This window comes from Dokdonella sp., from assembly GCF_019634845.1.
Lineage (GTDB): Bacteria > Pseudomonadota > Gammaproteobacteria > Xanthomonadales > Rhodanobacteraceae > Dokdonella_A.
Genome location: NZ_JAHCAQ010000008.1, coordinates 1 through 57,671, shown reverse-complemented (window position 1 = coordinate 57,671; position 57,671 = coordinate 1). Strand labels below are relative to the sequence as shown.

Here is a 57,671-nt window from a genome sequence, read left to right as displayed (position 1 = left end):
GCGCCTGCACTACGTCTATCCGTATCCGCACGTCGACGACGTGATCCCGCTGATGGCGCAGGGCAAGGTGCTGCCGTATCTCGACATCCCGTTCCAGCATGCGAGCCGGCGCATCCTGCGGCTGATGAAGCGGCCCGGTGACGTCGACAAGGTGCTCGCGCGCGTGCAGTCCTGGCGCCAGGGCTGCCCCGAACTGACGATCCGCAGCACGTTCATCGTCGGCTTTCCCGGCGAAACCGAAGCCGAGTTCGAGGAACTGCTCGACTTCCTGCGCGAGGCGCAGCTCGATCGCGTCGGCGCGTTTGCCTATTCGCCGGTCGCCGGCGCGAGGGCCAACGAACTGCCCGATCCCGTGCCCGAGGAAGTCAAGGAAGAACGCCTGGAACGCTTCATGGAGGTTCAGGCGCAGATTTCGGCGGCGCGGCTGGAGGCGAAGATCGGCACGCGCCAGCGCGTCCTCGTCGACGAGGTCGACGAGTACGGCGCGGTGGCGCGCTCGCGCGCCGATGCGCCCGAGATCGACGGCATCGTGCGCATCGACGACGGCCAGCGGCTCCGGCCCGGTCAGTTCGTCGAGGTCGACATCATCCATGCCGACGAGCATGACCTGATCGGACGACTCGTGACCTGAGCTGCGTTTGCGGCGCCGTCCCTGATGGATATGCAATTAATCCGATGTATATCCAAGAGGGTCTTGCCATGAAAGTCGCGCGTTGGGGCAACAGTCTGGCCGTGCGCTTGCCCGCCGCGGTAGTGGAGGCCATGCAGATCAAGGATGGCGATGACATCGAGATCATCGCGGCGAACGCGAAGATGCTGGCCGTCAACAAGAAGCCCGATTTCGAGGAGTTGCTCGCGCGGGTACGACGCTATCGCGGTCGCATGCCCAAGGATTTCAAGTTCAACCGCGAGGAACTGTACGAGCGTGACCGCTAAGGTCTTCTTCGACAGCAACACGCTTCTCTATCTCGCCACGGATGACGCGGAGAAAGCGCAACGCGCTGAGACTCTGTTGCGTGAGGGCGGCACGATCAGCGTGCAGGTCCTCAACGAGATGAGCCTCGCTTGTCGGCGCAAGTTTCGCATGGCGTGGGACGAAGTCGATGAATTCCTCTCCCCGGTGCGCGCCCGATGTCCGGTTCGCGTCATTGACGAGGAAACCTACGATCTCGGGCGGCGCCTGGCCGAGCGCCATCAGTTCCAGGTCTACGACGCCATGATCGTTGCCGCCGCGCTGCTCGCAGGCTGCGACACGCTGTACAGCGAAGTCATGCACGACGGCTTGCGAGTTGGCCACGACCTGACCATCCGCAATCCATTTCGCCAAGAGTGACGCGAAGGCCGCATGACGACACTCACGCCCGATGCGGCCATCGCCCGCTCCGGTGCGAGCACGCAGCCCAAGCCTGCCGCTCCCGCCACTCCCGCCGCGCCCGAACCAACCTTGCACGCGCCGTTCGAGCCCTGGTCCGCCGAACCGGCACAGCGCGGTGGCCTTGTCCAACGCAGGATGCTGGCCGTCGGCGGAACCCTGGCTCATCCGCTGCTGGCGACCTGGCTCGGCGAGCTTGGAGCACCGCCTGATCTGGCAGCGCTGCAGCGGGCGCTGGATGATGCGCAGGCCGGCGACGGCATCGCGCGGCCGCGGCTGCAGGCGCAGACGCGCGACCTGCTCGCCGACGGCCTGCACTATGAGTCGCGCATCGCCGAACGCGGCATTCTCGCCACGCGCGCAGGCACCGCGCACGATGCATTCAACGCCTTGGTGTGGTTGCGTCACCCCGTCCTCAAGTGGGCCGTCAATGCACGCCAAGTGGCCGACATCGCGCGCGTCGGGGCACGCACGCGCACACGCGGCCAGTGTGCGCTGACCCATTTCGACGAGGCCGGCGCGATCGTGTGGCTCAGCGACGCGGCCTTGCTCACGCTGTGGGACGTCCACGACTGGCATGGCCTGTTCGCGACGCAGGCGTCGGCCTGGGGCAGGTCGATGGCGGTCACGGTGTTCGGCCACGCGCTGGTCGAGCACGTGTGGCATGGCCACGACCTGCCGGTGGCCAAGGCGATCGCGGTACGGGTGCCGGCATCGGTCCTGGCTGCGGCGACGATCGGGGCCGGCGCGCTGCTGCCGAGCCTGCCGTGCGGCGAGGCGGCGTTGGCGGCGGCGATTGCCGATGGGCGCCTGCTGGCCGATCCGCAGGAGCTGCGGCCGCTGCCGCTGGCCGGCATTGCCGGCTGGCACGCTGGCAGTGCGCAGGCGGACTTCATCGCTGCCGCGCCGTGTTTCCGGCCGCTGCGCGCGGGGCGGTGCTATCCGGCGGCGTTCGCGCTCGGCGCCGGCTGACGGCGCGGCGGCGGGAACTTTCGCGGCGCCTTGCGGTATCTTTCCGCGCCCGCGACGTGGCGCCGGCTCGCTTTGGTCCGCGCGCGGGATTCGTTCGTTTCGATGTGGCCGTGCCATCAGGCGCGCTGCATCGCCTTGCAGACAGGATGCGTGGACAACGATGATCGAGACTCGCGAACTCAGCAAGCGTTACGGCGACTTCACCGCCGTCGATGCGATCAGTTTCAAGGTGGAGCCCGGCCAGGTACTCGGCTTCCTCGGCCCCAACGGCGCCGGCAAATCGACCACGATGAAGATGCTGGCCGGTTTCCTCGCTCCGACCGCGGGCAGCGCCAGCGTGGCCGGCTTCGATGTCGAGCGGCAGCCGCTCGAAGCCAAGCGGGTGCTCGGCTATCTGCCGGAAGGCGCGCCCAGCTACGGCGAGATGACGGTGCGCGAGTTTCTCGACTTCATCGCCCGCGTTCGCGGCTTGCATGGTGAGGCCGGCGAACGGCGCAGCGACGATGTGATTGCGCGCCTGCACCTGGAGCCCGTGCTCGAACAGCCGATCGACACGCTGTCGAAGGGTTTCAAGCGTCGCGTCGGCCTGGCTGGTGCGATCCTGCACGATCCCAAGGTGCTGATCCTCGACGAGCCGACCGACGGCCTGGATCCGAACCAGAAACAGGAAGTGCGCAGCCTCATCAACTCGATGGCGCGCGACAAGACCATCATCATCTCGACCCACCTGCTGGAGGAAGTCCACGCGGTGTGCACGCGCGCGATCATCATCGCCGCTGGCCGCATCCTCGCCGATGCCACTCCCGCCGAGCTCGAAGCGCGCTCGCGTTACCACCAGGCGGTGTCGTTGACCGCAGCCAACCTGGAGGAGGCCAAGGCCGCACTGGCCAGGGTCGGTGACATCGCCTCGATCGAGGTCGATCCGCAGGACAACCGCATCACGGCCTTCCCCAAGCCCGGCCGGCAGATCTTCGTGGCGGTGAGCGATGCGCTCAAGGCGCAGCAGGTGGCCGTGCGCGAGCTGGCGCTGGAAGGCGGTCGCCTCGACGAGGTGTTCCGCACCATCACCCAGGGCGCGAGCGGCGCGGAGGTGCGCTCATGAGCGGCACCATGACCATCTACCGGCGCGAGTTGCGCAGCTACTTCGCCACCCCGGTGGCCTACGTGTTCATCGTCATCTTCCTGTTGCTGTCGGGTGCCTTCACGTTCTACCTCGGCGGCTTTTACGAGCGCGGCCAGGCCGACCTGCAACCGTTCTTCACCTTCCACCCGTGGCTCTACCTGTTCCTCGTGCCGGCGGTGTCGATGCGGCTGTGGGCGGAGGAACGCAAGAGCGGCACCATCGAGCTGCTGCTGACCCTGCCGGTGACGATGTGGCAGGCGGTGGTCGGCAAGTTCCTCGCCGCGTGGACCTTCATCGCGCTGGCGTTGGCGCTGACCTTTCCGATCTGGCTGACGGTGAACTATCTGGGCGATCCCGACAATGGCGTGATCGCCGCGAGCTATCTGGGCTCGCTGCTGATGGCCGGCGCCTTCCTTGCCATCGGTTCGTGCCTGTCGGCGGCCACGCGCAATCAGGTGGTCGCCTTCATCCTGACCGTGGTGGTGTGCTTCGTGCTGCTGCTGGCCGGCTATCCGCTGGTGCTGGAGGCGATCGGCGCGATCGCGCCGCAGGGCGTGGTCGATGCGGTCGCGGGACTCAGCTTCCTCACCCATTTCGAGTCGATCGGCAAGGGCGTGATCGACCTGCGCGACCTCATCTATTTCGTGCTCATGATCCTGTTCTGGCTGTATGCGACGGCGATCGTGATCGACATGAAGAAAGCGGCCTGAGGAGGGACTGACGATGGCATTCAATCGCAAGGCGCTGTCGGGCTCGGCCCTCATCGTGCTCGGCGTGCTGCTGGTGGCCGTGCTGCTGCTGGTCAACGTGCTGTTTCGCGGGGCGCGGCTGGACCTGACCCAGGGACACCTGTACACGCTGTCGGCCGGCACGCGCAACATCCTCAAGTCGATCGACGAGCCGATCAACCTCTACTTCTTCTATTCCGACAAGGGTTCGCAGGACATTCCACAGGTGCGCAGCTATGCGGCGCGCGTGCGCGAGATGCTGCAGGAGATGGCGGCACATGCGGGCGGCAAGCTCAAGCTGCATGTGATCGACCCGGTGCCGTTTTCCGAGGACGAGGACCGTGCCTCGAGCATGGGCCTGCAGTCGATTCCGGTGTCGGCCGCGGGGGACAAGATCTTCCTCGGCATCGCCGGCACCAACTCGACCAACGGCCAGGCGGCGATTCCATTCCTGCAGCCCGACAAGGAAGCCTTCCTCGAATACGACATCGCCAAGCTCATCCACGAACTCGAGGTGCCGCACAAGCCCGTCGTCGGCTTGTTGTCGGGCCTGCCGCTGGCTGCGCGCTTCGACCCGGCGACGCGGCAAATGCGCCAGCCATGGGCGGTCGACCAGCAGTGGACCCAGTTGTTCGACGTGCGCAATCTCGATGCGGCCACGCTCAAGACGATCGACAAGGACATGAACGTCGTCATCGTCGTGCATCCCAGGCAGTTGTCCGACGATGCGCAGTTTGCGATCGACCAGTTCGTGCTGCGTGGCGGCCACCTGCTCGTGTTCGTCGATCCGATGGCCGAACTCGACGACAGCGGCGCCGATCCGAGCAACCCGATGGCGGCGATGATGGCCGATCATTCGTCGGACCTGCCGCGGCTGTTCAAGGCCTGGGGCGTCGAATACGACCCGCACCAGGTCGTGCTCGACCGCTCGCGCGCATTGGCGATCAGCATGGGTGAGGGCCAGGCGCCGGTGCGCCACCCCGGCATCCTCGGCTTGGCTGCCGCCGACTTCAATCACGATGACGTGGTCACGGCCAGCCTCAACACGATCAACGTGAGCACGGCCGGCCACTTCGACCTCGCCAAGGGCGCGGTCGACGAGAAGCTCGAGCCGCTGATCCAGACCTCCTCCGATGCGATGAGCGTGTCGGTGGATCGGCTGCGCATGCTCGCCGATCCGTCGACCCTGCTCGCCGACTACAAGCCCGCCGGCAGCCCCTTGCTGATCGCCGCGCGCCTGACCGGCACGCTCAAGACGGCGTTTCCCGAACGCCATGGCGAGGGCACGCTGGCCAGCTCGAGCGGACAGTCGCAGGTCGTGCTGGTGGCCGATACCGATCTGCTCAGCGACCGCATGTGGGTGCAGGTGCGCTCCTTCCTCGGCCAGACGTTGATGAATGCGTTCGCCAACAACGGTGATTTCGCCGTCAATGCGGTCGACAACCTGGCCGGCTCGGGTGATCTCATCGCGATCCGCGGCCGCGCCACCTCGCAGCGGCCGTTCAGCACGGTCGAGGCGATCAAGCGCAGTGCCGACGAACGCTTCCGCGCCAAGGAAAGCGATCTGCAGCGCGAGCTGTCCGACACCGAACGCAAGCTCAGCGAGTTGCAGAGCGCGAAGAGCCAGGACCAAGCGATGGTGCTGTCGAGCGAGCAGAAGACCGAACTCGACAACTTCCTCAAGCGCAAGGTGGAGATCCGCAAGGAGCTGCGCGCGGTGCGGCGCCAGCTCGATGCGCAGATCGAGGTGCTCGGCACCCGCCTCAAGCTCATCAACATCCTGTTGATGCCGCTGCTCGTCACGTTCGGCGCGCTGGCCTATGCCTGGTGGCGCGCGCAGCGCCGCCGCGGCGCCCAGGGAGGACGCCCATGAACCAGAAAACGATCATCTCGCTGGCGCTGCTCGCCGTGATCGCCATCGTTGCGGCCGTCGCGGTGAAACGCCACGAGGCGCCGTTGAGCGAGGTCGCGGCGGGCGACGCCTGGCTTGCGCCGGCGTTGCGCGACCACATCAACGACGTCCGGCAGGTGCTCATCAAGGGTGCCGGCGACAAGGTGCTGGCGACGCTCGTGCGCGGCGACAAGGGCTGGACCCTGGCGCAGAAGGGCGGTTATGCCGTCGACAGCGGCAAGCTGCGTGAGCTGCTGCTCAAGCTCGCCGAGGCCCGACTCATCGAACAGAAGACCGGCGCTGCCGACAAGTACGCGACGCTCGGGGTACAGGATGTCGCTGCCGCCGATGCCAAGGGCGTGCAGATCGAGCTCGATGGCCTGGCCCAGCCGTTCGTGTTGATCATCGGTGACAGCAATCCACGCGGCGGTACCTATGTGCGCCGCGCCGGCGAGGCGCAGAGCTGGCTCACGGGCGCGAGTCTGACCGTGGACCGGGACGCCGCCAACTGGTTGCGCAAGGACCTCGTCTCGCTGCCGGCCACGCGCATCGCCAGCGTCACGCTGACGCCAGGTGAAGGCAAGCCGGTCAGGATCGAGAAGCAGGCCGCGGATGGCGCCGACTTCCATCTGCTCGACGTGCCCAAGGGGCGCGAGCCCGGCGATGCGTTCACGATCAACGCGATCGCCGGCGTGCTCGATGGCCTGCAGCTCGATGACGTGATGCCGGCTGCCGAGGCGCCGGCGCCGGCGCCGGCCGCGGCACGCAAGGCACGCTTCGAGACCGTCGACGGCGTGGTCGTCGAGCTCACGGGTTGGGACCGCGACGGCAAGCATTTCGCCACGCTGACGGCCGTGCTCGATGATGCGGCCGCCGCTCACGCGATCGACGCCGCCCAGGCCAAGGTCAAGGTCGAATACGACAAGGCGGTGGCCGATGCATCCGCGAACGAGGAAGGCGACAAGGCCGGCGAGGCGCCGCTGAAGCCGCTGGCGGTCACCGACCCGGCCAAGGATCGCGCCAACCGCCTGGCGGCGCTCGGCGGCGAGGTTGCCGGCATGAATGCGCGCTTCGGCGGCTGGGCCTTCGTGCTGCCAGCCTACAAGTACGCGAATATCGACAAGTCGATGGCCGACCTGCTCAAACCGCTGGAGCCTGCCACGGCTGCCGGCAAGGCGACGCCGGCCAAGCGCTGAACGACGCGGCGATACCGCCGGGCGCATCCGCACGGGCCGACCGGGCCGACGCCGCGCGCCCGGGCGCGGCGCGGATTCGCATGGAGCGGAATGGCAGCACGTGGCCGGTGCGCGCGGTGCCGGCCATGCCACGACGGCGCCGCATCGCCGGGCGCGCGGTCTGGGCGCTGCGCACGCGTGGGCGTGTCGAATCGGTCGCGGCGCGTAGTTGCCGCGCGGCGGCAACCTGCTAGGCTTGGATCGGTGCCGCCGCTGGGGCGTGGCGGCACGTCACGACACACCACCTGGGGGTTCCATCATGCAGATCTTGCGGCCGGCGCTCGTGAGCGCCGTTGTTGCGTTACTTGTTGCGGGTGCGGGTACGGCGTCGCTGCACGCCCAAGCCGGCGTCGCGAACGGGGCCGGAGCCGATGCGGCGGGGCCGGCAAGCACGTCCACTGCGAGCCACTTCGTGCGCGTGCCGGCGGCGAGCCGGCATCGGCTCGAGCACCTCGCCCTGGCGCCGCGCCATGCGAGCGACTACGGCAGTTACCGCTGGCTCGAACTGGACACCGCGGACTATCAGCGGCTGGTGGCCTCGGGCGAGAGCCATTCCGTCGATGACGATGCGGGATTCGTGCAGATCAACCGCTTCCGTTTCGACCCGCTGCGCGATGGCGCGCCGCCGGCCGGACCGGCCGGCGAGGCCAGTGGCAGCGGCCCCGGCTTCCATCTCGTGCAGTTCCGCGCACCGGTACAGACCGCCTGGTTGTCCGCGCTCGAACAGGCGGGGCTGGAACCGCTGCAGTACTACCCGAGCAACGCCTATCTCGTGTGGGGCGAGCCGGCCGCGGTGGCGCGTGCGCAGAACCTGTCATTCGTGCGCTGGCATGGGGCGGTGCAGCCTGCCTACAAGCCGGCACCCAGCCTCGACTCGCGCAACGGGATGATCGGCAACGTCGATGTGATGTTCTACGACGAGAAGCGCGTCGATGCCACGCTCGCCGCAATCCGCCAGGCCGGCGGCCGCGTGCTGCAGCATTACCCCGCGCAGCCGGACCGCAAGTTCTTCGATGCGATCGTTGAACTTCCGGCCGAAGCGATCGCCGCAGTCGCCGCGCTCGACAACGTGCTGTGGCTCGGCTACCAGGATCCACAGCCGGTGCTCGACGATGAAATGTCGGCGCAGATCATGGCCGGCAATCATCCCGGTGGCGTTCCCGTCGTCGGTTACCAGAGCTACCTCACGGGGCTCGGCTACGACGGCAGCGGCGTGACCTGGGCCATCATCGATACCGGCGTCGACTACGACCATCCCGACCTCGCCAGCCGCATCGTGGGCGGCTACAGCTTTCCGGGCGCCTGCAACCCGGCCGGCCAGCCCGGTTCGGATTGCTCGGGCGGTGGCCATGGCACCCACGTCGCCGGCATCGTCGCGGGCGATGCCACGCTGGGCCTGACCGACACGGCTGGTTTCCTGTACGGACTCGGCATCGCGCCAGGCGCGGGGCTGTATGCGATGAATTCGCTGTCGGCATCGGCCTGGCCGCCTGCGGGCGGATGGCAGGAGCACTCCAAGCGCGCGCTGGCCGGCAACGCCATCGGCGGCAACAATTCCTGGACCACGGGCGAGGGAACGGCTCATGGTTACCAGGCCTCGGAGCGCACCCACGATCTCATGGTGCGCGATGGCAACTTCGACACGACGACCGTCGCCGAACCGTTCATCGAGGTGTTCTCCGCGGGCAACTCGGGCCCTGGCGGCAATACGCTGACCGCGCCCAAGGACGCCAAGAACATCATCGCGGTGGCCGCCTCGATGAACTATCGGGCCGGCAGCATCGACAACATCGCGAGCTTCTCCTCGCGCGGACCGGCGGTCGACGGTCGGCAGATTCCGGTGATCGCCGCGCCCGGCCAGACGATCGCCTCGGCCCGCAATGACCTCGGCGGCAGCTGCACAGGCTCTGGCGCGGACATCCCGGGCACCGGCAGCCCGGCGCGCTACTCGTACTGCTCGGGAACGAGCATGGCGTCGCCGCACGTGGCCGGCGCGGTGGTGCTGCTGAGCGAGTGGTGGCGCACGTTCAACCTCGGTGCCAACCCGAGTCCCGCGATGGCCAAGGCGCTGCTCGTGAACAATGCGGTCGACATGGCCGGCAACACGACCGCGCGCTGGAATGCCGCCGAAGGCTGGGGGCGCGTCAACGTCAACAACATCATCGCGCCCGACGTGCCGGTGGAGTACTGGGACCAGGATCACCTGTTCACGGCTGCGGGGCAGTCGCGCGAGATCACGCTGGGTGTGGCCGACCCGACCAAGCCCGTGCGGATCACGCTGGCATGGACCGATGCGCCCGGCGCGGTCGGCGCCAACCCGGCCCTCGTCAACAACCTTGATCTGACCGTCGCCGACGGCGGCAACACCTACCTCGGCAACGTGTTCAGCAACGGCTGGTCGAGCACCGGCGGCGTGGCCGACAACCGCAACAACCTCGAGAACGTCTTCATCCAGAATCCGAGCGGTGCCGCGCTGACGATCACCGTCACGGCGACCAACCTGCCCGGCGATGGCGTCCCCTACAACGCAACGCCGACCGACCAGGATTTCGCGCTCGTGTGCAGCAACTGCGCACTGTCGGCCGACTTCACCCAGGCGGTGGCGCCATCGAGTCTCGCCGTGTGCGCGCCGGCCACGGCCAATTACACCGTGAACATCGGCTCGCTCCTCGGCTTCACCGCCCCGGTCACGCTCAGCGCGAGCGGCAATCCGGCCGGTACCACGGCAAGTTTCAGCGCCAATCCCGTTACGCCGGCAGGCACCAGTACGCTGACGATCGCCGGTACCGGCGCCGCGGCAGCGGGCAGTTACGTGCTGACGATCGACGGCAATGCGAGTGGCGGCGTGCCCAAGTCGAGCAGCGTGGGACTCAACCTGTTCAGCGCGGCGCCGGCGATCGACGTGCCCACCACGCCGGCCAATGGCGCGTTGAACGTGGCGGCACTGCCGACCTTCACGTGGAGCGCGGCCGCGCAGGCCGGCACGCACGACATCGAAGTGTCGACCGATCCCGGCTTCGGAACCATCGTGGCTTCGGCCAGCGGCCTCACCGGCGCGAGCTGGACGCCATCGACTGCATTGGCCACCAGCACCGCGTATTACTGGCGCGTGCGGGCCAGCAACACCTGCGGCAGCGGTTCCTGGTCGGGCGTCTCGGTGTTCACCACCGTGGCGGCGCCGGGCGATTGCGGGCCGGGCACGACGGCCAACGTGCTGCTCAACGAGACCTTCGAAAGCGGGCTCGGAGCATGGACCACCCCACCGGGCACGGGCACCAACACCTGGGCGATTTCCACGGCCAACCCGCAGGGCGGTGCGCAGCACGTACGTGGCGTCAACACCGCAACGGTCACCGACCAGCGTCTGGTGTCGCCGGCCATCATGTTGCCGACCGGCCAGAATCCGATCGTGCTCAAGTTCGACCATGTGCCGAACCTCGAGAACAGCGGTGCGACCGCGTGCTATGACGGCGGCATCCTCGAAGTGAGCAGCGACGCGGGCGCCAACTGGACGCAGGTCGGCAATGCGGATCTGCTGGTGGGGCCGTACGTGGGCAGCATTTCGGGCAGCTACAGCAACCCGCTCGCGGGCCTGCAGGCATGGTGCAGCGTCACCACGACCACCTACCGGCAGACGATTGCGGACCTCAGCAGCCGCGCCGGACAGACGGTGCAGTTGCGCTGGCGCATCGGTACCGACAGTTCGGTCGGGCGTCCGGGCTGGGACGTCGACAACGTGGTCGTGCAGAGCTGCCAGGCCGCGGGCGCGCCCGACATCGATGTCGCTCCGGCGGCGCTGGCCAGCACGCAGGAACCCGACAGCACGACCACGCAAAACCTGTCGATCGGCAATGCCGGCAGCGCGACGCTGCTGTGGTCGGTCGCCGAAGACGGCGGCGCAGGTTGTGCAGCGCCCAGTGACGTACCGTGGTTGTCGCTGTCACCGACCAGCGGCAGCACACTGGCCGGTGGCAGCACCAATGTGACGGTGACACTGGATTCGACCGGGCTTGCGGACGGCGCCTACACCGCCAACTTGTGCATCAACAGCAACGATCCCGACGCAGGGCCCGGCAACGGCACGGCGCAGGTGATCGTGCCGGTATCGCTGACGGTGTTTGCGGACCGGATCTTCGTCGACGGTTTCGACCTGCCCTGACGTGCCAGCGGCAGGGAGCGCGCGACAACGGCCACGGATGGCCGCTTGTGCGGGCTCGGCAAGACCTTGCAGTGGCACGACGCACGAGCGCAGGTGCCGCACGCAGCGGCGGGAGTCATCCGGTGGTGATTCCCGCCGAGCGCAGTGGGACAGGGCAGTGGATGGCGCTGCGCTCGGCGCCGGCTGCGGCCGGCGGCGCGCGTAGCGGCGGCGAGGGGCGATCAGCCCAGTTCGATGCAGTCGAAGCCGACTTCGGGATCGACGTCGGCGGCGTAGTCGACATCATCGCGCGCGAAGCCGAACAGGCGCAGGAAATCGCGCTTGTAGTTCGCGTAGTCGCTCAGTTCGAACAGGTTGGCGGTCGTCACCTGCGGCCATAGGTCCTTGCAGGCCTGCTGCACGTCGTCGCGCAGTTCCCAGTCGTCGAGGCGCAGCCGCTGCTCGTCGTCGAGCGCCGGCGGCGTTCCATCGGCACGGTACAGGCGCTCGCGCAGCAGCCGATCGAGCTGGTCGATCGTGCCTTCGTGCAGGCCCTTTTCCTTCATCACCTTGAATACCAGTGCGATGTAGAGCGGCATCGCCGGAATCGCCGCGCTGGCCTGGGTGATGACCGACTTGAGGACGGCCACGTTGGCGTGGCCGCCATGAGTCGCCAGCCGCGCATCGAGCCGGCGCGCAGTCGCGTCGAGATCGGCCTTGGCGCGGCCGAGGGCACCGTGCCAGTAGATCGGCCAGGTGATCTCGGTGCCGATGTAGCTGAAGGCGACCGTGCGTGCGTTCGCGGCGAGCACTCCGGCGCGATCGAGGGCGTCGATCCACAGTTCCCAGTCCTGACCGCCCATGACCGCGACGGTGTCGTCGATCTCCGCTTCGGTGGCGGCTTCGATCGTGGCCGTCACGATCGTGTCCTTGTTGGTGTCGATCGCGGTCGAGGTGTAGGCGCTGCCGATCGGCTTGAGCGCCGAGCGCCTGACTTCGCCGCTGCCGGGCATCTTGCGTGCCGGCGCGGCGAGCGAATACACGACGAGGTCGACCTTGCCGCCCATCTCGTTGCGGATGAGGTCGATGACCTTGTCGCGCGCGGCGTCGGAGAAGGCGTCGCCGTTGATCGAGCGGCTGTACAGGCCCGCGGCCTTGGCGGCGCGATCGAACGCTGCCGAGTTGTACCAGCCGGCGCTGCCGGGTTTGCTCGCGGTGCCGGGCTTTTCGAAGAACACGCCGAGCGTGTTCGCGCCGAAGCCGAACGCGGCGCTGATGCGTGCGGCCAGGCCATAGCCGGTCGAGGCGCCGATCACGAGCACGTTCTTCGGGCCGTCGTGGCGCACGCCGCGCGCGCGCGTGGCCGCGATCTGATCGAGCACGTTGAGCTCGCAGCCACGTGGATGCGTGGTGATGCAGATGAAGCCGCGGACTTTGGGCTGGATGATCAAGGGCGGTCACCGGTGGTGGTGGAAACCGCGGATTCTAGCAGCCGCACGCCGCTGTCATGCCGCGTCGGGATGGCGTTCCAGCCAGCGCGCCAGCCGCGCTTGGTAGTCGGCCAGCGCCTCGGCATAGGTGTCCTGCACGCAGCACTCGCAACCGCTGTCGCAGCAGTCGCCGGGCAGCGGGCGCTCGGGCGGCACGGGCCGCGGGTCGGGATCGCGATCGATCATGGCCGGGCGAGTATGCAGCGCAGGCACTGCGCCAACATGAACGCGCAGGAACCCGCAGTGACCTCGTTGCAGCCGGCGATTGCGTTGTCGCCGTGGCGACGCCACATTGTCGCGCATCGGGTGTTGCCGTCGCCAATGCGCGGCCACACCCGCACGCTGCGGCGGAGGTCCGCATTCGGTGCCCACTCGCACATCCCGATACGATCGCTTGCCGCGCGAGCGGCTCGACACGCTGTTGCGCAAGATCCGCGCCTGCACGGTGTGCGCGCCGTACCTGCCACTGGGCCCGGCGCCGCTGCTGCAGGCCGGCACGACCGCGCGGCTCCTCATCGTGAGTCAGGCGCCAAGCGCCAAGGCGCACCTGGCAGGCATCCCGTGGCATGACGCGAGCGGGCGCAGGCTGCGCGCTTGGCTCGGCGTCGACGACGCCGTGTTCTACGACCCCGCGCGCGTCGCGATCGTGCCGATGGGCTTTTGTTACCCGGGACGCGGCCCGCATGGTGATCTGCCGCCGCGACCCGAATGCGCACCGCTGTGGCACGACCGCGTGATGGCGCAGCTGCCGCAGGTGCAGCTCACGTTGCTGATCGGCGCCTGGGCCCAGCGCCATTTCCTCGGCGACGGCGCACGCCTGGGCGTCACCGAGACAGTGGCTGCATTCACGCGTGGCGAGTCGCCGTTGCTCGCGCTGCCGCATCCATCGCCACGCAATACCGCGTGGTTCCGGCGCCACCCCTGGTTCGAGCACGAGCTGCTGCCGTTGCTGCGGCGGCGCGTCGCCACCGTGCTCGACCTTTCCGTACAAGGAGCATCGACCATGGCCACCAGAAAATCCGCCAAGCACGACATCGTGCTGCAGCGCGCCTATGAGGAACCGACCCCGCACGACGGCTATCGCGTGCTCATCGACCATTTCTGGCCGCGCGGCCGCAGCAAGGACGTGCTCAAGCTCGATGAATGGGCCAAGGACATCGCGCCCACTGCCGAGCTCATCCACTGGTACGGGCACGTGCCCGAGCGCTGGCCCGAGTTCCAGCGTCGCTACATGGCCGAGCTGGCCGAGCCTGCGCAGCAGGCGCGCCTGCACGCGCTGCTCGAGGCCGCGGGCAAACAGCGCCTCACGCTCGTCTATGGCGCGCGCACCGAGACCCAGAACCAGGCCGTGGTGGTGCGCGAGGCGCTGCTCGCACTGCGGTGATGACGGCTTGGCGCGATTGCGCATCGGACATGCGCAATGCGTCCGCAAGCAAACGGCGGGTGCCGCGGCAGTGCTAGAGTCATGCGCTGCCAGTCGTCATGGGGATCGTCGCGATGGACAGGTTTTACCCGATCGGAACGCCGGGCCAGCCGTGGGGCGACGCCGAGCGCGCGCAGTGGCTGGCCAGCCAGCGCCGCCAGCGCAGCTATTTCGATGAAGTCGTGCCTGCGATCGAACGCCTGCGCGGCGAACATGAGGTCGGTGAGTATGGTGTGCTCGACTACGCCGGACAGCGCTTCGCGCTGCATGCGATCCGCAACCGTGGCTGGGATCCGGCGCTGCCCTGTGCATTGGTGACCGGTGGCGTGCACGGTTACGAAACGAGCGGCGTGCACGGCGCACTGCAGTTCGCGCAAAGCCATCTGCGCGACTACGCGGGGCGGCTCAACGTGCTCGTCGCGCCTTGCATCAGCCCGTGGGCCTATGAGCGCGTCCATCGCTGGAACCCGCAGGCGATCGACCCCAACCGTTCGTTCCGCGAACCGAGCCCCTGCGCGGAATCGGCCGCGCTGCTGGACCTCGTGGCGCCGTTGCGCCAGCACTGTCTCGTGCACATCGACCTGCACGAAACCACCGACAGCGACGAAACCGAGTTCCGCCCGGCACTGGCGGCGCGTGACGGCAAGGCCTTCGAGCCCGGCACGATCCCCGACGGTTTCTACGTGGTCGATGACACCGAGCGACCGCAGCCTGCGTTCCAGGATGCAATCATCGCAGCGGTCGGGCAGGTGACGCATATCGCGCCCGCCGATGCGAACGACGAGATCATCGGTTCGCCCGTGGTCGCACCGGGCGTGATCCGCTACGCGCTGCGCGAGCTGGGTCTGTGCGCCGGCATCACCGCGGCACCGTACCGGTCGACGACCGAGGTGTACCCCGACAGCCCGCGGGCCACGCCGGCGCAGTGCAATGCCGCCCAGGTGGCCGCGGTGCGGGCCGCACTCGATTTCGCGCTGGCCCATCGGGCCTGAACGCGCGCGGCGCCGCCAGTTCGCCCCGCGCATGCGTTAACCTTGGCGGCTCGCCACCCGCAGATGACCGCCCATGGCCGACCCACGCCTCGAATCCTGCCTTGCGCTGCACCGCGCCAACCATCTTGGCGAGGCCGAAGCCGGCTATCGCCAGTGCCTGGCCGCCGGCATCGACGCCGCGCTGCCGCTGTCGGGGCTGCTGCTCCAGCAGGGGCGCCACGCCGAAGTGGTCGATCTGCTCGAGCCGCGGTGCACGACGCGCGTCGACAACGCCAACATGGCGATCAACCTGTCGATCGCGTTGCGCAAGACAGGTCGCAACGATGACGCCCTGCGCCATGCGCGGCAGGCCAGCGAGCTGGCGCCGCAGCAGCCGGCGGCGTGGAACGCGCTGGGCCTGGCCCAGCTCGAGAGTGGTGCTGTCGCCGACGCACTGCATGCGTTCGACCGTGGTCTGGGCCTGGCACCGGGTCACACTGCGCTCGAACTGCATCGCGCCAAGGCCTTGCGCCGGCTCGACCGGCATCGCGAGGCGATCGCGGTGCTCGAGCGCGTGGTCGGCGCTGCGCCGGACCTGCTCGAAGCCTGGCGCGATCTGACGTCGGCACGCAATGCGCTGGGCTTGTACCCGGCCGCGCTCGACAGCGCGACGAGCGCCTTGCGGCTGGCGCCGAACGATCTGGATGTCGCACTCGAGCACGCCGTTGCCCTGCTCAATGCGGGCCAGACCGGCAACGCGATCAAGCGTCTGGAGAAGCTCGAGGCCGATCCGCAGACGTGGATGTGGCTGGCTCAGGCGCGCCTGCGCGACAACGACGTGGCCGGAGCGCGCGCCGCCTACGAACGGGCGGCCACGCACGATCCCGACAATCCGTTCATCCGTCACTTTCTTGCCGCGATCGATGGTCACTTGCCCGAGGCCGTGGAGACCGACTACATCCGCAAGCTGTTCGACGATTTCGCGCCGCGCTTCGAATCGACGCTGGTCGACGCGCTGGCCTATGGCACGCCGAAAACGATCGCGCAGTTTCTCGAACGCAGCGGCGTCACCAGCGCGCAGGAAGTCCTCGATCTGGGCTGCGGCACCGGACTCATGGCTGCCGAATTGGCCGCGCCGGGGCGCAACATCGATGGCCTGGACCTGTCCGAGCGCATGCTGACCCAGGCCCGTGCCAAGGGCATCTATCGCGCGCTGCATGCAGCCGAACTGCTCGAGTTCCTGCGCGGCAGCGAGCAGCGCTGGGATCTCGTGCTGGCGGCCGACGTATTCGTCTACGTCGCCAGGCTCGAACCGGTGTTCGCGGCCATCCACGACCGCCTCGCCGTGGGTGGGCATTTCGTGTTCTCGGTCGAATCCAGCGATGGCGCCGACACGCAGTTGCCGCCGCAAACCGGGCGTTACCGCCACGCACCCGATCAGCTCGAGCAGCAGTTGCTCGCGGCCGGTTTCAGCGACGTGCGGCGCGAACCCTTGACCGTGCGCATGGAGGTGGGCCAGCCCGTGCGCGGTGAAATCATGCTGGCGCGCCGCGGCGACTGAAGCGGCGCGCGCGACAGCGGGGTCGACGCTGCCGCGGCGTGTGGTCGACAGCCAGTCATTGCAGGCGCCGCGCCGCTGCCGCCGTTCCATCGCTGCAAGGCGTCGCCGTGCTCAGCGCGGCGCGCGGCGGGTCGCCAGCACGCCGTCGAGCGCGCGTTCGCAGGCGAAGCCGGCCCTGGTCAGCCGCCGCGCCACTTCGCCGGGCAGGTCGCGGCCACCGCGTCGGCTATTGGGCGCGCCGGTGTAGTGGAACAGGCGGCCTCGCGGGCGCAGCACGCGCGCGAGGGCATCGTAGAAGGCCTGCGCATACAGTTCGCCGGCGATGCCGAAACGTGGCGGATCGTGCAGCACCGCATCGAACGACGCGGCGGGCAGGTCGCCGATGTGGGCAGTGACGTCACCGTGCATGAGTTGCAGGCGATCGGCGAGCGCCGCGTCGCATGGATCGGGCGACCACGGGTTGAGCGTGCGCAGCCACAGCACGTCGGCGTTCTTTTCGAACGAGACGATGCGCGTCGCGCCCGCTTCGATGGCGGCGCAGGCGAAGTAGCCGAGGCCGCCGCAGGTGTCGAGGATGACCTTGCCGCGCGGCGCCACCAGGGCCGCCTTGCGCTGGGCGTCGGCATACGGCGACAGCTCGGCGCTCGGCAGCATCTTGATGCCATCGATCTCGAAGGTCGGCGCGCCCCACTGCGTCGGCACGAGCTTGATCAGTGAGCGGTCGTAGCGCTGGATGGCGACGAATTCCTCGCCGTCGAAGGCGTAGATGGTCCGCTCGCGCAGCGCAGCAGGCCACGGATAGTCGGCGCCGCGCCAACACCAGCCAGTCGTGGCAAGCCTGACGCACTCCTCGCTGCGGCCGAGGTCGAACGAAGCCGTCCACGTGCTGGCGCCGTTGCGGGCCGCATCCTGCATTGGCGCCAGCACTGCCTGCGTCAGCAGCGGGCCGCGCGCGGTACCCGCGGTGGGCGATGGCGCAGTCGTTGGCACCTGCGGCCTCAACGTGCCTGCAGGATCGCGCCGAGACGATCCGGTGTGCCGGTGATGCGCTCCAGGCACGGCTCGCGCGGGCCGTCGCGGTATTCGAGGCTGACGGTGCGGTAGTCGTCGCCACGCCGCACGAGCAGGCGGATCGGTGTCGCGTCACGCTGCGCGGCGAGCAGGGCCTGTTGCACGCGCTGCCGGTTCCAGGCCGTATCGTTGACGGCCACCAGGTAGGTGTCGCGCGCGAGTCCGGCGCGCCAGGCGGGGCTGTCCCACAGCACGGCATCGAGGCGGCCATCCGCGTTGGCGATCCGCAACCCCAGTGAATAGCTGAAGTCGCTGACATCATGGGCCGCTTCGGCATCGGCGATGGCCGCGTTGCGCTCGGCGCGATAGCACAGTCGCCATCCCGCGCGGGCGAGCGCCGCCGCCGTGTAGTCGGCATGGGCATCGAGGCGCTCGCGCAGGAAGGCTGGCCAGTCCTCGCCGGCGTGCAGTTGCGTCAGGGCCGCGCCGATGTCGGCTTCGCGGTAGGTCGACAGCGTGCGTGGGCTGGGACCGCCGGCGAAGAAGCTGCGAGCGAACGCGTCAAGCGATCGACGATTGGCCGACAGCTCGCGCAAGCGTGCATCGACATCGAGCCACAGCAGCACCGACTCGTCGTAGAAATCGTAGCTGCGCTGCCAGTCTTCCCAAGCCTGCGGCGCGTCGTTGAACTCGATGATGCCCTCGTTGACGGTGTCCTGCAGGTCACGCCAACGACGACCGCTGCGGTGCTGCGCGGTGGCGGCGAGCATGGCCAGAACGGCCTGGGTCTGTTCGGCGTTGCGCAGGCGGGCGCGCGCCGACAGCACGAAGGCCCAGTACTGGGTCTGTCCCTCGTACAGCCACAGCAACTCGTTGCGCATCGGCGTGTTGTAGTCGGGCGTTGCCGTCAGTACGGGGCGGCGGTACTTGCCGTTCCACGCATGCACGTACTCGTGGGCGAGCAGGTCATTGTCGATGAACGGCGATTCGCCGAGCAGGTAGCCGGCAGGCTGACCGTTCTCGCTCGATTGCAGGTGCTCGAGGCCGATGGCGCTGAACTGCGCCGAGGTGGCGAGCAGGAAATCGTAGTGGGCGAACGGACGCGCGCCGAACACGCGGTCAGCCTGGCTCACGAGCGCCTTGTGCGCGGCCAGCACGGCAGGCGTGGCCTGGAGCAGATCCGGCGAGTCGGCCATCGCCTGCAGGCGTACCGGTGCCTTGCCGTCATCGAGCGTGAAGCTGCGCAGATGGCGTGCCGCGTACAGCGGCGAATCGACCAGGGTTTCGAGCGTGGTCGGCGCAAAGCGCACCGTGTCGCCACTCCGTTGCGCGCCATCGAGCGCACTCGCGAACGACCAGCCCGTCGGCAGGCGTACCTGTGCCTGCACCGGGATCTGCGCCACTGGCCGACCGGCCGGATACAGCACGACTCGATGCCACTGCAGCGCCAGCATCTGCGTCGTGGTGGCAATGCGCCCCTGGTTCGCTGCGGTCGGCGAGAAGTACTGGAACTCGATGTCGAGCGCCTGCGCCCCCGGCGGTATGTCGACGTGGAACGCATACATGTTGGTCGGATCGCGTTGCCAGCGCAGCACGCGATCACCGCTGCGCAGGCTGAGGCCCGCGATCTGGTTGATCGCGCCGGTCGGCGCATGGTGGCCGGGGATCCATTGCGGATAGAGCAGGGTGAGCGGGCCCGGCTCGACCGCGATGTGCTGCTCGACGCGCTGGATGTTGCGGTCGATGTCGCTGACGTCGACGCGTAGCTCGATCGCCACCGGCGTCGGCGTCGGTGATGGACCGGTGCCGGCACCAACGGCGGTGGACAGCCACAGCGGAAGCCACAGACAGCAGCGGAGCGGGTTGGGCATGCCGAAATCCTCCAGGACGCGAGCGTCATGATAGCGGTCGTCGGCGGATGAAGCGGCGCCACGCCAGCTCGCTTCGGTGCCCGGCGCGTGGGGTAGCGGGCGTTTTTCCGCCATTGCCGATTGCCGGTGCCGGTTGAGGCATGGGTCTGCCGTCGCCGACAGCGCAGATGGTGCTGCAAAAAAAACGGCCCCGTCGCCGGGGCCGTCGAAGTGAAGCCGGATGTCGCGTGATCAGGGAATCGTGATCGCCGCGCCGGTCTTGTCGTAGGCGTACTCCAGCCACTGCGCCGGATAGCCGTCCGGCGAACCCGTGGTCATGTGGATGTAGCCATAGTTGAGCACACCGGTGTCCTCGTTCTCGAACGCGATGCCGATGTAACCGTCGGTACCACCGATCCAGTTCGCCATCGGAATCGACGCGGCACTGATCGTCGAGTTTAACCGATCGTGTCGCCCGAGTGCATAATCGCGCAAACCCGTGCCGCTCCGCGTCATCTCACGCCACCGACCGCCAGCGACGCCGCGTCGCCGTACCAGTACACATACATGCCGTCAGGTCGCAGATGCTGGCGCATCCACTCGCCCCGGCATCGTAGGCGTCTCCGAACTGGGCCCGCCACGAAGTCGAACGTGCTGCCGTCACCATCCTGCACCAGCACGGTTGATGTTGCGACGATGGCACACACTGCTGACTTCGAAGCCATCGCAGAAGACTTCGTCGGTACCGCCGTTGCAGAACGCCGGCGGCGGTGCGGTGACCGTCACGCTGACCGGGATCGCGACCAGGGTCTGGGTCGGGTCGTTGGTGGTGACGCACAGCTCGGCGCTGTAGCTGCCCGGGATCAGGCTGCCTGCCGCCGGGTTGACCGTGATCGTCACCGCGGTGCTGGCGCCGCCATTGACCGTGCCACTGGCCGGGCTCGCGCTCATCCAGCTCAGCACCGCACCCGTGCAGGTGCTGCCACCACCGCTGGTCGCGGTGGCGCGGATGAGCCAGTTGCCAGCCAGACCGAAGTCGTCGATCACGTCGACCATGTCGTTGTTGCGCCGAGGTTGTCGACATCGGCTCAGTGGCGGCGCTGGCAACCCATTGACATGCCAGCTGACCGAGTCTTGATCATCGATCGCCGCTGGCAGTAACGCGGCGTGTAACCGCCTGCGAGCGCCCGGCTGGTCGACGAAGCCGAGGTAGACGTCGCCTGCGCCGGGCACCGCACGGTTCGTGGTGCAGGTCTCGAACGCGTCCTCGCTCGCGATCGTCGCCGAGCTGGTCGCTGCCCACACGTACCGCGTTCACGGGTCACCATCGGCGTATCGTCGTAGCATTACTAACAGGTTGGGCTGTGCGCCGATCATGGTGCCGCCTTCGACGGCAATGGCCACATGATCGATGCTGGCTGATCGTCACTGCTCGATCACCGCGAAGCGGTTGATGACCATCGTACCGGCCTTTGGTGGCCATGATCCTGAGCCCAGGCCGATCGAGTCCGTAGCCTGGTCATCCCCACTGCGCGTGGTCGCCATGCCGGTGAGCGGCAGCGTGCCTGCTGCCACCCGAGCGACCACCGGCGGCCAGGCTCACGGGCTGCAGGTTGACGCGCGGTGCAGTGGCGCGCGCGGTCAAGGCACTGGCACGTGCGCGTGGGAGCATGGCTGCGCGGCTGTCGATCGAGAACGTCAGCGGATCATGCCCCGCTGCGTTGGCGATGTTGAGCGTGTCCGTGGCGGTCTGATCGGCCTGCACCGTGAACGCGAACGAGGTCGGCGTAAACGTCGCCAGCGGCGGCGGATACGCATTGACCGTCAGCGTCGCTGTCGCGGCTGCCGCGTTGTTGCCCTGGTCGGTCTGCAGTGCGCCGGCGGCGATCGTGTTGACGTAGCTGCCTGGAGTGCTGGTCGACACCGTGATGTCGACCGTGCACGAACCATTGGCGGGAATCGTTGCTCCCGCGGGCAGGGTCACCGAAGCCATCGGTGCAGGCCGCGAACCACCGACACCGAGCAGACAGGTGGTGGTGGCACCGCTCACGGACAGGCCGCCCGGCAGCGCGTCAACCAGCGGTGCCGTCAGTACCGCTGGCGTCGCCGCGCTGTTGCTCAACGTGATCGTTGCGACGCTCGACTGGTTCACGAACACGGTATCCGGCGTGAAGCTCTTGCTGACCGTCGGCGGCGTGGTGCTCGCGGTCACCGTGAACGATACCGGCACGGTCGTCATCGCGTGGGCCGCATCGTTGGTCGCCACGCAGACGTTGGCCGTATAGGTACCGGCCGCAAGGCTGGCCGCATCCGCGGAGACCGTCACGTCCTCATTGGCACCGGCCGCGACCGAACCCGCTGCCGGGTTGACGCTAAGCCACGGAATGTCGGTCGGCAGCGCGCAGCCGCTAGCCGTGCCATTGTCCACCACCAGTCGGTCGATACCGATGATGTTGGAGTTGTCGCCGCTTGGGCCGCCGCTGGTGACGAAATAGCGGAACGCGATGCGACCGGTGCCCGATGTGGGCAGACCCGTCAGCGTGAATTGGGTCCACGTGTCGGGGTAACCATTCACGCCAGTCGGGTCGGGACCGGACTGCAGACTCGGATTGATCGTCAACAACAATGTCGTGTAGTTGCCGACATCGGTGGCACCGGTGCCGAAGTTCGTGCAGTCGCCGCTCGCGCATACGCGCACCTCAAGTCGGTCCGCGTACCCCGCGCCGGTGGCTGTGCGCGTGTAGAAGCTCGCGGTCGAACCGGGGTTGAAGGTGATCTCCGAGGTGAGCAGCCAGTTACTGATCGTGCCCGCACCCGTGGTGCTGTTGAAATTGACCAGGGCGCAGGAGTTCGGATCGCCATCGTAGGCCGGCGGGATCGCCGTGCCGCCGCACTGCGACCAGCTCGAAGCACCAACCGGAGAACTGTGGTTGGCCGCGATCCAGCCGCCGGAAAGCAGACCCGGGACGTCCTCGAAGCCTTCGTTGATGACGACGGCCAATGGCTGCGGGTTGGCGCGTGGCGCAACCGCCGGCGAGACCTTGCCGTCACGCGACAGCACGGCCGGCGAATTGGCGGCCGCGGGGATGGTGGGCAGATGCGTGGCGCTCTCCGCAACGGAGTACGTGAGCGTGCCGCCACCCACATTGGCGATGTTGATCGAGCTGCTGTCCGAGGCGCCTTGGATCGCCGTGAACGACAGACTCGCCGGCGTGATCGCTGCCGACGGATTGGCCTCGAAGTTCGCGACGACAGTGCAGCTTGCCGTCACCGGGTTGGTGGTGAACGAATTGCCGGTGAGCGTGCCGCCGCAGGTGCCGGTGACGCTGAGCGCATGGAAACCGGCCGCCGGGGACAGCGTGAACGTCTTGGTGCCACCGACGTTGACTGATTGTGGCGTGCTCGGCGAGATCGTGCCCGAGCCTGACCCCACGCTCGGCGTCACCGTCGGGAATGGACCGGGTACCGCTACCGTGATCGCGTTGCCGGCCTTGTTCCAGCAATAGTCACCCATCGTGGCCGGGTAGCCGCTCGCGGAGGTGGTCGTGAAGTGCATGTAGCCGTAGCAAGTCGGCGCCGTGCTGCAGGCGAAGCTGAATCCGAGGTAGCCGTCCGCACCGGCGCGCCAGGCAGTCGGCGCACCGCTTCGGGCAAACGTCGAAGCAGGCCCGATGGTCGCGCCCAGCGCCAGCACTGCAAAGGTGCCGCCCTGGGTCACGCCCGCATTCGCCGTGGGTGACGGCCAGTAGAAGGTGAGGTTGGCCGACCCATACGGATTGAAATGGGCACCTGCGAGGGTCGCAGTGTCGCTCCATGCGCCGGTTTCCCAGTTGATGTAGGTGCCGTTGCTGGTCTGCATCACCGCATGGTTGAACGCGTTGCACACGATATCGGAGCCGCCGCCGGCGGGCTTGAAGTTGGCGACGACGCTGCAGTCGGCCGTGATCGCGTTGGTGGTGTAGACGCCGGTGCCGCTGTCGAGCGTGCCGCCGCAGTCGCCGCCGACGTTGTCGATCTCGTAGCCGGCATCGGCCGTCAGCGTGAAGGTCGTGGTGTCGCCGTCGTTGACCGTCTGCGCCGCGCTCGGCGAGATGGAGCCCGACGGCGTGCCGACGCTTGGGGTGACGGTGTGGGTCACCGGGCCGCCGCAGGTATTGGCCGGCGCTGCCGAGTTGCGCGGCACCAGGGCCGCGCCGGAAAGCACGTCGAAGTCGGCATTGTTGTTGTCGGTATCCTGACAGCCGGCGCCCTTGCGCACGCCGCCTTGCTGGTTGGTCAAGGCCGTGCCGTTGTTGATCGCCGCGCCGCCTTCCGCATTGTTGGAAGTTCCATACGCCGCCAAGTCGACGATGTTCGCGTGTGGCAGCGCGCAAGGCGTGGTCGTGGCACCGCAGCCAAGTGCGGTGACGACATTGGCCAAGGCCACCTTGCCGCTGGTCCCCGACATGGTGAGATTGGTCGTCGTCAGGTCAGCCGTCACGGGCAAGGCCAGTCCGCTGCTGCCGGCACTGCTGAGCTGCACCAGCAGGTACTTGCCGGGCGCGATCGAGGTGGCGGCCGGGAATGCGTAGATGTTGGTTGCGCTGGAGCCGAATTGGCCTGTCGCCGAGCCGTACTGCAGCGAGTAGCCGGCCAGGCTCACCGCGCTGGTGCCGGGGTTGAACAACTCGACGTAGTCGTAGAGGTAGTAACCCGCGCCGCCGCCGCCGCCGCCATACACCTGGCTGATGCGCACATGATCTGTGCCTGTCGGCGCAGGTTTGAAGTTGGCCACGACGGTGCAGTCGCCGGTGATCGCGTTGGTGGTGTAGCTGTTGCCGGTGAGCGTGCCCGTGCAGCTGCCACCGACGTTGTCGATCTCATAGCCGGCATCGGCCGTCAGCGTGAACGAGGCGGTTCCGCCGTTGCTCACGGTCTGTGGGTTGCTCGGCGAAATCGTGCCGGACGGGGTGCCGACGCTCGGGGTGACCGTCCAGGTGATTGCCTTGAAGTTGGCCACGACGTTGCAGTCGCCCATGATCGGGCCGGCGGTGAAATAGTTGCCCACCAAGGTGCCCGGGCAGCTGCCACCGATGTTGTCGATCTGGAACCCGGGATCAGGCGTGACATCGAAGCCCAACAGTCCGCCTGCGGTCACGCTGAACGAGCCGAGTGGCGAAATCTGACCGGAGCCAGTGCCGACACTCGAGGTCACGACCGGGGCCGTCACGTTGACTTCGTCGGCGCCGATGTCGGGCGTGGTCGCGCTGCGGACGCCGCCGTCGATGTCCGAAATGACCGTGGCGATCGGCGTGCCCGCGTCGACGACGGGGGACGAGGCTGCGCTGATGTGCAGATCGGTGGTCGACACGAACAGCGGATCGGCTGCGATCGAATTCGCGTCCTGGCCGCTGGCGGTCTGCCAGTCGCCGAGCGTGGCTCGCGCCGCGCCGAGGAAGCCAACCGAGCCGGTGCCAGGGAAATAGTCGTTGTGGTTGATGGTCGAGAACACCGCGTTCGTCGCGCCGCTGTAGATCGCGTAACGGGTGCCCGTGGTCTGCGTCGTGGCGAAGATGTTGTTGCGCAGATCAAGCGAACCGGTCGCCACGGCTGCGGCGATGTTGATGGCCGCGGGCAGGCCGCCATTGGTCTGGTTGGTCGCCAGCAGCACCGAGTTGTAGTACAGGTTGTAGCCGCCACCGGAGGCGACCATGATGCCGTAGCCGTTGTCGACCGCGCCGGCGCCAGCCGCGTAGCCCATCGAGGCGACGTCGCTGACGAAGTTGTTTGCCACCGTGAGGTTGGAGGCCGTCGACGTGGCAGCAAGGTAGATGCCGTTGCTGCCGTAACCGGTAGCGTTGGTGTTCTTGATGTCGCTGATCCGGTTCCTCCAGATTTCGCCTCCCGCCACGGCAAGCGCGACCTGGATGCCGCTGGCCGTCGACGTGCTGGCCGTCGTCACGCCCATGATCACGTTGTCGGCGATCACGAAGTCCTGAGCATTGCCGATCAGCATGCCGCGGTAGCTGAGCTTGTCGGCAACGGTCGTCGAGCCGAAGGTGTTGCCCTCGATCAGCCAACCCGCGTCGAGCGTGGTGGGACCGCCGCGCAGGTACAGCGCATTCTGCACCTTGGCGATCAGATTGTTACGGATCATGTTGTTCGAGTTCGCGGCCTCGGCATCGCCACCGAAGGTGGAGCCGCTGGAGAGGATGCCGGCGACCGTGGTGCCAGCGCCGTTGATGATGCAGTTCTTGAAGGTGTTGTCGGTCGCACCATTGCCGGCAGCCGTGCTGTGGACCCAGATCACGACGCCGTCGGTCGCAAGGTTGGTGATGGTGAGGCTCTGGTCGGAACCACCGCTGAGCGAGCCGTCGATCGTGACACGATCGGTGCCGTTGAGCACGATGAGACCCGTGCTGGTCGCGGACGTGCCCGAAATGACGCGCGCCGCGCCGGTCGGCCTGATCGTGATCGTGAAGTTGCTGCCGGCCGGCTGCTCGCCGGCTTGGTTCAGTGCGATCGCGCCGGTTTCTGCCGTCAGGTCACCGGCGATTTCGATCACCACATTGCCCGACAGGACGTTGCCGTTCAGGGCCTCGAAGAGGCCGCCCGCATTGGTCAGCGACGGATATGAGCCCGGCACCTGGTAGGTGCCCGACATGAGTTCGGAGATCCGGTAGCTGTTGATGCTGCCGCCGATCGGGAAGGCGCTGGCGTCGAGGGCGACGCTCGCAGGGGCCGCGGCGAAGCTGCCATTGTTGATGCCGACCAGCGGCGTTGCGGCAAGATCCTGCGCGACCACGAAGTACTGCACGGTCTGGCCGGCGCTGACGCCGCTGCCGCCATTGAGCAGCGCGTAGTTGATCGTGAAATCGAACGGCGAGGTCGCGCCGTTGGCTTCGACGTACTTCCAGCCGTCGGTGGCGCTGGTGTTGTCGTTCCAGGTGTTGGCATCGCCGGAGCGCTTGAAATAGAGGCGCGGCGCCGTGCCCGGTGTGGTGTTGACGCCGTCACCGTCGGTGATCGCCACGCCAGTCAGGCTGCGGTCTGCGGTGCTGAGCGTATTGCCCAGCGCCGTGTAGGTAATCGCCGGGGGGAAGTTCGGTGGCGTGAACGTGAACGTCAGTCCGGAGCTCGGCAGCACGCTCGTGCTCAGCGCCATCGTCGCGGTATTGGTGGTGCCGGCGGTCGAAGCCGACCAGTCGGTGGTCGTGGTGCGATTGCGGAAATCAGCGTTGCTGGCGCCGCGAATGCCGACCTGCGGCGTGCGGGCAGTGCTGTTCTTCAGAAACGAGCCGTACACGAAGTCGATCTGGTTGCTGCCTTCGTGCAGCTTGATCTGGAAGTTGTAACTTTCGGTCGAGGTGCCGGAGTAGTAGGCCGCGAAGTCCTTCCACTGCACGGTCAGGACGCGGTTCGGGCTCGCCCCGGTGACCTCGGACGAAACCGAGCCAGTGGCCAAGCCCTTCAGGTCGAAACCGAGCGCCGCCAGGTTGTTGTTCGAGGCCGCGGCATTGCTGATGGGCAACCGGTTGTAGGTGCAGTCCATCGTTGCAGCGAGCGCCAAGTGGCCGTTCGCGCAAACGCTGAACTGGGTGACGGTGCTGCCGTTGTAGACGAATCCGAAGCCGATGCTGAGGCCTTCTGCCTTGCCGTCGTCCACTGCGCCGGATAGATGGGTCGTGGCGCCGCCGCCCACTTCGGTATAGGTGCCGGTCGACTGGCTGAAGGTGTACGCGTTCACGGCCGTCGGGCCGGTCGGCACACTGGCGATCACAATCTCGCCGCGAGTGTCGAGCGCGTTTGGGTCGGCGGCAGTCTTGCCGTCGCCCGCCATCACATGCGATGCCAGCGACGGCATCAGGAACGTCAACAACGCAAGCGTCGACGCCCGCACAGCAGTACGGAGCTTCATTGATTCCCCCCTAGGTTCCCAGTTAACCGGCATTCAATTTGCAGGTCGCTGGACGTTAGCATCACTCTTGATCGTAGGGAAGGCGCAGTCGAAGCCGGTCGGGTGTGTGCATCTGCAGCAATGGGCAAGCCGTCGTCGCGGCGGTCGCCCATGGCGCCAGCACGGGTCGCGGGGCGATGGAGGTCGGGCCCGGAAACGACTTGGGCCGCCCTGATCGGGCGGCCCAAGTGCTCGGCAAGAGTGGTCGGGGTGACAGGATTCGAACTTGCGACTTCTACCTCCCGAAGGTAGCGCTCTACCAGGCTGAGCTACACCCCGATCCGGCCCGCCGTTGCAGCGGGGCGCGCATTGTATCGGGGAGCGTGCGAGGCTTGCAACCGCGTCCATCTGCTACGCTTTGCGGCCGCTTTTTTCCGCCGCTGCGCCGCTGCGCAGCCGTTGCCGCGCAAGGATACCGATGGCCCTGACCCAAGCCCGCACCATGCCTGGCGTGCTCGAGCTGCTGCCGCTCGACCAGGTCGCTTTCCAGGCAATGCTCGATGCGATCCGCCGCAACTTCGAGCGCTTCGGCTTTCTGCCGATCGAAACCCCGGTGATGGAGTACTCGAACGTGCTGCTCACCAAGCAGGGCGGCGAGACCGAGCGCCAAGTGTATTTCGTGCAATCGACCGGCGCATTGCAAGCGGCGCGCGAGGGCGAGGTGCCCGAGTTGGCACTGCGCTTCGATCTGACCGTGCCATTGGCGCGCTACGTGGCCGAGCACGAACATGAACTCGCGTTCCCGTTCCGGCGCTACCAGATGCAGCGCGTCTATCGTGGCGAGCGCGCGCAGCGCGGGCGCTTCCGCGAGTTCTACCAGTGCGACATCGACGTGATCGGCAAGGACGGCCTGTCGGTGCGCTACGACGCCGAGCTGCCGGCCGTCATCTACAACGTGTTCCGCGACCTCGATATCGGCCCGTTCACGATCCAGCTCAATAACCGCAAGCTGATGCGCGGCTTCCTCGAGCGGCTCGGGCTCAGCGACGCCGAACGGCAGGGCGCGGTGCTGCGCGAGGTGGACAAGCTCGACAAGCGCGGCCTCGACGCCGTGCGCAATACGCTGACCGGCGACGGCTTCGGCATCGACGCCGCGGCGGTGGCGCAGCTGCTCGACTTCGTCGGATTCCGCTCGCGCTCGTTGGCCGAGGCGCTGGCCCGGCTCGATGTACTCGGCGGCGGCAATGCCGCGCTCGAGCAGGGTCGCGAGGAGCTTGCCGAGGTGCTCACGCTCATCAGGGCCTTCGGCGTACCCGAGTCGCACTACGCGCTCAACCTGTCGATCGCGCGTGGCTTGGATTACTACACGGGCACGGTCTACGAGACCACGCTCAACGACCATCCGCAGATCGGTTCGATCTGTTCGGGCGGGCGTTACGAGAACCTCGCCAGTCACTACACGAAGTCGAAACTGCCCGGCGTGGGCATCTCGATCGGCGCCACGCGCCTGTACTGGCAACTGCGCGAGGCCGGCCTGCTCAAGGCGGCGCACAGCACGGTGCAGGCGCTCGTCGCGCAGATGGACGAAGCCGAGCTGCCACGCTACCTCGAGCTCGCCACCGAGTTGCGTGCCGCCGGCATCAACACCGAGGCCGTGGTGGAGCCCGGCAAGCTCGCGCGGCAGTTCAAGTACGCCGACCGCGCCGGCATCCGCTTCGTGCTCGTGCTCGGGCCCGACGAAATCGCCAAGGGTACGGTGACGGTCAAGGACCTGCGCAAGCAGGACCAGTTCGAGGTCACCCGCAACGAACTGGCGGCCACCTTGCGCGTGGAAATCGAGCAGGCGGCCGTCATGCCGTCGCGCTGACGCCACCGACCACGCCCCTGTCAGTCGACCAGCGAGCCAACCCAGCCATGTCCACGATACGTCTCGACGGCCACAGTCTCACCCGCGACCAGCTCGTCGCCATCGCGCACGGCGGGGTGCGCGTCGAGCTCGATGGCGATCAGCTCACGCGCGTGCAGCGCGCGGCCGATTTCCTCAGCGACAAGGTGCGTTGTGGCGAGCCGATCTACGGCGTCACCACCGGTTTCGGCAGCAACGCCGACAAGCTGCTCGGTGCGCACCGTGCGCGCGATGAGCTGCCCGGCGGCAACCCTCAGCCGCGCAGCGAGAGCCTGCTCGAAGAGCTGCAGCACAACCTCATCATCACCCATGCCGTATGCGTCGGCGAGCCGTTTCCGGCCGAGGTGGTGCGTGCGATGCTCGCGATCCGCATCAACACGCTCATGCGTGGCCATTCGGGCATCCGGGTGACGACGCTGGCGGCGCTCGCCGAGCTGCTCAACCGCGACGTGATTCCGCTGATCCCGCGCAAGGGCTCGGTCGGCGCGAGTGGCGATCTGGCGCCGCTGTCGCATCTGGCGATCGTGCTGCTCGGCGGCGGCGAGGCCTGGGTCGGCGGCGAACGCGTGCCGGGTGCGCAGGCGCTGGCGCACGTGGGCTTGGCGCCGGTCAGGCTGTCGTTCAAGGAAGGGCTCGCGCTCAACAACGGCACCGCGCAGATGCTCGCCACCGCGGTGCTCGCGCTCGATCGCCTGGGCAAACTGCTCGACAGCGCCGACCTTGCGGCGGCGATGACGCTCGATGCCTTCGCCGGTCGCAGCGGCGCGCTGCGCGAGGAAGTGCATGCGCTGCGTCCGCATCCGGGCCAGGTGGCGAGCGCGCGGCATCTGCGCGAACTCGTCGCAGGGTCGACGCTGGTCGACATTGCCTACCACCTCGTGCCGCGCTTTCGGACCTGGTCGGCCCAGGCGTGGAGCGAACCCGCGCAGCAGGCGCTCGGTTTCGACATCTGTTGGGACTGGGTGCCACCCTCGCAGCGCCACGGCCGCGAGGCGTTTTATCAGCGCTTCCAGCCGTTCCGTGGCGGCAAGAAGCACCAGCCGCAGGATGCCTATTGCCTGCGCTGCATGCCGCAGGTGCATGGCGCGGTACGCGATGCGCACGCACAGGCCTGCCGCATCGTCGACATCGAGCTCAATGCGGTCACCGACAATCCGCTGATCTTCCCCGACGCGGCCGATGCGCGCGCGATCGAAGAGCAGGTGATCTCGGCCGGACACTTCCATGGCATGCCGCTCGCGTTGGCGATGAGCTATGTGAAGGCTGCGATCCCGGTGCTGGCTTCGATTTCAGAGCGACGCCTCAACAAGCTCGTCGATCCAGCCACCAATGACGGCTTGCCGGCCTTCCTGATCGGCAACGAGGATGGCACCGACTCGGGTTTCATGATCGTGCAGTACACCGCAGCGGCGCTCGTCAACGATCTCGCCACGCGCGCCCATCCGGCCAGCGTGTACTCGGTGCCGACCAGCGCCAACGCCGAGGACCACGTGTCGATGGGCGCCAACGAGGCCCGCCATGTGCTGGAGATGACCGACGACCTGGCCCAGGTGCTCGCCTTGGAGCTGTACACCGCGGCGCAGGCGCTGGACTATCGCCAGGACATGCTCAATGCGGCACGCGCACTGGCGGCGCGCGGCGATTGGCGCAGTCTTGCCGCCAAGGTCAGCAACGCGCCCGAGTCGACGCATCCCGATCGCGCGCAATTCGAGGCCGAAGTGCGCGCGCTCGCCGATGCGCTGGCGCATGCCGCCGATTTCCACGCCGGCGCCGCGGTGCGCGAGGCGCATGCGCAGATCCGCGCGCGGGTGGCGTTCATGGCGCGCGATCGCGCGCTCGATGGCGACGTGCGTGCGATGTGCGACTGGATGGAAGAGCGCCTGCGCGGCGACTGAGCGGTCGCATGTGCGTGCACGGCGCTGCCGGGCATCGGCTGCGGTCGAGCCTGACTGCCAGATACCGGCCGCGGCCGACGACCTCGTGGTCTCAATGCGCGGTTGACTCCGGTGCCGGCCACACCGCGTCGACCACGGCCTCGCTGTGCGCCGGTCCGCCCAGCTCGCGCAGGGCGCGCGTCCACTCGTCCGGGCGCGGCTGGGACTGGGTGGTGGGCGCCGCGCCCCAGGTGCTGATGCTGAGCGCGAACACCACGCTGCCGCGCGCGACCGCAAACGGCGGCACCTTGCCGAGCGCGGCGGTGAGTTCCTGTTCGGTACGCGCGGGCAACCGGGGCCACAGGTCGAGCCACACCTTGCTGCGCCCGCCGGGCCGCACCGCGAGCACGATGTAGCCGCTGGTCGCGCGCTGCGGCTGGGGGGCGGCGGAGATCACCTGGTCTGCGGCCGTGCCGATGGCGCGTACATAGTCAGTCATGGCGGCGGCGCCATCGATGACGCGTTCGCGCAGCACCTGCTCGGGCTGCAGCAGGAGCAGTCCCTCCAGCGCATAGGCTTCGACGGCGCGCGCGGGCAGGGCCGGCATGGCGAGCAGCGCCAGCACCAGCACGCCGCGGCCGGTCATGGGCTGGCGCCTGCGCGCGTCGGCAGTGCCTCGCCCGGCGCGGCCGCATCGACCGTGGCGGCATCGTCGGCCAGCCGCAGGCGCATGCCGATGCGCAGCGTGCCCAGCGCATGGGGATTCAGCTCGCGCAGCCGATGCAGCGACAGGTCATGGCGCCGCGCAATGCTCCACAGCGTGTCGCCGGCGGCGACGACGTGGATGGCGCCGCCATCGCCCGTGCTCGCGCGCGCCGAGCGCTGCATTTCGCGCCCGGGCAGCAGCAATCGCGTGCGATGGCTCACGCTGGCATCGACCGCCAGCGCGTTGGCGGCGGCGAGCGCCTCGGCGGGAATGCCGGCCGTGCTGGCCCAGGCATCGAGGCGGCCGCTGCGTCCGGCCACTTCCTCGTGCCAATCGTTGCGCAACTCGGCGGGAATCGCCGGCAAGGCGGCCTCGAAGCGCTCGACACGATCCTGCGGCAGCAGCAGGCGCAGCGGCGCGGCCGCGGCCATGCGGTCGTGGCGGTAGGCCGCGTTCCAGCGGCGCACTGCATCGGTCGGCAGCCCGGCCAGGCGCGCCGCGACGCGCAGGTCGAGCGGGGCGTCGAGCTCGAGCGCAACCAGACGCGTGGCCGCGCTGGCCTGCGGCAGCTTCAGTCCGAAGCGGGCCGGGTCCTCGATGATGCAGGCGAGCGCGAGCAGGCGGTCCAGGTGATCGTGGCTGACCTTGTCCAGGCGCAGCTGGCCCAGGTCGTCGGCGTTGAGCGTGCTGCCGTCGCGTTCGCCGAGCAGCTTGCGCACGCGGAACTCGCCGGCATTGTAGGCCAGGTCGGCCAGGCGCCAGTCGCCGAATTTCTCGTAATAGATGCCGATGAGGTCGAGCGCCGCGCGCGTCGAGGCCAGCGCGTCGAGGCGCGCGTCGTAGTCGCGGCCGACGGCGAGTCCCTGCAGGCGTGCGGTGGCGGGCATGAACTGCCACATGCCACCAGCGCCGTTGCCGCGTGGCGCGAGTGGCTGGTAGTCGCTCTCGACGAAGGGCAACATCGCAAATTCGCCGGGCAGGTTGCGTGCGACCACCTCGTCGGTGACCAGTTGCACGAATGGCAAGGCCTGTTCCCAGCTGGCCTGGAAATGACGCGGCGATCGCGTGTAGGCGCGCAGCCAGTGCTGCACCTGTGGCCGATAGTCGCAGCGCTGCATCTGGAATTGCTGGCGCAGGCGCGACCACGGCGGGTCGGCGTCGGCCGCGCTGGCTGCCGGCGGCGCGGGCTTGCTGGCGGGTTCCGGCGCCGGCAACGGTGCCGCTTCGATCACGCTGGCCGTCGGCGCCGCGACGCGCGGCGCGTTCGGTGCGCAGGCGACGAGCAGCAGCGCCAACGACGCGGCCAGCGTGGCCAGCAATGGCGCTCGCGTGGCCTTCATGTCGAAGCGCCCCGGAACTCGTCCTTGCGGCGGCGCAACTGCGCGAAGCGCTCCACACGCGAGGTGGCGGGAATCGCCGCGACGATGGCGGCCGCATCCACGCGCAGGAACGGATTGCAGGCAAGCTCGTCGGCCAGCGTCGAGGGCAGGCTCGGCTCGCCGCGTGCGCGCAATTCGCGCACTGCGGCCTCGCGCGCGGCGAGCGCCGCATTGCCGGGCTCGATGCTGCGCGCGAAGGCGCAGTTGGCGAGCGTGTACTCGTGGCCGCAGCACAGCCGGGTGGTGCCCGGCAGTGCGGCCAGCCGATCGAGCGAGGCCAGCATCTGCGTGGGTGTGCCCTCGAACATCCGGCCACAGCCGACGCTGAACAGCGTATCGCCGCAGAACAGCAGATCAGGCCCGACGTAGGCGAGATGGGTCATGGTGTGGCCCGGTACCGCGATCACGTCGAGGGCGAGTGCACCGCCCGTCAGCTCGATGCGGTCGCCGTCGGCCACGCGCACATCGGCGCGGCCGATGCGCGCGTCGACGGGGGCGTGGATCGGCGCGCCGGTGGCATCGGCCAGCTGTGCGGCGCCGCCGATGTGATCGGCGTGATGATGGGTGAGCACGATCGCGCGCAGGCACCAACCCCGCTGCGCCAACGCCGTCTGCACGGGTGCCGCTGCGCCCGGATCGACCACGAGCGCGTTGCCGGCCGCATCGGCGCACAGCCAGATGTAGTTGTCGGCGAGAGCGGGCAGGGCGAGCAGTGACATAGGCGGCGGACTATAGGTGCCGGCCACGGCGCAATCGTTAAGCTCGCGTTAGGCGCGCTGCGTCCGCGTTACACTGTGCGCTGCAATCCGGATGCCTGCCCGTGATCGTTGGCCCCGACAACCTGTTCGCACTTCCGCAGACGAGCGCGCTGCTGCAGGCCGAGCTGGCGTGCGTGCCCGAGCTCGCGCGGCAACGACCGGCCGGACGTGCCCTCGTGCTGCAGCCAGGCGCGGCGCAGCGTGGGCTCGAACTCGACGTCGGCCACCTGCGCGCGGTGCGCCTGCATGCGCTCGATGGCCTGCTCGGCGGCGATGTGACCTGCGCCGCCGACGCGCTGCCATTCGAGGGTGATGCGTTCCAGTTCGTGGTCGTGCAGCACGTCGGCGATGTGTTGCCGGCCGCGCACGGGCTGCCGGCGGAACTTGCCCGCGTGCTGGTGCCGGGCGGCAGCTTGCTCTGGTTGGGTTTCAACCGTTGGAGTCCGTGGCTGGCGTGGCTGCATTGGCAGGCACGCGGCGGACTCGCAGCGCCGACCGCGAGCCGCACCGAAAGCGTGCGCCGATTGCTGGCCGGCGCCGGGCTCGAAGTCGGTCCGGCAACGACCCTGGGTTCGTGCTGGCCCTCGCAGGGCGTCGACGACGGTGCGTTGGCGCCGTTGCGTGCAGTGTGGCGCGTCGTGGCGAGCAAGCGGCAGACGATCCTGACGCCGCTGCGGCCGCGGCGGCGGCGCCCGCAGGTGGCGGCGCGACCCTCGCTGGCGCTGCCCAGCCGGCGCAGCAGCGCATGACGAGCGCGCGCGACCGCGTCGAGCTGTTCACCGATGGCGCGTGCCTGGGCAATCCTGGCCCTGGCGGCTGGGCCGCGCTGCTGCGCGCGGGGCCGCACGAGCGCGAGCTCAGCGGCGGCGAGGCGCAGACCACCAACAATCGCATGGAGCTCATGGCGGCGATCGCCGGGCTCGAGGCACTCAAGCGCCCGTGCACGGTCGATCTCACCACCGACTCGCAGTACGTCAAGCGCGGTGTCGAGGAGTGGATGGCGCGCTGGCGCGCCAATGGTTGGCGCACGAGCGATCGCCAGCCGGTCAAGAACCGCGACCTATGGGAGCGCCTGTCGACCGCGCTGGCGTCGCACGCGGTGCGCTGGCATTGGGTCAAGGGCCATGCCGGACATGACGACAACGAACGCGTCGACGTGCTCGCACGCACGGCCGCGCAGACATTCGCCACGATGGGGAGCGAGCCATGAGGCAGGTCGTACTCGATACCGAAACCACCGGCCTGGAAGTGCAGCGCGGCCACCGCGTGGTTGAGATCGGCTGCGTCGAATTGGTGCAGCGCCGGCGTACCGGACGCGACTTCCACACCTGGCTCAATCCCGAGCGTGCGATCGACGAAGGCGCGCGCGCGGTGACCGGAATCAGCGACGAGTCGCTGCGCGACAAGCCGAAGTTCGCGCAGGTCGCCGCCGAGTTTCTCGCCTTCATCGACGGCGCCGAGCTCATCGCCCACAACGCGGGTTTCGATATCGCCTTCCTCGACGCCGAGTTCGCGCGCGCCGGCATGGAGCAGATCCGGCTGGCGCAGCGCAACCCGGTCATCGATACGCTGGAACTGGCGCGCGAGAAATTCCCGGGACAGCGCAACAGCCTCGATGCGCTGTGCAAGCGACTGGATGTCGACAACAGCCATCGCCAACAACATGGCGCCTTGCTCGATGCGAACCTGCTGGTGGAGGTCTATCTTGCGCTCACGGCGGGACAGGGTGCGCTCGGCTTCGGTGACGAGGCCGGCGACACTCCGGTGGCACGCCGGGCTTCGTTCCACGTGGGTGCGCGGCCGATGCTGCTGCGCGCCAGCGAGGCCGAGTTGGCCCTGCACGAGGCGCGCCTGGCGGTCATCGACAAGGTGGCCAAGGGCCAGTGCGTGTGGCGGCGCGAGTAACGCTCGACGTCAGACCTTGCGCACGAGCACCACGGTGACGTTGTCCGACCCACCGCCATCGAGTGCAGCCAGGATCAGGTGATCGACACATTCCTGTGCGCCCAGGTCGCTGCGCGCGAGGATTTCGGCGATGGCCGGATCCTTGACCTCTTCGGTGAGCCCGTCGCTGCACAGCAGAAGTTGCATGCCGGGTTTGAACTCGCCGCGCACGCTTTCCACGCGCAGTGCCTGCGGGTCGGTCACGCCCAGCGCCTGCGTCACCACGTTGCGATGCGGATGGTTGCGCGCCTGTTCGGCAGTGATCGCGCCTTGCGCGATGAGTTCCTGCACGTAGGAGTGGTCTTGCGAGAGCTGCCGCAGTTCGCCGTCCCACAGGTAGATGCGGCTGTCGCCGACCCAGGCCACCTCGTACCCGTCGCCCTTGGCCACGCGCACGGCCGCGATCGTCGTGCCCATCGGCAGCGCTTCGGAGCGTCGCGTCGAGTGGCGGATGATCTCTTCGTCGGCCAATTGGATCGCGCGCACGAGTTCGGTGCCGCTGGCCACCTCGCGGGTCACGGTGTCGCGCGCAATGGCGCTGGCGACCTCGCCGTGCTCGTGCCCACCCATGCCGTCGGCCACCAGCCACAGGCCCAATGCGGGATCGGCCTGGTAGGTGTCCTCGTTGTGCTCGCGGCGCAGGCCGACGTGGGTGCTGTGTCCAAACTCGATCATGCGCACGGGGCGGGTTTAATCCTTAATCGGGCGATGATGCAGCCGAGGCCGGGCCCGACGCAAGGCGCGCGGCGGCTTGGCGCTGCCGGCGCCGATGCCGGCGACGACCGCTTGTGAGGTTCGCGCCAAGGTTCGCGCGACCGAACACCATACGCCGCCGTTTTGCTGCGGGTGACGTTTTAAGTTGCAGTTCAGCATGTTATAAGGCGGCGATGCGTGGTGTCGCCGACGCCGCGCCCGTTGCCGCAATCCTTGCATCGCCCGAAATGCTCTCCTGTCCGGGGGGCATTCGATTTTTGTCTGTATCGACTTGGTGGAGAACATGTCCATGGGGAATTCCCTTCGCGTCAAGACACTCGTTTCGGCAGTCAGCGTGGCGCTGATCGGCCTGGCTTTTCAGCCCTCGGCCGAGGCGCGCACGGCCGCCCCGGCGGCGCAGAGCGAGGCACGGCAGTCCTACCTCATCACGTTCGCCGAAGAAGGTCTGGTGAGCTATCGCGGCGGCGTGCAGGGCCTGATGGCCACCTCGCCGCAGGCGACCGGATCGCGCAAACTCGACATGAAGTCTCCGGCGGCGATCAACTACGCCGCCTATCTCGAATCGGCGCGTGCCAATTACATTGGCCTCATGCAGGGCGCGGTCGGTCATGCCCTCAACGTGACGCACCACTACGCGGTGACGCACAACGGTGTTGCCGCCGAACTCACGGCCAGTGAGGCCGCGGCGATCGCGGGGGTGCCCGGGGTGCGCTCGGTGAAGTTGGCCGGCGTCGAGCATCAGGTCACCTATCGTGGTCCGCGCTTCATCGGCGCCGACAAGATCTGGGACGGTTCGGCCACGCCGACCGGTGCCGCCGGCGCCACGCGCGGCGAGGGGCTGGTCGCCGCCATCCTCGACGGCGGTACCAACAGCGCTCACCCGTCGTTCGCCAATGACGCGGCCTGCGGATTCAGCGCAAGCACTCCCAAGTTGGTTGCCGTCGACTGCTCGACGACGGGCACGGGCGGTGTCTGCAATGGCCCCAACCCGGAAGCGAACGCCGGTTACGGCCACGGCGTGCATACCTCGAGCACGGTGGCCGGCAACACGATCGACAACACGGTGTCGCCGGCTCCGGCACTGCCCACCGGCATGACGATGTCGGGCGTGGCGCCGTGTGCAACCGTTCACCAGTACAAGGTGTGCGCGACCGACACCTGCGGCGGCGCCGACATCACGGCCGGCATCAACAATGCGATCGCCGATGGCGCCGACGTGCTCAACTTCTCGATCTCGGGCGGTACCAGCCCGTGGACCGACAACGACCGCAAGTTCCTCGATGCGGTCGATGCCGACATCTTCGTGGCGGCCGCTGCCGGCAACATGCGCTCGACCGACACGACTCCGGTCGGTAAGGTCAACCACCGTGGTCCGTGGGTGATGACGGTCGCGGCCAGCACGCAGGACATGGTGGTCGGTCCCAACCTGTCGGTGGTCGGTCCGGTGACGCCGCCGACTGCAGCCACCCAGGTGGCCCTGAACCCCGGCAGCAACACGGCGGCCAGCGCGACGCCGAACTGGACCGGCAAGCCGATCAAGGCCTACCCGACCAACCTGCTGGGCTGTACCGCGTCGGGTGCTTTCCCGGCTGGTTATTTCACCGGGTCGATCGCGATCGTGCGCCGCGGCACCTGTTCCTTCGTCGAGAAGGTGCAGAACGCCTACAACGCCGGTGCCGAATTCGTGGTGATCGCCAACAACGCGGTCGGCTCGCTCAACATGAACACCGACGCCGCGCCGGCCGTGCCCAACTACAGCATCAGCATGAGCGCCGGTGACGCGATCATCGCCTTCCTCGGCGACCACGCAACCGACTCGACGGCCGACGTCAAGGCGATCGATGTGGGCACGACGACCGGCGACGTGATTGCCGACTTCAGCTACCGCGGCCCGACGCCGGGCACGCTGGCCAACCTCACCAAGCCCGACATCAGCGCGCCGGGCGTCAACATCTATGCCGCCACCGATCACACCAGCGGCGACTACGAGTTCATGAGCGGCACCTCGATGGCGACTCCGCACGTGGCTGGTGCCGCCGCCCTCGTGCGTGCGGTGCATCCGGACTGGACGGTGCAGGAAGTCAAGTCGGCGATGATGTCCACGGCCAAGGTTGATGGCCTGAAGGAAGACGAGACCTCACCGTGGAACATCGACGACGTCGGCAGCGGCCGCGTCGATCTCGGCAAGGCGGCGCTGGCCGGCTTCACGCTCGACGAGACCAAGGCCCGGTTCCTGTCGGCCAACCCCTCGGGTGGCTCGATGAACGTCAAGGACCTCAACCTGCCGGCCGTGCGCAACACCGCCTGCACGCCGAGCTGCACGTTCACGCGCGTGGTGAAGAACCGGCTGTCGACCCAGGCGACGTGGAACAGCTCGTTCCAGGCCAACAGCGGCGGCATCATGGCGTCGGTGTCGCCGGCGACCTTCACGTTGGCGCCTGGCGCAACCCAGACGCTGACGATCACGGTGAGTCCGCCCTACGACACCAACATGACGAGCATCGGCTTCGGCTTCCTCGTGTTCGAAGAAGCCAACGGCCATTCACCCGACCAGCATTTCAGCGTCGCGATCAAGGGCAATGGTGGCCCGGCACCCGACATCATCTTCGCCGACGGCTTCGACGACGGCACGCCGGTCGACCTGTCGTTCATCGAGAACTTCGACAGCTACGCCACCAACAGCCAGGTCGCAGGGCAGGGTGGCTGGAAGGGCTGGGGCAACGACAATGCTGCCGGCGCGATCGTCAGCGGCGCACAGTTCGTCAGCGCACCCAACTCGATCGCGATCGCGGGCGCCAGCGATCTCATCCACGAGTTCGACTACGCCAGCGGTTCGTGGACCGTGACCGCCAAGCAGTTCATTCCGACCACGTTCTCGGGCAAGTCCTACTTCATCTTCGAGAACGCGTACTCGGACACCAACATGGGCATCATCAGCTGGTCGACCCAGGTCAGCTTCGACAGCGCCACGAATACCGTCGGCAATGCCGAAACCGACGCCGCGAACCCGGGCTCGGCGACGCTGATCAAGGGGTCGTGGGTCGACATCAAGCTCGTCATCGATCTCGACGCCGACCTGCAGAGCTTCTACTACAACAACACCTTGCTCTATTCGGGCTCGTGGACCAACCAGTTCCCGAGCCAGGATGTGCCGGGTGTGGCGAAGATCGGGTCGATCGATCTTTTCGCCAATGACGCCAGCGTGATCTATTACGACGACATCAAGATCGCGCCGACGACGCCGTGACCGGACGCCGGGCGTCGCCGCCCAACGGCGGCGCCCGGATTGTCCACTGCCGGTCGACTCCAGCGCCCGGGCGTGCCAGCGCCCGGGTTTTTTTTATGCGTCGTGGTCGCCGCAACGGGCGGCGCTGGCGAACGCCGCGCACGCGCTTGTGGTGGCGGCGGTCGATGCGATCGATGTCGGCAGGCGGGCTGCGTCCCGCGAGGAATCGCGCAGCGGGCGCGGATGGCCGCCGACCCGCATGCGGCCGGTGGACGAGCAGCGCGAGGGCGTGGGGCGGCGTCACGGCGCCGGCAGGGGACGCTGGCTGGTCGTGACGCGGGGTGCCGGGAAGCCGTATCCTCGGCATCGGTTTCCGCAGGAATCTTGGTCTTCCATGATCGTCCCAGTCCGCGACCGCGACGGCGCGTCGCGTGCCATTGCCCTGGTGCCGGTCGATGCGGTCGGCGCCGAGGAGCGCGCCGCCTTCTTCGCCCGGCGCAGCATCAAGGCGCGCAGCAAGCTCGACCTGCTCTATCTCGCCATCCGCATGATGGACCTGACCACGCTCGAAGGCGCCGACACCGAGGCGCGCGTGCGGCAGATGTGTCACAAGGCGCTGCGACCGGCCGCGCCGGCGCTGACCCAGGCGCTGGAGAAGATCGAGGGCTTTCGCCCGATCCCGCCGGTGGCGGCGGTGTGCGTGTACCCGCTGCTGGTGCCGGTCGCGGTCAAGGCGCTGGCCGGCTCGGGCGTGCATGTGGCCTCGGTCGCGACGTCGTTTCCGGCCGGGCAGGTGTCGCTCAAGCTGCGCCTGCTCGACGTGCGCGAGGCGGTTGACAACGGTGCCGACGAGATCGACATGGTGATCAATCGCGGCGCGTTCCTCGCCGGCGAGTACCAGCAGGTGTTCGACGAGATCGCCGCGGTGCGCGAAGCCTGCGGCAGCGCGCACCTGAAAGTGATCCTCGAAACCGGCGAACTCGGCACACTCGACAATGTGCGCCTGGCATCCGACCTTGCGATCGCGGCCGGTGCGCATTTCATCAAGACCTCGACCGGCAAGATCCAGCCGGCGGCGACGCCACCGGTCACGCTCGTGATGCTGCAGGCGATCGCCGACCACCACGCCCGCACCGGCGAACACATCGGCATGAAGCCGGCCGGCGGCATCCGCAATGCCAAGCAGGCGATCCAGTACCTGTGCATGCTTTACGAGACGCTCGGCCCGGACTGGATGAGTCCCGACCTCTATCGCTTCGGTGCCAGCGCACTGCTCAACGACGTGCTGCGCCAGATCTTCCGCCAGTACACCGGCCGCTACTACTACGACAAGGGCTACTCGCTTGACTAAGACCATCGCCAAGACCGGCCTCGCGGCGGGCAACGGCGCCAAGGCCGTGGCCGGGCTCGTCGTCGACTACGCCCCGAGCATCGAATCGGACAAGATCGTGACGATCCCGCCACGCCACCAGCTCTACATCGGCGGGCAATGGCTGAAGCCGGTCGAGGGACGCTATTTCGACAGCATCAACCCGGCGACGCTGCAGGTGCTGTCGAAGGTCGCCGAGGCGACCGCCCCCGACGTCGACGCCGCGGTGCGCGCCGCCAAACGCGCGTACGATCGCACCTGGAGCAAGCTGTCGGGGCGCGAACGCGGGCGCTACCTGTTCCGCATCGCGCGATTGATCCAGGAGCGCGCGCGCGAACTCGCGGTGCTGGAGACGCTCGACAACGGCAAGCCGATCCGCGAGACACGCGACGTCGACATCCCGCTGGTGGCGGCGCACTTCTTCTACTACGCCGGTTGGGCCGACAAGCTCGGCTATGCGGTACCGGGCGCGAAGTTCGCGCCGCTCGGCGTCGCCGGCCAGATCATTCCGTGGAACTTCCCGCTGCTGATGGCGGCGTGGAAGATCGCACCGGCACTCGCCTGCGGCAACACGGTGGTGCTCAAACCCGCCGAGCAGACGCCGCTGGCCGCGCTCAAGCTCGTCGAGATCTTCGAAGCCGCGGGCCTGCCCGAAGGTGTCGTCAACATCGTCACCGGTGCAGGTGCGACCGGTGCCGCGCTGACTGCCCATCCACTCGTGCGCAAGATCGCATTCACGGGCAGCACCGACGTCGGCAAGATCATCGCGCGCAGCGTCGCCGGCAGCGGCAAGAAGCTCACGCTCGAACTCGGCGGCAAGTCGGCGCACCTGATCTTCGCCGACGCCGCACTCGACCAGGCGGTGGAAGGCGTGGTCAGCGGCATTTTCTTCAACCAAGGGCACGTGTGCTGCGCCGGTTCGCGCCTGTTGGTCGAGGAATCGGTGGCCGCACGCGTGCTCGACAAGCTCAAGGCGCGCATGCGCAAGCTGCGCGTGGGCAACCCGCTCGACAAGAACACCGACATCGGCGCGATCAACTCGAGCGCCGAGCTCGACAAGATCCGGCGCCTGATCGAAACCGGCAAGCGCGAGGGCGGGCGTTACTTCGAGCCGGAGAACATCACGTTGCCGAACACGGGCAACTTCCTGCGGCCGTGCCTGTTCAGCGACGTCGCCCAGGCCGACACGTTGTGCCGCGTCGAGGTGTTCGGGCCGGTGCTCGCGGTGTCCACGTTCCGCACGCCGGCCGAGGCGATCGCCAAGGCCAATGACACGCCCTATGGGCTTGCCGCGGGCATCTGGAGCGAGAAGGGCTCGAAGGTGCACGCGGTCGCCGCGCAACTCAAAGCCGGCGTGGTTTGGGCCAATACCTATCACAAGTTCGATCCGGCATCGCCGTTCGGCGGCTATGGCGAAAGCGGTTACGGCCGCGAAGGCGGGCGCCATGGGCTGCTGCCGTATCTGGAGGTACAGCCATGAGTCCGCCACTCCCGACGTCGCTGCCGGTACCCAAGACCCACAAGCTCTACATCGGCGGCGAGTTTCCGCGCAGCGAGTCCGGGCGCAGCTATGCGCTGACGCGGCCCGGCGCCAAGCGCGCCTATGCCCAACTCTGTCTCGCTTCGCGCAAGGACCTGCGCGCCGCGGTCGATGCCGCGCGCGCCGCGCAAGCAGGGTGGGCTGCACGCTCGGCCTACAACCGCGGCCAGATCCTGTATCGCATGGCCGAGATGATCGAAGGCCGGGCCGACTCCTGGCAGACGCTGCTGCGCAGCGGCCTCGGTCATTCCGCGGCGCAGGCCGCGCGCGCACTCGCGGCGACGGTCGACGCGCTGGTGTATTACGCCGGCGCCAGCGACAAGTACCCGCAGATCATCGGCGCCGTGAATCCGGTGGCCGGCCCGCACCACAACTTCACCACGCCCGAGGCGCTCGGCGTGGTCGGACTCGTGTTCGACGATGGCCCCGACCCAGCCGCCAGCGCCGCCCGCATTGCCGCCGCCATCGCTGCCGGCAACACCGTCGTCGCCCTGCTGCCTGGTCCGGCTGGCGGGCTCGTCGCCGAGTTCGGCGAGGCGTTTGCCACCGCCGATCTGCCCGCCGGCGTCGTCAACCTACTGTCGGGCGATGCCGCCGAACTCGCGCCGCAATTCGCCTCGCACATGGAAATCCAGGGTCTGGCTTTCCTGCGCGACGAACCGGCGCGGCGCATTGAAGTCGAACGCGCCGCCGCCGACAACATGAAGCGCTGCGTGGCCAGCCACGGCCCGTTGCTGGCCCTCGAACGGGTGCTCGACTTCGTCGAATACAAGACCGTCTGGCACCCGATCGGCACCTGAGCCGAGCGGGAAATCCGGCGCAGCGGTGCCGAAGTGGCGGCGTCACACCCCCGGCAGGGCATCGGATCAGGGCCGCACAAGGCCGTGTCGGCGCGATTGGGGCAAAAAGAAGCCCGACCGCGAACGGTCGGGCCATCTGTTTGGTGGAGCTGAGGGGGATCGAACCCCTGACCTTCGCATTGCGAACGCGACGCTCTCCCAGCTGAGCTACAGCCCCGTATGCATGTCGCGGGTGGGAACCGCGAAAGGGCGCGCATCATAGCAGCGCCGCGCGCGCTGCGCCAAGCCCGTCGCGCGGGGGCCTGGCTGCGGCGCTTTCAGGCCGGCAGCGCGAGCAGGCGTGCACGCAGTGCCGCGTAGTCGTTGGCGATCGGCTCGGCGTGGGCAGGTCGCGCGAGCATGGCGGCCAGCGCGGGTGGTACCGCGACGGGCTGGCCGATCAGCGGTTCGACGATGCTGTCGAACTTGGCGGCGTGGGCCGTGGCGACGGCGGCGCATGCGCGCGCCTCGCCGCGTGCGCGCAGCCGCGCCAGCACGCACAGCGCGGTGGCCGTGTGCGGGCACACCGCCAGCGACCGCTCGCGCCAGGTGCGTTCGATGGTGGCCGCGATGTCGACATCGTCGACCGCGTCGGCAGCGAGCCAACCGGGCAGGTCGGCCCTGGTCGGATAGAGCCAGCGCAGCCGCTCGAAATTGCTCGGGTCGCCCACGTCCATGGCATTGGCGAGCGTGGCGATACTTGCTGCGGGCGCGTAGCTGCCGCTAGCGAAGTAGGCGGGCAGGACCCGGTTTGCGTTGGTGGCCAGCACGATGTCGCCGATCGGCAATCCCACGAGCCGGGCCAGCACGCAGGCCAGCGCGTTGCCGAGGTTGCCGGTGGGGATCACGTAGTTGAGTGGGGCCGCCTGCTGGCGGGCGCAGGCGAGCGCGCTGGCCGCGTAATAGGCCATCTGCGGCAGCCAGCGGCCGAGGCTGATGCTGTTGGCCGAGGTCAGCGCGCATGCCTGGCGCAGGTCGGCATCGATCAGCGCGCGCTTGACCAGGGCCTGGCAGTCGTCGAAGGCGCCGGCCACGCGCAGCGCGTGCACGTTGTCGCCGAAACTGCCGAGTTGGTGCGCCTGGCGCGGCGACACGCGGCCATCGGGATACAGCACCACGACGCGGAAGCCCGGGCGGCGATGGAACGCGGCCGCCACCGCCGCGCCGGTATCGCCCGACGTGGCGACCAGCACGGTGCTGACCGGTGCCTCGGCATCGCGCAGGCGGCCGAGGCTCGCGGCGAGGAAGCGCGCGGCGTAATCCTTGAATGCCGCCGTCGGGCCGTGGAACAGTTCGAGCAGGTGCGTGCTGCCATCGAGTGCGCGCAGCGACGCCGGAAATGCGTAGGCCTCGGCGCAGATCGCGGGCAATTGCGATTGCAGGCGGCTGCCTGCGAAGAACGGGTGCAGGACGCGCGCGGCGACTGCTGCCAGCTCCTCGTCAGCCGCGAAGTCGGCTGCATCGAGCCGCGGCACGACCTGCGGCACATACAGCCCGCCATCGGGGGCCAGTCCCGCGGCGAGTGCGTGGTCGATATCGACGGCCGGCGCGCGGCCACGTGTGCTGAGGTAGTTCATGCGACCACCTGTGCGGCGGGGCCGGCCACCGGCGACAGCCAGCAGTCGCTGTCGAGTCCGGCTTCGGCAAAGGCATCGCGCATCGCCTGCGCACAGCGCTGCGCGGCAGCGGCGCCGTCGCACCAGGCGAATACGCTCGGGCCGGCGCCGGAGATGCTGGCACCGAGCGCGCCAGCGGCCAGCGCGGCGGCCTTGACCGAGGCGAAGCCGGCGATCAATGGCGCGCGGCGCGGCTCCACCAGCACGTCGGCGAGTCCGGCACGGATCAGTTCCATGTCGCCAGCATGGCAGCCGGCGAGCACGAGGGCGAGGTTGGCGCTTTGCGCGACGAACTCGGGCAGGGCATAGCTGCCGGCCAGCGCGGCGCGCGCCGCGCGTGTTTCGAGCGTTGCGTGCGGATGCACGAGCGCGCAGTGCAGGGCGGCCGGGACTGCGATCGGCACCAGGCGGTCGGCGGTCGCGAGCACGAGCCCGCCCAGCAGCATCGGGCCGACGTTGTCGCCATGGCGACCGCCGCTGGCGACGGCTTCGCCTTCGAGTGCGAACGGATACAGCGCCGCACGCGGCAACGGCGCATCGAGCAGCGCGTTGGCGGCGACCAGCGCAGCAACCGCCGAGGCGGCCGAGCCACCCATGCCCGAACCGAACGGGATGCCCTTGTCGATCTCGATGTCGAAACCGAACGGCAGCGCCAGCGCACGCTGCAGCGCGAGCAGGGCGGCACCGGCGGTGTTGCGTTCGGGTTCCAGCGGCAGCGGCTGCGCGGCGCCACGGATCGCGCCGATGCGCACCCGTGGTTCGGCGATGCGTTGCACGGTGACGCGGTCGCCGGGCCCGGCCACGCTGTGACCGAGGATGTCGAAGCCGACGGCGGCGTTGCCGACGCTGGCCGGGGCGAAGGCGGTGGCACGCTGCGGACGCGATGCGGAGTTCATGACTGCACGATCCTGAGGATGTCGGCGAACACGCCCGCTGCGGTGACTTCGGGGCCGGCGCCTGGCCCCTGCACCACGAGCGGATTGTCGGCATAGCGGCGGGTGGTGAACTGCACGATGTTGTCGGTCAGGCGCAGGTGCGCGAAGCCGTGCGTCGCCGGCAGCTCGGCCAGGCCGACGCGCGCATGGCCGTCGCGATCGAGCCGGGCGACGTAGCGCAGCACGCAACCGTGGTCGTGCGCCCGTGCATGGCGCGCGGCCATCGCGGCGTCGAATTCGCCGAGGCGCTCCATGAAGGTCGCGGCGTCGGTGCAGCGCAAGGACGCTGGCACGAGGCTTTCGACTTCGACATCGGCCAGCTCGAGCGGCACGCCGGCTTCGCGGGCCAGGATCACGAGCTTGCGCGCCACGTCGGTGCCGGACAGGTCATCGCGCGGGTCGGGTTCGGTGTAGGCGAGGGCATGGGCCTCGCGCACGAGCGCCGAGAATGGCGTGCAGCCATCGTAGCGGTTGAACAACCAGGCCAGCGTGCCCGACAGGATGCCTTCGACCACGTGCAGCTCATCGCCCGTATCGAGCAGGTCGCGCAGTGTCGAGATGACCGGCAGTCCAGCGCCGACGGTGGCCTCGTAGCGGAAGCGCGCGCCGCTGGCGCAGGCGGCGCGGATGCGCTGCCAGCGTGGGTACGGACCGGCGCCAGCGTGCTTGTTCGGCGTCACCACGTGAATGCCCGCGGCGAGCCAGTCGGCGTAGCGTTCGGCCACCGCATCGCTCGCGCTGCAGTCGATGATGAGGGCGTGCGGCAGGTGTTCGGCGTGGATGTGGCGCGTGAACGCTTCGAGATCGCCATCGGGCTGCGCTGCTTCGCGCCAGTTTGCGGCCAGGTGCGATTCGCCGCACCACAGGTGTGAGCGGCTCGCGACCGCGCGCAGGCGCAAGTCGAGCTGATGGTCGCGCAGCAGGCGTTCGCGTGCGGCGAGGATCTGTTCGAACAGGGCCTGGCCAACCTTGCCCGGGCCGATCAGGCCGATCGAGATCGTTTGCGGTGACAGCCAGAACGCGGCGTGCGCGGCGCGCAGCGCGCGAGTGGCGTCGCTGCTCGCCACCGCGATCGAAATGTTGCGTTCGGAGGCGCCCTGCGCGATGGCGCGAATGTTGACGCTGCTGCGGGCCAGCGCGCCGAACAGCCGCGCGGCGACGCCGGGCTGGCCGGCCATGCCGTCACCGACCGCGGCGAGCACGCTGATGCCGGCTTCGCCCGCGATGCGCGCGATCGCGCCGCGCGCGAGCTCACGCTCGAATGCCGACTCCAGTGCGCTGCGGGCGCGAGCGAGGTCGGCTTCGCGCACCACGCAGCAGATCGAATGTTCCGAGGAGCCCTGCGAGATCATCACCACCGACACACCGGCCGCATGCAGCGCGCCGAAGGCGCGCTCGGCGGTGCCCGGCACGCCGATCATGCCGGCGCCTTCGAGGGTGAGCACGGCCAGTTGCTGCACGGCCGACAGACCCTTGACCGGTGAGCCGCTCGCCGCCGTGGCGCGGGTGCCGATCGCCGTGCCGGCGTGGTCGGGGGCGAACGTGTTGCGGATGCGCACGGCCAGGCCTGCCGCGATCGCCGGCGTGAGCGTCTGCGGGTGGATCACCTTGGCACCGAAGTACGCCAGCTCGCAGGCTTCGCTGTAGCTGAGCTCGGGCAGCGACACGGCCTCGGGCACCAGGCGCGGGTCGGCCGACAGCACGCCGTCGGTGTCGCCCCACAGCGTGAGCTCGGCGGCGCCGCTCAGGCGCGCGAAGATGGCGGCCGAATAGTCACTGCCGTTGCGGCCCAGCACGGTGGCGCGACCGTCGGGCGTGCGTGCGACGAAGCCGGTCACGACGGTCCATGGCCGCGCGTGCTCGGCGCGCCACGCGTCGAAGCGGCGCTGGCTGTCGTCCCAGTCGACGCTGGCACCGAGTTCGCCGTGGCTGACGACGAGCACGTCGCGGGCGTCGAGTCGCGCGCAGGACAGACCCTGTGCCGCCAGCAGGTCGCGCAGCAGGCGCGAGGACCACACCTCACCCAGACCCTGCACGCGCTCGCTTGCCTCGCGGTTGGGCGTGCGCAGCACGGCGAGCGCAGCGAGCAGGTCGCGCAGTTCGGCAAATTGGCCATCGAGCCAGTCGCGCGTGGCGGCCGCGTGCGCAGCGAGCAGGTCGTCGGCGCAGGCCAGGTGCCGCTCGCGCAACTGGGCCAGGCGCCCGGGCCAGTCGGTGCTCGCCTGCATCGCGGCTTCGGCCAGCGCGATCAGGGCATCGGTGGTGCCGCGCATGGCCGACACCACGACATAGGCCGGCGTGGCGGGCTGCGCCTGCAGGATCGCGGCGACGCGCCGCATGCAGGTGGCGTCGGCAAGACTGGAGCCGCCGAACTTGTGCACGCATGGGGGCGCCGGCGGCGGGTCGGGCAACTGGGCGACGGACATCATGGGTCTCCGGATGAAGACCCCGCTCGGCTTCGGGTCGGGCTGTGGCGCAGGCCCTGTCCCGGAGTGGGGCGGGGCCGTGGTTTGCGCAATCGATCGGTCAGGATGGTTGGCAGCGCAGGCACCCGCACAACGTGGGCGAAGTCGTCCACGTCGTCGTGCGCGTCATCGTGCCGTGGTTGGCGGCAGGCGGGCGGCGCATGGCGGGCGTTGCGTTCATGCTTGCGAGTGTGCCGGCAGCACCACGGGGTCTGTCAAGAGGGCAGCAGCGCCAGCAGCTCATCGTGCAGCAGGTCACGTCGCCAGCCGTCCAGTGCGATGGGCCAGCAGCGCGTCGCGAGCAGCGTTTCCAGATGGCGGCGCGAGCACAGCAGCGCGTCGGGCAGGTCGAGGCGCTGCGCCTGCGCGGCCACGACCTCCTTCATCGCCGCGATGAGCTTGCGTTCGCGCGCATCGGGCTGCGGCGGAATCGGCACGAAATCGAGATCTTCGTCGCGCAACGGAGCCTGCACCACGGCCAGCAGTTCCTCGCGCTGCGCCGACCGCAGTGCACGCAGGCCGCGGGTGCGCTCGGCAAGTTCCTCGGCGCTGCGTGGCGGTTGCGCCGCAAGATCGAGCGCGTGGGCATCGTCGAGCAACCAGTTGCGCGGCCGATCGTGGCGTCGTGCGGCGGCATCGCGCCAGCGCAACAGCCGACGCAGCAACGCCTGGCGTTCGCGTGGCCAGTCGGCGGCACCGCGCAGCGCGAGCTGCGGTTGCGGGTCGGGCTCGCGCTCGCGCGCCTTCGCGAGCAGACGTTCGCAGTCGGCGGCGAGCCAGGCGCTCATGTTGCGCTGTTCGAGGCGGCGTGCAAGTTCCTCGTGCAGGCGGGGCAGGTGCAGCACGTCCTGCGCGGCATAGTCGATCTGTTGCGCGCTCAGCGGCCGCTGCAGCCAGTCCGAACGCGTCTCGGTCTTGGGCAGCGCGATGCCGGTCAGCTCGAACACGAGCTTCTGGTAGCCCAGTCCCGCGCCGAGGCCGGCGAATGCCGCGGCGATCTGGGTGTCGAACAGGTGCGCGATGTGGCACGACCAGGTGGCCAAGGCTTCGAGGTCCTCGCTCGCGCTGTGCATGACGATCGTGCGTGCCGGATCGGCCAGCACGCGTGCCAGCGGCGCCGGGTCGAGCGGCGCCGTGGGATCGACCAAGGCGATGCGGCCGCCGACATCGGCCTGCACCAGCGCCAGACGCGGCAGGAAGGTATTGGTGCGCATGAACTCGGTGTCGAGGCCGAGCGTCGCGGGAGTGTGTTCCAACAGCGCCTGCAGCGCGTCGTCGCGCGTGATCCAGTCGGTCAAGATGAATTCCTCATAGACGCCCGTGGCTGGCGGCTTCAATCGGCACGGTCCAGCGTCGATAATCGCCAGACGATGCCGCGATCGGAAGCCACACGCAAGCAGCACACCTGGGGCGGCGCCGCCGGCATGGTGGTGCTCGCCTGCGCGTTGCTGTATCGCTTCTTCCCCGATCTGTTGCAGATGCAGCCCGCGCGCGAGCCGTCCCGCGGCGCGGATACCGCAGCGGCACAGGGTCCGCGCGCCGCGAACTGGTCCGCGCTCGATGACAGCGGCAGCGCGCCGACCCAGGTCGATCGGACCGAGGTGGGGACGAGCCTGGTCGACGCGATCCGCATGGGCCCGCCGGCGCCGCTCAGCAAGCAGCTGACGGCGCTGCTGGACAAGGCGCGCAAGGCCGAAGGCGCGGGCGCCCTGCTCGAACCCGACGACGCGATCGCCTTGTACCAGCGTGTGTTGGCGGCCTCGCCCGCCAATGTCGAGGCGCAGATGGCGCTGGAGCGGATCGGCGGCGTGCTGCGCGATTGGACGCTGGCCGCGGTCGCGCGCGGCGACGAAAAGGCGGCGCAGCGCTACCTGGCCGCCTATGAGAAGGTGCCGCATTCCGAGCGCGAACTGGCCATCGTGCACCGGCGTGTCGACTTGCTGCACCAGATCCTGCCGATGCTGAGCCGCGCCGCCGAGCTCATTCGCCAGGGCAAGGCCGAGGGCGAGGGCGACAGCGCCCTGGCGCTGTACCGGCAGGTCCTCGAACTTGATCCGGGCAATGCGCTGGCCGACGCCGGCCTTGCCGGCATCGAACGCCGGCATCTGGATCGGGCGCTGGCGCAGGCCGCGCAGGATGATTTCGCCGGCGCCGACGCCACGCTCGCCGCGGCCGCCGCGATCCGTCCCGGCTCGCAGGCCATGCTCGAGGCGCACACGCGCATCGACGACCTGCGTCGCCAGCGTGCGGCCAGTGTGCTGGCGCAGGCCCGTTCAGCACTCGATGCCGGCAATGCCGACCTGGCCGAGAATCTTGCCCGCAAGGCACAGAACATCAGTCCGGACCTGGCCGGCCTCGACGAATTCGCGCAGCGCCTGCGCAATGCGAGGCTGTATGCGAGCTACACGCCGGGCCAAGTGCTGCACGATCGCTTCCTCGACATCAGCGGCAGCGCACCAGCCGTGGTGGTGATTCCGACCGGCAGCTTCGTGATGGGCTCGGCCGCCGATGAAGAGGGGCATCAGGACAGCGAACAACCGCAGCGCCGCGTCAGCATCAGCAGCGGTTTCGCGCTTGGCCAGTCTGCGGTCACAGTTGGCCAATTCCGAGTCTTCGTCAACGCGGCGTCCTACCTCAGCGATGCCGAACGCCTGGGCAGCGCCGCCACCTACGACGAAAGCAGCGGGCGCATGAGCGAGCGGCGCGGCATGAGCTGGCGCAACGCCTACGATGGCAGCAAGGCGCGCGATGACCTGCCGGTAATCAACGTGTCGTGGAACGATGCCGTGGCCTACCTGCAATGGCTGTCGGCGCGGACCGGCAAGCACTATCGGCTGCCCAGCGAGGCCGAGTTCGAATACGCCCTGCGCGCCGGGTCGAGCACGCGCTACCCATGGGGCGACGGCAATCCCGACAGCGTCGTCGGCAACCTCACCGGTGAAGGCGACCGCTCACCGGCGAAGCGAACCTGGGCACAGTACTTTCCGCGCTACAGCGACGGCTATTGGGGGCCGGCACCGGTAGGGAAGTTTCCGGCCAACGCGTTCGGCCTGTACGACATGGACGGCAACGTGTCCGAATGGGTCGAGGATTGCTGGCACGACAACTACACGCGGGCCCCGCGCGACAGCTCGGCGTGGGTCAATCCCGGTTGCGAGCGGCACGTCGTGCGCGGTGGCTCCTGGGGCAGCGATCCATTGCAGGTGCGCTCGGCGTTCCGCACGTCGGCGCCCGCCGATGCCCGCAACGCCCGCGTCGGCTTCCGCGTCGCGCGCGACCTGTGATCGTTGCGCGCTGCGGCGCAGCGCAGGCGGCGGACAGCACCCACGGCAGCACGCTGCGGCCCGCCGCATCTGCGCAACCGCGAGCCAGTGGCGCAGCCGGCCCGCGGTTCGGCACAACGACTCTTCGCATGGCCGAGCCGTCGATGCCTGGTCGCGGCGTGCCAGCCAAGTCACGCAGCCGGCGCGGCTGCTCGAACTGCCGGCACGCCGGGAACAGGCCATGCGCCGGGCTGAGGTGCGGACGCAAGGCTTTGCTGCGGGCGCGACCCCGCCTGCGACGATGGTAGACTCCGACGCTTCGTTCGCTTGCGGCTGGTTGTCCGCGATGGCCCACGGGTTCGCTTCGCGAACGCGTGATCGTCAGGGCACACCTGGGTGGGAAGGACCAATGGCCCGCAGCGAACGAAATGACGGTACGAGGAGGGATGAGCAAGCGGCGGCATGCGCGCAAGCGCGCAAGGGTCCGCGCAAGCAGGCAGGGGCTGTCGCCATCGGGCGAGCACTGGCCCACACCTTGACACCACTGGAGACGTGGGCAGCGGCAGGGTGCAGTGCGCGCCGGCCGCCTGGGGAGGTTTGGACGTCGGTATCTGCGTGAGTGCAAACCGATACGCCGGTCTCACTGTGCCGTGGAGCCCGATTCGCCATTCTCGTTGGGAAAACTTGCGGTCTGTTGCAGCGAATGGTCGCTGCGGCCATTCGCACGCATTGGGGAGAGATGTCATGTCGCATGCAGTCCATTTCACGCGGGCTTCGTTGTTCCTGGTATTGGCGTTTCTGGTCATGTCGCCGGCATGGCCGCAAACGTCGGTCGATGCCGCGTATTTTCCAGTCGACGTGCCCGTCGACTCCGCGTTGTCGGATGTCGCACCGACGTCCGGCCTCGTATCGTCAGGCTACCGCAGCATCCACTTCTCCGACTACATGAGCGGGTTTAACACTCCGTTCCAGGTGACGACCGACAACGACACGTTTTTTGTTTCCAACATAGGCACCAGTTCGGTGTTGATGTACCAGATCACGTCGGCTGGCATCGTTTACGTGCGAACCTTCGGATCGGGTTCCGGCAGCGGCGCCGGGCAATTCACCGCCCCGGAACAGGTGGCCGTGGTCGGCAACGATGTCTATATCGCGGACTTCGGCAACAACCGTATCCAGCGCTTCAACAAGAGCACCGGCGCGTACGTATCCCAGTTCGGTACGTCCGGCTCCGGTGCCGGCCAACTCAGCAATCCATCAGGCCTTGTGTACAACCCCGCTAACGGGTTTCTTTACGTAAGCGAAATCGGCAACGACCGCATTTCCGTGTTCAGCACGGTCGGCACCTACCAGTTCCAATTCGCCTCGATTGGCAGCGGCGATGGCCAGCTCAACAATCCGTACGTGCTCGGCATCGACAGCAACAGCAATGTCTATGCCGCAGATGCCACCAACAACCGCGTGGTGAAGTTCGATCCGACCGGCGTCTTTATCCGCAACATCGCCGTGGGCGTTTCCGGTCCCTTGGGACTTGCCATCGACAAGGCCGACCTCAACTGGGTCACTTCCAGCGGCAACAACGATTCCTACACCTACGATTCGCGCGGCAACTACGTGAGCTATTACTACGGCGTCGCGCCAACGGCTTGGGCACCGGGGTATTTCCAGGACGCGCGCAGCCTCGCGGTGACTTCCCCGCTGCCGTTCGCACCCTACAATGGCACGCCTGCGGTGGTCATGGCTGACATGAGTTCGAACACGGTGCAGGTTTTTTCGCGTTCGTTGCAGGCCACCGCGCATCCCGCCATCGCTTCGATCAGCGGACTTTCCGGTTACGTCGGCGGCGTGGCTTTCGACAGCGCGCAGAATGTTTACTTCACCTCGTTTACCGCGAACGCCGTCTACAAATTCGACAAGTTCGGCACTTTCCTGTTGCAATGGGGTATTGCGGGCTCGGGCAATGGCCAATTCAGCGGCGCCTATGGGATTTGCGTGGATGATTCCGACAACGTCTATGTCGTCGACCGCAACAACAACCGCATCCAGAAATTCGATGCGAACGGGAACTATCTGCTGCAGTGGGGCAGTGCAGGTTCGGGTAACGGCCAGTTCAGTGGCCTGGCAGGAATCGCGACGGATGGAACGTGGATCTATGTCACCGAAGAAAGCAATCATCGCGTGCAGAAATTCAGCCTGAGCGGCACCTACGTCAGGCAATGGGGAACAAACGGTTCGGGCAACGGCCAATTCCAGAATCCGGCCGGCATCGCCGTCGACCGCAGGCGCAACCAGGTGTACGTGGCGGAATACTCCGGCAACCGCATCCAGCAGTTCAGCGTGTTCGGCGATTTCATCAAGGTATTCGCCGATTCGATTTCCGGTAGCGGCATGTTGACCAATCCGGTGGGGCTTGCCACCGACCAGCACGGCAACATCTATGTGGCGGATCGCGGCAATGATCGCGTCGTGCAATACAACGACAACGGCATCTACCTTGCCAGTTTCGTGCAAACCACGGCGAATGCGGTTGGCGTCGACACGCGCAATGGGCAGATCCATGTCGGTGCCTCCAGCGGTGGCATCGTCAACCGCTACGGCGCCGTTTCGGGCGCATACGACACGATTGGCGTGTATCGCCCGTCGACGCGCACCTTTGCGCTGCGCAATTCACTGACGCCGGGCGCACCGAACATCACCGCAACCGTGGCGCTGGCCCAAGCCACCGACCTGCCGATCACCGGCGACTGGAATGGTGACGGCATCGACACCCCGGGCCTGTATCGCCCCAGCACCTCGACGGTCTATCTATGGGACCGCTGGTCGAACCTGAGCATCGTCAATGCCGAATACGTCTTGGTTCTTGGCGCCGGCGGCGACCGGCCCATCGTCGGTGACTGGAATGGCGACGGCAAGGACAGCCTCGGCTATTTCCGCCCGTCGACCAATACGTTCTATCTGCGCAATGCGCTCACCTCGGGCCCGGCCGACTACACGGTGGCGTATGGCAGCAGTGGCGATGTTCCGTTGGCGGGCGACTGGAACCAGGACGGCGAATTCACCATCGGCGTCTACCGCGCCAGTGACGGCAAGTTCCATGTCAGCAACCGCAACACCAACGGCGCGGTCGCTGACGATGGCGCCTATGCGCTCGGCATGGCCGGTGACATCCCCGTAACCGGCGACTGGACGCACAGCGGCTACAGCGGGCTCGGCGTGTACCGCCCGTCGACGGGCAGCTTCAGTTTGAAATACAACCTTGACGGCACACCCGCCGACGAGACTTTCTCATTCGATGGTGACCGGATTTTCCGATCGGGATTCGAAGCAATGGGAGGAGATGAGATTCCTCTCGCGGGCAATTGGGGATATCCGCCGGAGTGAGGCCGGTCTGTGCCGCGATCGTGTCCCGCCACGCCGCTCCGGTTGCTTCATTCGCAACCAACGGCCGCGGCGAGGGATTTGCGAGTGCGCTCCTCGATGCGGGACGGTGGCCATGCACTCGGCTGTCGACCAGTCCGGAACGTCCCGGACTGGTCACTTCGGTTGGCGGCCAGCGGTAGCACTGGTGGCCGGAACCCCCGCGCCACGCGGGAATTTCGGGCAAGAAAAAGGGCCCGGAGAAAATCCGGGCCCTTGTATGTGGTGGGGCGGCGGGAATCGAACCCGCGTCCGAAGGCGCTCAGTGCAGGCCGTACCAAACTCCACGACCACTGCCATGCTGGTCCAGCGTGCCGCGCTCAACCAGTGCGCGGAAATGCTGCTTGAGCGTGTTGCGGCTGGCCCCGGTCAGCTTGATCGCCTCGCCGATGGTGACGCGCCCGTGCTCACGGGCGAACTCGACGATCTGTAGCTGCAGCTCCGGCATGGCCGCCAGCACGATCTTCTCGCGCTCGACCTTCTTCTCCAGGCGCCGCACCTGCTCGGCCAGGGAGCGCAGAAAGAACACCAGCCACGGCTGCCAGTTCGGAGCCTCGGTGCGGATCGTGCCTTGCGTCTGCCGCAATGCCAGGTAGTACGCATCTTTGCTCTGCTCGACCACGCTCTCCAGTGAGCTGTAGGGCACATAGGCGTAGCCGGCCTGCAGGAGCAGCAGCGTGGTCAGCACGCGGGAAAGCCGCCCGTTGCCATCCTGGAAGGGATGGATCTCGAGGAACACGACGACGCACAGGGCGATGATCAGCAGCGGATGCAGACGGGCTGTCTCACGCTCTTGGTTCACCCAGGCCACCAGTTCCGTCATCAAGCGGGGCGTGTCGAACGGCGACGCCGTCTGAAACACGATGCCGATCTGCGCGCCGGTCTCGTCGAAGGCAGCGACGCTGTTCGAGTTGGTCTTGTAGGTGCCGCGATGCCAGGTGTCCTTTTCACTGTAGCGAAGCAGGATCTGGTGCAACTGCTTGATGTGGTTCTCGGTGAACGGGATGTCCTGCCAGGACGCGAACACCAAATCCATCAGCTCGGCGTAGCCGGCCACTTCCTGCTCGTCGCGGGTGGCGAAGGACTTGATCTCAAGATTCGACAGCAGCAGCTCCACTTCCCGGTCGGACAGCTTGCTGCCCTCGATGCGTGTGGAGGAGCCGATGCTCTCGATGGTGGCCACTCGACGCAGCGCCGACAGGCGATCGGGCGCGAGGGTGCCCAAGGCGCGCCAGGCGCCCTTGAACTCGTCGATCCTCGCGATGAGACTCAGGATCTCCGGGGTGATCTGGATGGTGTCGGTTTCCAGCATGAACCAATACTACACCCAATTACACCCATTTTCGAGCCCCGCCCATTAAGACACCCATTTACACCTAATCGTCCCAGGTTGGGCCTGCAGGGAATAACTGGCCTAAGCCCCGCAGAATATGCGGCGAAAAGGCTTCTGCAAGGAGATCACTTGGCTCACGGGCGGAACAGCGCCTTCATGGACTCCTGCCAACTCATTCGGAAGGAGACCAAGATGGAAGTCGCTCACCTCAATCAAAAGCAACTGGCTGCTCGCTGGAGCATCAGCGAGGCCACCCTGGAACGCTGGCGCAGCGAGGGGATCGGGCCCAAGTTCCTGAAGCTTTGCGGCCGGGTGCTCTACCGGCAGGTCGACATCGAGGCCTACGAGGAGTCGTGCCTGGCAACGTCGACCAAGACGGTCGCGGCGCAGGTCCGTGCTGGCTGAGATGTTCCGATTCGTCGGCAAATATCTGCAAGTACCGACGTTTCACAACGCGACGGTACCGGCGATGACGTTTACAGGCCAGATTGCAGGGGAATTGAACGTCCGCAGTCCGCAAGCGCGGACCGATTGAGCGGTTTGTTGAAAATCAACGGCTTGGCATCGGGCCGTGCGGGCTGGTGAGGGTTCCTGCGGGTTCGTGCGGAAAGATTCGAACTCCTGGGGGGTCTGGGTGGGGTGGAACCCTGCGCCAAACCTATGTAACTCAGCGCCTTACGACCGCTGCGAACTCCTGCGGAAAGGTGCGGAATCCAGCCCCAACTGCCAACAATCCTACCAGTCAT

The 57,671-nt window shown here is 67.9% G+C and carries 41 protein-coding genes and 2 tRNA genes (1 of these 43 running past the window's edge); 24 read left to right on the top strand and 19 right to left on the bottom strand.

Translation table 11 applies throughout. The features are described 5' to 3' along the window. The 9 genes from rimO to KF903_RS07360 form a co-directional block, all read left to right on the top strand. Positions 1 to 631 carry the 3' end of a 30S ribosomal protein S12 methylthiotransferase RimO gene (gene rimO / locus KF903_RS07400; protein WP_291213159.1) on the top strand. Its footprint begins 689 nt before the window's first position, so 631 of the gene's 1,320 nt are visible here — the last part of the coding sequence; its start codon lies off the left edge, out of view; it ends in the stop codon at positions 629 to 631. A gap of 68 nt (positions 632 to 699) precedes the next feature. Further along, complete coding sequence (locus KF903_RS07395) at positions 700 to 936, top strand: AbrB/MazE/SpoVT family DNA-binding domain-containing protein (RefSeq protein WP_291213156.1); 237 nt, start codon at positions 700 to 702, stop codon at positions 934 to 936. Further along, on the top strand, positions 926 to 1,333 hold the full coding sequence (locus KF903_RS07390; RefSeq protein ID WP_291213153.1) for a PIN domain-containing protein: 408 nt from the start codon (positions 926 to 928) through the stop codon (positions 1,331 to 1,333). The genes KF903_RS07395 and KF903_RS07390 overlap by 11 nt, the downstream gene beginning before the upstream one ends. Positions 1,334 to 1,345: 12 nt before the next feature. Continuing rightward, positions 1,346 to 2,344 (top strand): DUF3025 domain-containing protein, encoded by a 999-nt coding sequence (locus KF903_RS07385; protein ID WP_291213151.1) that lies wholly within the window; start codon positions 1,346 to 1,348, stop codon positions 2,342 to 2,344. A gap of 160 nt (positions 2,345 to 2,504) precedes the next feature. Continuing rightward, positions 2,505 to 3,446, top strand: coding sequence for an ABC transporter ATP-binding protein (locus tag KF903_RS07380; protein ID WP_291213148.1), 942 nt, complete (start codon positions 2,505 to 2,507; stop codon positions 3,444 to 3,446). After that, positions 3,443 to 4,177 (top strand): ABC transporter permease subunit, encoded by a 735-nt coding sequence (locus KF903_RS07375; protein ID WP_291213145.1) that lies wholly within the window; start codon positions 3,443 to 3,445, stop codon positions 4,175 to 4,177. Before KF903_RS07380 ends, KF903_RS07375 begins: the two co-directional genes overlap by 4 nt. 13 nt (positions 4,178 to 4,190) lie before the next feature. After that, complete coding sequence (locus tag KF903_RS07370; protein ID WP_291213142.1) at positions 4,191 to 6,068, top strand: Gldg family protein; 1,878 nt, start codon at positions 4,191 to 4,193, stop codon at positions 6,066 to 6,068. After that, positions 6,065 to 7,282, top strand: a complete 1,218-nt coding sequence (locus KF903_RS07365) for a DUF4340 domain-containing protein (protein WP_291213139.1) — start codon at positions 6,065 to 6,067, stop codon at positions 7,280 to 7,282. Before KF903_RS07370 ends, KF903_RS07365 begins: the two co-directional genes overlap by 4 nt. A gap of 298 nt (positions 7,283 to 7,580) precedes the next feature. Continuing rightward, positions 7,581 to 11,480, top strand: coding sequence for a S8 family serine peptidase (locus tag KF903_RS07360; RefSeq protein WP_291213136.1), 3,900 nt, complete (start codon positions 7,581 to 7,583; stop codon positions 11,478 to 11,480). 221 nt (positions 11,481 to 11,701) lie between these two features. Here KF903_RS07360 and fabV read toward each other — a convergent pair whose 3' ends face one another. Then, positions 11,702 to 12,910, bottom strand: coding sequence for an enoyl-ACP reductase FabV (gene fabV, locus KF903_RS07355; RefSeq protein ID WP_291213134.1), 1,209 nt, complete (start codon positions 12,908 to 12,910; stop codon positions 11,702 to 11,704). A 54-nt stretch (positions 12,911 to 12,964) separates the two neighbouring features. Beyond that, entirely contained in the window at positions 12,965 to 13,135 is a 171-nt protein-coding gene (locus KF903_RS07350) for an oxidoreductase-like domain-containing protein (protein ID WP_291213131.1), read from the bottom strand. Between the two features lie 178 nt (positions 13,136 to 13,313). Between KF903_RS07350 and KF903_RS14265 the strand changes: the two genes are divergently transcribed. The 3 genes from KF903_RS14265 (at position 13,314) to KF903_RS07330 (ending at position 16,904) form a co-directional block, all read left to right on the top strand. Continuing rightward, complete coding sequence (locus KF903_RS14265; RefSeq protein ID WP_345777749.1) at positions 13,314 to 14,333, top strand: DUF488 family protein; 1,020 nt, start codon at positions 13,314 to 13,316, stop codon at positions 14,331 to 14,333. A 113-nt stretch (positions 14,334 to 14,446) separates the two neighbouring features. Beyond that, the gene (locus KF903_RS07335; protein WP_291213128.1) at positions 14,447 to 15,364 is read left to right on the top strand and encodes a M14 family metallocarboxypeptidase; all 918 of its coding nucleotides are present in this window, start codon (positions 14,447 to 14,449) and stop codon (positions 15,362 to 15,364) included. Positions 15,365 to 15,437: 73 nt separating this feature from the next. Beyond that, the gene (locus KF903_RS07330; RefSeq protein ID WP_291213125.1) at positions 15,438 to 16,904 is read left to right on the top strand and encodes a tetratricopeptide repeat protein; all 1,467 of its coding nucleotides are present in this window, start codon (positions 15,438 to 15,440) and stop codon (positions 16,902 to 16,904) included. 111 nt (positions 16,905 to 17,015) lie between these two features. Here KF903_RS07330 and KF903_RS07325 read toward each other — a convergent pair whose 3' ends face one another. The 6 genes from KF903_RS07325 to KF903_RS07300 form a co-directional block, all read right to left on the bottom strand. Beyond that, positions 17,016 to 17,819, bottom strand: coding sequence for an MnmC family methyltransferase (locus tag KF903_RS07325; RefSeq protein ID WP_291213382.1), 804 nt, complete (start codon positions 17,817 to 17,819; stop codon positions 17,016 to 17,018). Between the two features lie 83 nt (positions 17,820 to 17,902). After that, positions 17,903 to 19,786 (bottom strand): peptidase M61, encoded by a 1,884-nt coding sequence (locus KF903_RS07320; RefSeq protein ID WP_291213123.1) that lies wholly within the window; start codon positions 19,784 to 19,786, stop codon positions 17,903 to 17,905. Positions 19,787 to 20,017: 231 nt separating this feature from the next. Beyond that, positions 20,018 to 20,194, bottom strand: coding sequence for a hypothetical protein (locus KF903_RS07315; protein ID WP_291213120.1), 177 nt, complete (start codon positions 20,192 to 20,194; stop codon positions 20,018 to 20,020). Between the two features lie 231 nt (positions 20,195 to 20,425). Beyond that, positions 20,426 to 21,070, bottom strand: a complete 645-nt coding sequence (locus tag KF903_RS07310; RefSeq protein ID WP_291213117.1) for a hypothetical protein — start codon at positions 21,068 to 21,070, stop codon at positions 20,426 to 20,428. Positions 21,071 to 21,284: 214 nt separating this feature from the next. Beyond that, positions 21,285 to 27,491: a choice-of-anchor J domain-containing protein gene (locus tag KF903_RS07305; RefSeq protein ID WP_291213114.1), complete on the bottom strand. Its 6,207-nt coding sequence runs from the start codon at positions 27,489 to 27,491 to the stop codon at positions 21,285 to 21,287. Between the two features lie 412 nt (positions 27,492 to 27,903). Continuing rightward, positions 27,904 to 27,980: transfer RNA gene (locus KF903_RS07300), tRNA-Pro, on the bottom strand. Positions 27,981 to 28,119: 139 nt separating this feature from the next. Here KF903_RS07300 and hisS point away from each other — a divergent pair. Together hisS and KF903_RS07290 are read left to right on the top strand one after the other, a co-directional pair. Further along, the gene (gene hisS, locus KF903_RS07295; RefSeq protein WP_291213111.1) at positions 28,120 to 29,508 is read left to right on the top strand and encodes a histidine--tRNA ligase; all 1,389 of its coding nucleotides are present in this window, start codon (positions 28,120 to 28,122) and stop codon (positions 29,506 to 29,508) included. A gap of 47 nt (positions 29,509 to 29,555) precedes the next feature. Then, positions 29,556 to 31,442, top strand: a complete 1,887-nt coding sequence (locus KF903_RS07290) for an aromatic amino acid lyase (RefSeq protein WP_291213108.1) — start codon at positions 29,556 to 29,558, stop codon at positions 31,440 to 31,442. 91 nt (positions 31,443 to 31,533) lie between these two features. On the opposite strand, the gene KF903_RS07285 is transcribed toward KF903_RS07290, so the two are convergent. The 3 genes from KF903_RS07285 to gloB are packed head-to-tail and all read right to left on the bottom strand — an operon-like array spanning position 31,534 to position 34,225. Beyond that, complete coding sequence (locus KF903_RS07285) at positions 31,534 to 32,067, bottom strand: hypothetical protein (RefSeq protein WP_291213105.1); 534 nt, start codon at positions 32,065 to 32,067, stop codon at positions 31,534 to 31,536. Further along, positions 32,064 to 33,467 carry a lytic transglycosylase domain-containing protein gene (locus tag KF903_RS07280; RefSeq protein ID WP_291213102.1) on the bottom strand — a complete coding sequence of 468 codons (1,404 nt, stop codon included), beginning with the start codon at positions 33,465 to 33,467 and terminating at the stop codon, positions 32,064 to 32,066. The genes KF903_RS07285 and KF903_RS07280 overlap by 4 nt, the downstream gene beginning before the upstream one ends. Beyond that, positions 33,464 to 34,225 carry a hydroxyacylglutathione hydrolase gene (gloB, locus tag KF903_RS07275; protein WP_291213099.1) on the bottom strand — a complete coding sequence of 254 codons (762 nt, stop codon included), beginning with the start codon at positions 34,223 to 34,225 and terminating at the stop codon, positions 33,464 to 33,466. The genes KF903_RS07280 and gloB overlap by 4 nt, the downstream gene beginning before the upstream one ends. 101 nt (positions 34,226 to 34,326) lie before the next feature. Here gloB and KF903_RS07270 point away from each other — a divergent pair, with 101 nt between their 5' ends. From KF903_RS07270 to dnaQ, 3 genes are read left to right on the top strand one after another with little or no spacing between them, the layout of a single operon-like run. Continuing rightward, complete coding sequence (locus KF903_RS07270; protein ID WP_291213096.1) at positions 34,327 to 35,013, top strand: class I SAM-dependent methyltransferase; 687 nt, start codon at positions 34,327 to 34,329, stop codon at positions 35,011 to 35,013. Beyond that, positions 35,010 to 35,474, top strand: coding sequence for a ribonuclease HI (rnhA, locus tag KF903_RS07265; RefSeq protein ID WP_291213093.1), 465 nt, complete (start codon positions 35,010 to 35,012; stop codon positions 35,472 to 35,474). The genes KF903_RS07270 and rnhA overlap by 4 nt, the downstream gene beginning before the upstream one ends. Beyond that, positions 35,471 to 36,169, top strand: a complete 699-nt coding sequence (dnaQ, locus tag KF903_RS07260) for a DNA polymerase III subunit epsilon (protein WP_291213090.1) — start codon at positions 35,471 to 35,473, stop codon at positions 36,167 to 36,169. The genes rnhA and dnaQ overlap by 4 nt, the downstream gene beginning before the upstream one ends. Before the next feature lie 9 nt (positions 36,170 to 36,178). Here dnaQ and KF903_RS07255 read toward each other — a convergent pair whose 3' ends face one another. Further along, complete coding sequence (locus KF903_RS07255; RefSeq protein WP_291213087.1) at positions 36,179 to 36,883, bottom strand: protein phosphatase 2C domain-containing protein; 705 nt, start codon at positions 36,881 to 36,883, stop codon at positions 36,179 to 36,181. A 15-nt stretch (positions 36,884 to 36,898) separates the two neighbouring features. Beyond that, a complete protein-coding gene (locus KF903_RS07250; RefSeq protein ID WP_291213084.1) occupies positions 36,899 to 37,213 on the bottom strand; it encodes a hypothetical protein in 315 nt (104 codons plus the stop codon). Here KF903_RS07250 and KF903_RS07245 point away from each other — a divergent pair. The 4 genes from KF903_RS07245 to KF903_RS07230 all read left to right on the top strand — a co-directional run bounded on the left by KF903_RS07245 (position 37,212) and on the right by KF903_RS07230 (position 43,857). Beyond that, positions 37,212 to 40,169, top strand: coding sequence for a S8 family serine peptidase (locus KF903_RS07245; protein ID WP_291213081.1), 2,958 nt, complete (start codon positions 37,212 to 37,214; stop codon positions 40,167 to 40,169). The two genes, KF903_RS07250 and KF903_RS07245, sit on opposite strands and share 2 nt — an antisense overlap. Positions 40,170 to 40,542: 373 nt before the next feature. Next, positions 40,543 to 41,499 carry a deoxyribose-phosphate aldolase gene (deoC, locus tag KF903_RS07240; protein ID WP_291213078.1) on the top strand — a complete coding sequence of 319 codons (957 nt, stop codon included), beginning with the start codon at positions 40,543 to 40,545 and terminating at the stop codon, positions 41,497 to 41,499. After that, positions 41,492 to 42,997 carry an aldehyde dehydrogenase family protein gene (locus tag KF903_RS07235; RefSeq protein ID WP_291213076.1) on the top strand — a complete coding sequence of 502 codons (1,506 nt, stop codon included), beginning with the start codon at positions 41,492 to 41,494 and terminating at the stop codon, positions 42,995 to 42,997. Before deoC ends, KF903_RS07235 begins: the two co-directional genes overlap by 8 nt. Then, entirely contained in the window at positions 42,994 to 43,857 is an 864-nt protein-coding gene (locus KF903_RS07230) for an aldehyde dehydrogenase family protein (RefSeq protein ID WP_291213073.1), read from the top strand. The genes KF903_RS07235 and KF903_RS07230 overlap by 4 nt, the downstream gene beginning before the upstream one ends. Before the next feature lie 141 nt (positions 43,858 to 43,998). Here KF903_RS07230 and KF903_RS07225 read toward each other — a convergent pair. From KF903_RS07225 to rnd, 5 genes are all read right to left on the bottom strand, one after another. Next, a tRNA-Ala gene (locus KF903_RS07225) sits at positions 43,999 to 44,074 on the bottom strand. A 100-nt stretch (positions 44,075 to 44,174) separates the two neighbouring features. Beyond that, positions 44,175 to 45,473 carry a threonine synthase gene (gene thrC, locus KF903_RS07220; RefSeq protein WP_291213070.1) on the bottom strand — a complete coding sequence of 433 codons (1,299 nt, stop codon included), beginning with the start codon at positions 45,471 to 45,473 and terminating at the stop codon, positions 44,175 to 44,177. Beyond that, entirely contained in the window at positions 45,470 to 46,408 is a 939-nt protein-coding gene (locus tag KF903_RS07215; protein ID WP_291213067.1) for a homoserine kinase, read from the bottom strand. The genes thrC and KF903_RS07215 overlap by 4 nt, the downstream gene beginning before the upstream one ends. Further along, positions 46,405 to 48,876: a bifunctional aspartate kinase/homoserine dehydrogenase I gene (gene thrA / locus KF903_RS07210; protein WP_291213065.1), complete on the bottom strand. Its 2,472-nt coding sequence runs from the start codon at positions 48,874 to 48,876 to the stop codon at positions 46,405 to 46,407. The genes KF903_RS07215 and thrA overlap by 4 nt, the downstream gene beginning before the upstream one ends. Before the next feature lie 251 nt (positions 48,877 to 49,127). Then, positions 49,128 to 50,210: a ribonuclease D gene (gene rnd, locus KF903_RS07205; protein WP_291213062.1), complete on the bottom strand. Its 1,083-nt coding sequence runs from the start codon at positions 50,208 to 50,210 to the stop codon at positions 49,128 to 49,130. 72 nt (positions 50,211 to 50,282) lie between these two features. Between rnd and KF903_RS07200 the strand changes: the two genes are divergently transcribed. Beyond that, positions 50,283 to 52,196, top strand: coding sequence for an SUMF1/EgtB/PvdO family nonheme iron enzyme (locus KF903_RS07200; protein ID WP_291213060.1), 1,914 nt, complete (start codon positions 50,283 to 50,285; stop codon positions 52,194 to 52,196). Between the two features lie 723 nt (positions 52,197 to 52,919). Then, the gene (locus KF903_RS07195; protein WP_291213058.1) at positions 52,920 to 55,556 is read left to right on the top strand and encodes a 6-bladed beta-propeller; all 2,637 of its coding nucleotides are present in this window, start codon (positions 52,920 to 52,922) and stop codon (positions 55,554 to 55,556) included. Positions 55,557 to 55,854: 298 nt separating this feature from the next. Here KF903_RS07195 and KF903_RS07190 read toward each other — a convergent pair whose 3' ends face one another. Continuing rightward, positions 55,855 to 56,904, bottom strand: a complete 1,050-nt coding sequence (locus tag KF903_RS07190; RefSeq protein WP_291213056.1) for a Fic family protein — start codon at positions 56,902 to 56,904, stop codon at positions 55,855 to 55,857. A 213-nt stretch (positions 56,905 to 57,117) separates the two neighbouring features. Between KF903_RS07190 and KF903_RS07185 the strand changes: the two genes are divergently transcribed. Further along, a complete protein-coding gene (locus KF903_RS07185; protein WP_291213054.1) occupies positions 57,118 to 57,330 on the top strand; it encodes a helix-turn-helix domain-containing protein in 213 nt (70 codons plus the stop codon). Positions 57,331 to 57,671 lie beyond the last annotated feature (341 nt).

Coding starts and splice junctions, on each gene's coding strand:
- KF903_RS07395 (WP_291213156.1), top strand. CDS start 700: ATGAAAGTCGCGCGTTGGGGCAACAGTCTGGCCGTGCGCTTGCCCGCC.
- KF903_RS07385 (WP_291213151.1), top strand. CDS start 1,346: ATGACGACACTCACGCCCGATGCGGCCATCGCCCGCTCCGGTGCGAGC.
- KF903_RS07380 (WP_291213148.1), top strand. CDS start 2,505: ATGATCGAGACTCGCGAACTCAGCAAGCGTTACGGCGACTTCACCGCC.
- KF903_RS07375 (WP_291213145.1), top strand. CDS start 3,443: ATGAGCGGCACCATGACCATCTACCGGCGCGAGTTGCGCAGCTACTTC.
- KF903_RS07370 (WP_291213142.1), top strand. CDS start 4,191: ATGGCATTCAATCGCAAGGCGCTGTCGGGCTCGGCCCTCATCGTGCTC.
- KF903_RS07365 (WP_291213139.1), top strand. CDS start 6,065: ATGAACCAGAAAACGATCATCTCGCTGGCGCTGCTCGCCGTGATCGCC.
- KF903_RS07360 (WP_291213136.1), top strand. CDS start 7,581: ATGCAGATCTTGCGGCCGGCGCTCGTGAGCGCCGTTGTTGCGTTACTT.
- KF903_RS07350 (WP_291213131.1), bottom strand. CDS start 13,135: ATGATCGATCGCGATCCCGACCCGCGGCCCGTGCCGCCCGAGCGCCCG.
- KF903_RS07335 (WP_291213128.1), top strand. CDS start 14,447: ATGGACAGGTTTTACCCGATCGGAACGCCGGGCCAGCCGTGGGGCGAC.
- KF903_RS07330 (WP_291213125.1), top strand. CDS start 15,438: ATGGCCGACCCACGCCTCGAATCCTGCCTTGCGCTGCACCGCGCCAAC.
- KF903_RS07325 (WP_291213382.1), bottom strand. CDS start 17,819: ATGCAGGATGCGGCCCGCAACGGCGCCAGCACGTGGACGGCTTCGTTC.
- KF903_RS07320 (WP_291213123.1), bottom strand. CDS start 19,786: ATGCCCAACCCGCTCCGCTGCTGTCTGTGGCTTCCGCTGTGGCTGTCC.
- KF903_RS07315 (WP_291213120.1), bottom strand. CDS start 20,194: ATGGCGAACTGGATCGGTGGTACCGACGGTTACATCGGCATCGCGTTC.
- hisS (WP_291213111.1), top strand. CDS start 28,120: ATGGCCCTGACCCAAGCCCGCACCATGCCTGGCGTGCTCGAGCTGCTG.
- KF903_RS07290 (WP_291213108.1), top strand. CDS start 29,556: ATGTCCACGATACGTCTCGACGGCCACAGTCTCACCCGCGACCAGCTC.
- KF903_RS07285 (WP_291213105.1), bottom strand. CDS start 32,067: ATGACCGGCCGCGGCGTGCTGGTGCTGGCGCTGCTCGCCATGCCGGCC.
- KF903_RS07280 (WP_291213102.1), bottom strand. CDS start 33,467: ATGAAGGCCACGCGAGCGCCATTGCTGGCCACGCTGGCCGCGTCGTTG.
- gloB (WP_291213099.1), bottom strand. CDS start 34,225: ATGTCACTGCTCGCCCTGCCCGCTCTCGCCGACAACTACATCTGGCTG.
- rnhA (WP_291213093.1), top strand. CDS start 35,010: ATGACGAGCGCGCGCGACCGCGTCGAGCTGTTCACCGATGGCGCGTGC.
- dnaQ (WP_291213090.1), top strand. CDS start 35,471: ATGAGGCAGGTCGTACTCGATACCGAAACCACCGGCCTGGAAGTGCAG.
- KF903_RS07255 (WP_291213087.1), bottom strand. CDS start 36,883: ATGATCGAGTTTGGACACAGCACCCACGTCGGCCTGCGCCGCGAGCAC.
- KF903_RS07245 (WP_291213081.1), top strand. CDS start 37,212: ATGGGGAATTCCCTTCGCGTCAAGACACTCGTTTCGGCAGTCAGCGTG.
- KF903_RS07250 (WP_291213084.1), bottom strand. CDS start 37,213: ATGGACATGTTCTCCACCAAGTCGATACAGACAAAAATCGAATGCCCC.
- deoC (WP_291213078.1), top strand. CDS start 40,543: ATGATCGTCCCAGTCCGCGACCGCGACGGCGCGTCGCGTGCCATTGCC.
- KF903_RS07230 (WP_291213073.1), top strand. CDS start 42,994: ATGAGTCCGCCACTCCCGACGTCGCTGCCGGTACCCAAGACCCACAAG.
- thrC (WP_291213070.1), bottom strand. CDS start 45,473: ATGAACTACCTCAGCACACGTGGCCGCGCGCCGGCCGTCGATATCGAC.
- KF903_RS07215 (WP_291213067.1), bottom strand. CDS start 46,408: ATGAACTCCGCATCGCGTCCGCAGCGTGCCACCGCCTTCGCCCCGGCC.
- thrA (WP_291213065.1), bottom strand. CDS start 48,876: ATGATGTCCGTCGCCCAGTTGCCCGACCCGCCGCCGGCGCCCCCATGC.
- KF903_RS07200 (WP_291213060.1), top strand. CDS start 50,283: ATGCCGCGATCGGAAGCCACACGCAAGCAGCACACCTGGGGCGGCGCC.
- KF903_RS07195 (WP_291213058.1), top strand. CDS start 52,920: ATGTCGCATGCAGTCCATTTCACGCGGGCTTCGTTGTTCCTGGTATTG.
- KF903_RS07190 (WP_291213056.1), bottom strand. CDS start 56,904: ATGCTGGAAACCGACACCATCCAGATCACCCCGGAGATCCTGAGTCTC.
- KF903_RS07185 (WP_291213054.1), top strand. CDS start 57,118: ATGGAAGTCGCTCACCTCAATCAAAAGCAACTGGCTGCTCGCTGGAGC.